The organism is Actinomadura macra NBRC 14102 (genome assembly GCF_001552215.1).
Taxonomy (GTDB): Bacteria; Actinomycetota; Actinomycetes; order Streptosporangiales; family Streptosporangiaceae; genus Spirillospora; species Spirillospora macra.
The window spans coordinates 285614-341858 of the sequence record NZ_BCQT01000017.1; the positions used below are offsets into that span (position 1 = coordinate 285614).

General features: G+C 71.8%; 53 protein-coding genes and 2 riboswitches (2 of these 55 cut by a window edge). Of the genes, 15 read left to right on the top strand and 38 right to left on the bottom strand.

The window, feature by feature from the left end; all coding sequences use genetic code 11:
* The 3 genes from AMA02S_RS27385 to AMA02S_RS27395 form a co-directional block, all read right to left on the bottom strand.
* Window positions 1–698, bottom strand: the 5' portion of a protein-coding gene (locus tag AMA02S_RS27385; protein ID WP_067463130.1) for a LytR/AlgR family response regulator transcription factor. 94 nt of this gene lie to the left of the window's left edge; the window shows 698 of its 792 coding nt (coding positions 1–698); the start codon lies at window positions 696–698; the stop codon falls past the left edge of the window.
* Between the two features lie 75 nt (window positions 699–773).
* Complete coding sequence (locus AMA02S_RS27390; RefSeq protein WP_067463133.1) at window positions 774–2183, bottom strand: histidine kinase; 1410 nt, start codon at window positions 2181–2183, stop codon at window positions 774–776.
* 96 nt (window positions 2184–2279) lie between these two features.
* Window positions 2280–2900, bottom strand: a complete 621-nt coding sequence (locus AMA02S_RS27395) for a sulfite oxidase-like oxidoreductase (protein ID WP_067463136.1) — start codon at window positions 2898–2900, stop codon at window positions 2280–2282.
* Window positions 2901–3166: 266 nt separating this feature from the next.
* Between AMA02S_RS27395 and aroF the strand changes: the two genes are divergently transcribed.
* The 3 genes from aroF (at window position 3167) to AMA02S_RS27410 (ending at window position 6446) form a co-directional block, all read left to right on the top strand.
* Window positions 3167–4219 (top strand): 3-deoxy-7-phosphoheptulonate synthase, encoded by a 1053-nt coding sequence (gene aroF, locus AMA02S_RS27400; protein ID WP_067463139.1) that lies wholly within the window; start codon window positions 3167–3169, stop codon window positions 4217–4219.
* 278 nt (window positions 4220–4497) lie between these two features.
* The gene (locus tag AMA02S_RS27405) at window positions 4498–5502 is read left to right on the top strand and encodes a DMT family transporter (protein ID WP_067463142.1); all 1005 of its coding nucleotides are present in this window, start codon (window positions 4498–4500) and stop codon (window positions 5500–5502) included.
* Between the two features lie 41 nt (window positions 5503–5543).
* A complete protein-coding gene (locus AMA02S_RS27410; RefSeq protein WP_067463145.1) occupies window positions 5544–6446 on the top strand; it encodes a DUF5954 family protein in 903 nt (300 codons plus the stop codon).
* Window positions 6447–6637: 191 nt separating this feature from the next.
* Here the strand turns inward: AMA02S_RS27410 and thiI are convergent, their stop codons facing one another.
* The 5 genes from thiI to AMA02S_RS27435 all read right to left on the bottom strand — a co-directional run bounded on the left by thiI (window position 6638) and on the right by AMA02S_RS27435 (window position 11764).
* Window positions 6638–7867 carry a tRNA uracil 4-sulfurtransferase ThiI gene (gene thiI / locus AMA02S_RS27415; RefSeq protein ID WP_067463148.1) on the bottom strand — a complete coding sequence of 410 codons (1230 nt, stop codon included), beginning with the start codon at window positions 7865–7867 and terminating at the stop codon, window positions 6638–6640.
* Between the two features lie 103 nt (window positions 7868–7970).
* Window positions 7971–8996, bottom strand: coding sequence for a 6-phosphofructokinase (locus AMA02S_RS27420; RefSeq protein ID WP_067463150.1), 1026 nt, complete (start codon window positions 8994–8996; stop codon window positions 7971–7973).
* 136 nt (window positions 8997–9132) lie between these two features.
* Window positions 9133–9774, bottom strand: a complete 642-nt coding sequence (locus tag AMA02S_RS27425) for a response regulator (protein ID WP_084265664.1) — start codon at window positions 9772–9774, stop codon at window positions 9133–9135.
* A gap of 46 nt (window positions 9775–9820) precedes the next feature.
* Entirely contained in the window at window positions 9821–11023 is a 1203-nt protein-coding gene (gene macS, locus AMA02S_RS27430) for a MacS family sensor histidine kinase (RefSeq protein ID WP_245667861.1), read from the bottom strand.
* 9 nt (window positions 11024–11032) lie between these two features.
* Entirely contained in the window at window positions 11033–11764 is a 732-nt protein-coding gene (locus AMA02S_RS27435; protein ID WP_067463156.1) for a lysophospholipid acyltransferase family protein, read from the bottom strand.
* Window positions 11765–12127: 363 nt separating this feature from the next.
* On the opposite strand from AMA02S_RS27435, the gene AMA02S_RS27440 reads away from it, so the two are divergent.
* Window positions 12128–12922: a hypothetical protein gene (locus AMA02S_RS27440; RefSeq protein WP_067463160.1), complete on the top strand. Its 795-nt coding sequence runs from the start codon at window positions 12128–12130 to the stop codon at window positions 12920–12922.
* Between the two features lie 148 nt (window positions 12923–13070).
* Here AMA02S_RS27440 and AMA02S_RS27445 read toward each other — a convergent pair whose 3' ends face one another.
* The 6 genes from AMA02S_RS27445 to AMA02S_RS27470 form a co-directional block, all read right to left on the bottom strand.
* Entirely contained in the window at window positions 13071–13790 is a 720-nt protein-coding gene (locus AMA02S_RS27445) for an endonuclease/exonuclease/phosphatase family protein (RefSeq protein WP_067463163.1), read from the bottom strand.
* Window positions 13787–14755, bottom strand: coding sequence for an ROK family glucokinase (locus AMA02S_RS27450; protein ID WP_067463166.1), 969 nt, complete (start codon window positions 14753–14755; stop codon window positions 13787–13789). The genes AMA02S_RS27445 and AMA02S_RS27450 overlap by 4 nt, the downstream gene beginning before the upstream one ends.
* 47 nt (window positions 14756–14802) lie before the next feature.
* On the bottom strand, window positions 14803–15210 hold the full coding sequence (locus AMA02S_RS27455) for a hypothetical protein (protein WP_067463169.1): 408 nt from the start codon (window positions 15208–15210) through the stop codon (window positions 14803–14805).
* 64 nt (window positions 15211–15274) lie between these two features.
* The gene (locus AMA02S_RS27460; protein WP_067463172.1) at window positions 15275–15709 is read right to left on the bottom strand and encodes an SRPBCC family protein; all 435 of its coding nucleotides are present in this window, start codon (window positions 15707–15709) and stop codon (window positions 15275–15277) included.
* 40 nt (window positions 15710–15749) lie between these two features.
* On the bottom strand, window positions 15750–16517 hold the full coding sequence (locus AMA02S_RS27465; RefSeq protein ID WP_084265638.1) for a metallophosphoesterase family protein: 768 nt from the start codon (window positions 16515–16517) through the stop codon (window positions 15750–15752).
* A gap of 46 nt (window positions 16518–16563) precedes the next feature.
* Window positions 16564–17262 (bottom strand): copper homeostasis protein CutC, encoded by a 699-nt coding sequence (locus AMA02S_RS27470; RefSeq protein WP_067463177.1) that lies wholly within the window; start codon window positions 17260–17262, stop codon window positions 16564–16566.
* Window positions 17263–17502: 240 nt separating this feature from the next.
* Between AMA02S_RS27470 and AMA02S_RS27475 the strand changes: the two genes are divergently transcribed.
* A complete protein-coding gene (locus tag AMA02S_RS27475) occupies window positions 17503–19293 on the top strand; it encodes an AMP-dependent synthetase/ligase (RefSeq protein WP_067463180.1) in 1791 nt (596 codons plus the stop codon).
* Here the strand turns inward: AMA02S_RS27475 and AMA02S_RS40710 are convergent.
* From AMA02S_RS40710 to ctaE, 13 genes are all read right to left on the bottom strand, one after another.
* Entirely contained in the window at window positions 19290–19502 is a 213-nt protein-coding gene (locus AMA02S_RS40710) for an NAD(P)H-binding protein (protein ID WP_084265639.1), read from the bottom strand. The genes AMA02S_RS27475 and AMA02S_RS40710 overlap by 4 nt on opposite strands.
* Before the next feature lie 108 nt (window positions 19503–19610).
* Complete coding sequence (locus AMA02S_RS27480; RefSeq protein ID WP_067463182.1) at window positions 19611–20873, bottom strand: DUF1996 domain-containing protein; 1263 nt, start codon at window positions 20871–20873, stop codon at window positions 19611–19613.
* Between the two features lie 66 nt (window positions 20874–20939).
* Window positions 20940–21593 carry a DUF4142 domain-containing protein gene (locus AMA02S_RS27485; protein ID WP_067463184.1) on the bottom strand — a complete coding sequence of 218 codons (654 nt, stop codon included), beginning with the start codon at window positions 21591–21593 and terminating at the stop codon, window positions 20940–20942.
* Between the two features lie 144 nt (window positions 21594–21737).
* Window positions 21738–23249, bottom strand: coding sequence for an NADH-quinone oxidoreductase subunit NuoF family protein (locus AMA02S_RS27490; RefSeq protein ID WP_067463187.1), 1512 nt, complete (start codon window positions 23247–23249; stop codon window positions 21738–21740).
* Window positions 23246–24058, bottom strand: a complete 813-nt coding sequence (locus AMA02S_RS27495) for a ferric reductase-like transmembrane domain-containing protein (protein ID WP_067463189.1) — start codon at window positions 24056–24058, stop codon at window positions 23246–23248. The genes AMA02S_RS27490 and AMA02S_RS27495 overlap by 4 nt, the downstream gene beginning before the upstream one ends.
* Before the next feature lie 10 nt (window positions 24059–24068).
* Window positions 24069–25661 (bottom strand): peptidoglycan DD-metalloendopeptidase family protein, encoded by a 1593-nt coding sequence (locus tag AMA02S_RS27500; RefSeq protein WP_067463191.1) that lies wholly within the window; start codon window positions 25659–25661, stop codon window positions 24069–24071.
* 444 nt (window positions 25662–26105) lie between these two features.
* Window positions 26106–27635, bottom strand: a complete 1530-nt coding sequence (locus tag AMA02S_RS27505) for a penicillin-binding transpeptidase domain-containing protein (RefSeq protein WP_084265640.1) — start codon at window positions 27633–27635, stop codon at window positions 26106–26108.
* Window positions 27636–28207: 572 nt separating this feature from the next.
* Window positions 28208–29017: a hypothetical protein gene (locus tag AMA02S_RS27510; protein ID WP_067463196.1), complete on the bottom strand. Its 810-nt coding sequence runs from the start codon at window positions 29015–29017 to the stop codon at window positions 28208–28210.
* Between the two features lie 82 nt (window positions 29018–29099).
* Entirely contained in the window at window positions 29100–30227 is a 1128-nt protein-coding gene (locus AMA02S_RS27515) for a glycosyltransferase family 4 protein (protein WP_067463583.1), read from the bottom strand.
* A gap of 72 nt (window positions 30228–30299) precedes the next feature.
* Entirely contained in the window at window positions 30300–31931 is a 1632-nt protein-coding gene (qcrB, locus tag AMA02S_RS27520) for a cytochrome bc1 complex cytochrome b subunit (RefSeq protein ID WP_067463198.1), read from the bottom strand.
* Entirely contained in the window at window positions 31928–33037 is a 1110-nt protein-coding gene (qcrA, locus tag AMA02S_RS27525) for a cytochrome bc1 complex Rieske iron-sulfur subunit (RefSeq protein WP_067463199.1), read from the bottom strand. The genes qcrB and qcrA overlap by 4 nt, the downstream gene beginning before the upstream one ends.
* Window positions 33034–33945 carry a cytochrome bc1 complex diheme cytochrome c subunit gene (qcrC, locus tag AMA02S_RS27530; RefSeq protein WP_067463202.1) on the bottom strand — a complete coding sequence of 304 codons (912 nt, stop codon included), beginning with the start codon at window positions 33943–33945 and terminating at the stop codon, window positions 33034–33036. Before qcrC ends, qcrA begins: the two co-directional genes overlap by 4 nt.
* A 56-nt stretch (window positions 33946–34001) precedes the next feature.
* Window positions 34002–34688, bottom strand: coding sequence for an aa3-type cytochrome oxidase subunit III (gene ctaE / locus AMA02S_RS27535; RefSeq protein WP_439951612.1), 687 nt, complete (start codon window positions 34686–34688; stop codon window positions 34002–34004).
* Between the two features lie 64 nt (window positions 34689–34752).
* Between ctaE and AMA02S_RS27540 the strand changes: the two genes are divergently transcribed.
* Both AMA02S_RS27540 and trpD read left to right on the top strand, forming a co-directional pair.
* Window positions 34753–35175, top strand: coding sequence for a response regulator transcription factor (locus AMA02S_RS27540; protein WP_067463588.1), 423 nt, complete (start codon window positions 34753–34755; stop codon window positions 35173–35175).
* A gap of 49 nt (window positions 35176–35224) precedes the next feature.
* Window positions 35225–36274 (top strand): anthranilate phosphoribosyltransferase, encoded by a 1050-nt coding sequence (trpD, locus tag AMA02S_RS27545; protein ID WP_067463205.1) that lies wholly within the window; start codon window positions 35225–35227, stop codon window positions 36272–36274.
* Window positions 36275–36282: 8 nt separating this feature from the next.
* Here trpD and AMA02S_RS27550 read toward each other — a convergent pair whose 3' ends face one another.
* From AMA02S_RS27550 to AMA02S_RS27565, 4 genes are read right to left on the bottom strand one after another with little or no spacing between them, the layout of a single operon-like run.
* Window positions 36283–37092 (bottom strand): ABC transporter permease, encoded by an 810-nt coding sequence (locus tag AMA02S_RS27550; RefSeq protein WP_067463208.1) that lies wholly within the window; start codon window positions 37090–37092, stop codon window positions 36283–36285.
* On the bottom strand, window positions 37092–38003 hold the full coding sequence (locus tag AMA02S_RS27555; RefSeq protein WP_218005134.1) for an ABC transporter permease: 912 nt from the start codon (window positions 38001–38003) through the stop codon (window positions 37092–37094). Before AMA02S_RS27555 ends, AMA02S_RS27550 begins: the two co-directional genes overlap by 1 nt.
* Window positions 37982–39190 (bottom strand): ABC transporter substrate-binding protein, encoded by a 1209-nt coding sequence (locus AMA02S_RS27560; RefSeq protein ID WP_067463220.1) that lies wholly within the window; start codon window positions 39188–39190, stop codon window positions 37982–37984. Before AMA02S_RS27560 ends, AMA02S_RS27555 begins: the two co-directional genes overlap by 22 nt.
* 49 nt (window positions 39191–39239) lie before the next feature.
* Entirely contained in the window at window positions 39240–40268 is a 1029-nt protein-coding gene (locus AMA02S_RS27565; RefSeq protein WP_067463226.1) for an ABC transporter ATP-binding protein, read from the bottom strand.
* 82 nt (window positions 40269–40350) lie between these two features.
* Here AMA02S_RS27565 and AMA02S_RS27570 point away from each other — a divergent pair, with 82 nt between their 5' ends.
* Both AMA02S_RS27570 and AMA02S_RS27575 read left to right on the top strand, forming a co-directional pair.
* Window positions 40351–41067: a FadR/GntR family transcriptional regulator gene (locus tag AMA02S_RS27570; protein ID WP_067463227.1), complete on the top strand. Its 717-nt coding sequence runs from the start codon at window positions 40351–40353 to the stop codon at window positions 41065–41067.
* 28 nt (window positions 41068–41095) lie between these two features.
* The gene (locus AMA02S_RS27575) at window positions 41096–41845 is read left to right on the top strand and encodes a PDC sensor domain-containing protein (protein ID WP_067463238.1); all 750 of its coding nucleotides are present in this window, start codon (window positions 41096–41098) and stop codon (window positions 41843–41845) included.
* On the opposite strand, the gene AMA02S_RS27580 is transcribed toward AMA02S_RS27575, so the two are convergent.
* From AMA02S_RS27580 to AMA02S_RS27590, 3 genes are read right to left on the bottom strand one after another with little or no spacing between them, the layout of a single operon-like run.
* Window positions 41788–42075 carry an Lrp/AsnC family transcriptional regulator gene (locus AMA02S_RS27580; RefSeq protein ID WP_067463239.1) on the bottom strand — a complete coding sequence of 96 codons (288 nt, stop codon included), beginning with the start codon at window positions 42073–42075 and terminating at the stop codon, window positions 41788–41790. The two genes, AMA02S_RS27575 and AMA02S_RS27580, sit on opposite strands and share 58 nt — an antisense overlap.
* 34 nt (window positions 42076–42109) lie before the next feature.
* Entirely contained in the window at window positions 42110–42862 is a 753-nt protein-coding gene (locus tag AMA02S_RS27585; RefSeq protein WP_067463240.1) for a rhomboid family intramembrane serine protease, read from the bottom strand.
* Between the two features lie 35 nt (window positions 42863–42897).
* Entirely contained in the window at window positions 42898–44673 is a 1776-nt protein-coding gene (locus tag AMA02S_RS27590) for a DEDD exonuclease domain-containing protein (RefSeq protein ID WP_067463243.1), read from the bottom strand.
* Window positions 44674–44976: 303 nt separating this feature from the next.
* On the opposite strand from AMA02S_RS27590, the gene AMA02S_RS27595 reads away from it, so the two are divergent.
* The 5 genes from AMA02S_RS27595 to AMA02S_RS27615 all read left to right on the top strand — a co-directional run bounded on the left by AMA02S_RS27595 (window position 44977) and on the right by AMA02S_RS27615 (window position 51430).
* Window positions 44977–46242 (top strand): NYN domain-containing protein, encoded by a 1266-nt coding sequence (locus tag AMA02S_RS27595; RefSeq protein WP_245667862.1) that lies wholly within the window; start codon window positions 44977–44979, stop codon window positions 46240–46242.
* Between the two features lie 239 nt (window positions 46243–46481).
* Window positions 46482–47453, top strand: coding sequence for a C40 family peptidase (locus tag AMA02S_RS27600; protein ID WP_067463248.1), 972 nt, complete (start codon window positions 46482–46484; stop codon window positions 47451–47453).
* 417 nt (window positions 47454–47870) lie between these two features.
* Window positions 47871–48062, top strand: a riboswitch (cyclic di-AMP (ydaO/yuaA leader).
* Window positions 48063–48382: 320 nt separating this feature from the next.
* Window positions 48383–48523: riboswitch (cyclic di-AMP (ydaO/yuaA leader) on the top strand.
* Between the two features lie 10 nt (window positions 48524–48533).
* Window positions 48534–48728, top strand: coding sequence for a hypothetical protein (locus tag AMA02S_RS43285; protein ID WP_067463249.1), 195 nt, complete (start codon window positions 48534–48536; stop codon window positions 48726–48728).
* Window positions 48729–48767: 39 nt separating this feature from the next.
* Entirely contained in the window at window positions 48768–50069 is a 1302-nt protein-coding gene (locus tag AMA02S_RS42195; RefSeq protein ID WP_067463250.1) for a hypothetical protein, read from the top strand.
* Window positions 50066–51430, top strand: coding sequence for a M48 family metallopeptidase (locus AMA02S_RS27615; RefSeq protein ID WP_067463253.1), 1365 nt, complete (start codon window positions 50066–50068; stop codon window positions 51428–51430). The genes AMA02S_RS42195 and AMA02S_RS27615 overlap by 4 nt, the downstream gene beginning before the upstream one ends.
* A gap of 158 nt (window positions 51431–51588) precedes the next feature.
* On the opposite strand, the gene AMA02S_RS27620 is transcribed toward AMA02S_RS27615, so the two are convergent.
* The 4 genes from AMA02S_RS27620 to ctaC all read right to left on the bottom strand — a co-directional run bounded on the left by AMA02S_RS27620 (window position 51589) and on the right by ctaC (window position 55872).
* Complete coding sequence (locus tag AMA02S_RS27620; protein WP_067463259.1) at window positions 51589–52818, bottom strand: L,D-transpeptidase; 1230 nt, start codon at window positions 52816–52818, stop codon at window positions 51589–51591.
* Window positions 52819–53000: 182 nt separating this feature from the next.
* Window positions 53001–53411 carry a cytochrome c oxidase subunit 4 gene (locus tag AMA02S_RS27625; protein ID WP_067463262.1) on the bottom strand — a complete coding sequence of 137 codons (411 nt, stop codon included), beginning with the start codon at window positions 53409–53411 and terminating at the stop codon, window positions 53001–53003.
* Window positions 53412–53413: 2 nt separating this feature from the next.
* Entirely contained in the window at window positions 53414–55081 is a 1668-nt protein-coding gene (ctaD, locus tag AMA02S_RS27630; RefSeq protein WP_067463264.1) for an aa3-type cytochrome oxidase subunit I, read from the bottom strand.
* Window positions 55078–55872: an aa3-type cytochrome oxidase subunit II gene (gene ctaC / locus AMA02S_RS27635; RefSeq protein WP_067463267.1), complete on the bottom strand. Its 795-nt coding sequence runs from the start codon at window positions 55870–55872 to the stop codon at window positions 55078–55080. The genes ctaD and ctaC overlap by 4 nt, the downstream gene beginning before the upstream one ends.
* A gap of 164 nt (window positions 55873–56036) precedes the next feature.
* Here ctaC and AMA02S_RS27640 point away from each other — a divergent pair, with 164 nt between their 5' ends.
* Window positions 56037–56245, top strand: partial view of a cysteine desulfurase family protein gene (locus AMA02S_RS27640; RefSeq protein WP_067463268.1) — the 5' end (the start) only. Its footprint extends 970 nt past the window's final position; the window shows 209 of its 1179 coding nt (coding positions 1–209); it begins with the start codon at window positions 56037–56039; its stop codon lies beyond the right edge, outside the window.

Sequence of the window (56245 nt, forward strand, 5' to 3'; positions counted from 1 at the left end):
CGGCGGCTCACCGGAAGCAGTTCGTCGCCGATTTGGACGGCCGCGCGCCCGCCGTCGAAATGCAGTTCGGTGATGTGCGCGGAGGCGACGAGGGTACTGCGGTGGATACGGATGAACCCGGCGGCCTCCCACCGTTTGGTCAGCGCCGTCAGCGGCATCCGGACCAGGTAGCCGCCGTCGGCGGTGTGCAGCCGGACGTAGTCGCCCTGAGCCTCCACGTGGGTGACCGCGCGGCGGGACACGAGCCGCGTGCGGCCACCGAGCTCCACGGGGATCATCTCGTCATCGGCCCGCTCCTCCTCGCCCGGCGGCCCGGCCCGGCCGACGGCCTCGGCCACCCGGCGGACGGCCTCGGCGAGCCGCTCGGGCCGGACGGGCTTGAGCAGGTAGTCCAGGGCTCCGAGCTCGTAGGCGGTGACGGCGCAGTCGTCATGCGCGGTCACGAACACCACGTGCGGCGGTGCGGCGAAGCCGGTGAGCAGGCGGGTGAAGTCCAGCCCGTCCAGCCCCGGCATGCGGATGTCCAGGAAGACCGCGTCGAGGCGGTCGCCCGCCACGAGCATCCGGCTGAGGTCGCGCAACGCCGACGCGGCCTCGCCCGCCCCGCTGACCTGTCCGATCCGCGGGTCCTTGCGGAGTAGGTAGGTGAGCTCCTCCAGGGCGGGGCGTTCATCGTCGACGGCCAGGACGCGAAGCATAGGGGCGACTTTGCCGCGATTACCGTCTGTCCGCAATCGGTTTCGAAATGTGAGCGGCGTGTCGCAGGCGGGTCGTCAGCCCGGAAATACTCCTGGCCGGTACTTGGGGACACGCAGATTCACCTTTGTTCCGGCGCCCGGCGCGGTCTCGACGGTCAGGCCGTACTCGTCCCCGTAGACCTGCCGCATCCGCTCGTCGACGTTGGCGAGCCCGATGCCGGCACCGTCTCCGCCGGGTTCCGCGCCGGAGGCCCGGCCGCGCCGCCCGGGGGGCGCGACGCTCCCCCGGCCCCACGGCCGGGACCTGCCGGGCGGCGCGGAAAGGATCTGCTGGAGCCGCTCGGGATCCATGCCCGCCCCGTCGTCCTCCACGCTGATGGCGGCCTCGGCGCCGGAGTCGCGGGCCACGATCGAGATGTGGAAGTCGCCGCTCGCGCCCTGCATGCCGTGCCTGATGGCGTTCTCGACGAGCGGCTGGAGGGCCAGGAACGGCACCGCGACCGGCAGCACCTCCGGCGAGACCTCCACGCTGAACCGCAGCCGCTCGCCGAATCTGGCCCGCTCCAACAACAGGTAGCGATCGATGGAGCGCAGCTCGTCGGCGAGGGTGGTGAAGTCGCGGGGGTTGCGGAAGGAGTAGCGGGCGAAATCGGCGAAGTCGAGGAGCAGCGCCCGCGCGCGCTCGGGGTCGGTCCGGACGAACGAGGCGATCGTGGTGAGGGAGTTGTAGACGAAGTGGGGGGAGATCTGGGCGCGCAGTGCCCGCATTTCGGCCTCGGCGAGCCGGATACGGGACGCGTCGAGCTCGGCCAGCTCCAGTTGGCCGGTCACCCAGCGGGCGGCCTCGCCGACCGCCTTGACGCGTGCGGTGGACGGGCCGGGCCAGTACGCGGCGAGCGCGCCCTCCACCCGTCCTTCGACGGTGAGCGGGGCGATCACCACGACACGGATCCGGCAGTGGGGATCGCCGCAGGACAGCACCTCCGGGGCGATCACGCGGGGCCGCCCGGAGGCGAGCACCGGCAGGGCGTGCCGGACGACGTCGCCGCCGTGCCGGTCCCCGCCCGGTCCGTCCCAGGCGAGCAGCCTCCGGTCATGTCCGGGATGGTCGGTCCGGTTCTCGGTCCGGTCGGCGTCGAGGTCATCATGGGGAAGGTCGTCGGCGTGCTCGCCGTGAAGCCCGTCGGCACAGTCACCGGCGCAGTCGTCCGCGAGCGGGCGGACGGCGACCAGGGCGACCGCCTCGGCGCCGAGCAGCGACCGCAGGTGCCGGGCGGACTTGCGCGCGGAATCCCGGTTGAGCCCGGCGCGCAGCGTCGGGGAGGCCCGCGCGATCGTGTGCAGGGCCGCGAACCTCGCCTCGTCGACCATGACGCCGAGGCCGGGGCGCCGGGGCGGGAACCAGCGGCGCAGCGCGCAGGCACCGGTGGCGGCTCCGGCGGCAGAGGCACACGCCAGGACGTCCACAACGGACGGTAGGACCATGGCAACTCACGGTAATGGCTCTCTCGCCGCCGGGTCCATCCGTTACCCATTTACAAAGGTCTCGGATGGGCTACGCCGGGCGTGTCAAGCGGCGAGTCAGACCGGCGGGGACTCCCCCTCGCCCTCCTGGTAGGAGTAACGCTGCTCGTGCCACGGGTCGGCGACGTTGTGGTAGCCGCGCTCCTCCCAGAAGCCCCGGCGGTCCTTCACGAGGTACTCGACGCCGCGGACCCATTTGACGCTCTTCCACGCGTACAGGTGCGGAACGACGATACGGGTCGGGAAACCGTGGTCGGGGCTGAGCCGCTCACCGTCACGGTGCGTGGCGAACATCGTTCCGTCGGCGAGGAAGTCGGTCATCCGGATGTTGGCGCTGTAGCCGTACTCGGCCCAGACCATCACGTGCGTGACGTCCGGGGCGGGCGGCGCCAGTTCCACGATCGCCGTCCCGGGGACGCCCCGCCACTCGTTGTCGGGGATCGTGAACTTGGTGACGCAGTGGAAGTCCGCGACGGCGTCGACCTTGGGCAGGGCGTCGAACTCGTCCCAGCTCCACCGGTACTGGCCGCCCGACTCGGTGGCACCGAAGACCCGGAAGTCCCAGTCCCCGGGACGGAACTTCGGCACGGGCCCGTAGTGGAGGACCGGCCAGCCGCGGGGGACGTACTGACCGGGCGGGAGGTCCCGCGGCTGCGATGGCTGCTCGGGTGGGGACATGACGCGGCCATCCTGCCATCCGGCGTGAGCTGAGCCATATTCGGCCCCCGGGCGGACCGCCCGTCCCGGGCATCGGCTACGCTGACTCCGTGCGCAACGTCGTGTATTTCTTTTGGTTCGACCAGCCCGGGCGGCTGGTCTGCCAGACGTTGCGCTGACAGACCACAAGGCGAAAGCCCCGGGCCGCACTGGCCCGGGGCTTTCGTCGTTCCAGGGATGGACGTGGGGACCGCGGTCCTCACGTCACAAGGAGAGGCAGCACACTCATGGTCGTCGTCATGGCCCCCGAGGCCAACGAAGCGGATATCCGGGCCGTCGTCTCACTGGTCGAGACGGCGGGGGGCGACGCGTTCGTCAGCCGGGGGGTGGAGCGGACCATCATCGGGCTTGTCGGCGACGTCCAGCAGTTCGGCGCGCTGAACCTGCGCGCGATGCACGGCGTCAGCGACGTGGTGCGCATCTCGGTGCCCTACAAGCTGGTGAGCCGCGAGAACCACGCCGAGCGGTCCGTCGTGCGGGTCGGCGGCGTCCCCGTCGGCCCCGGGACCATGACGCTGATCGCCGGGCCGTGCGCGGTGGAGACCCCCGAGCAGACGCTCGGCGCCGCGCAGATGGCCAAGGCCGCGGGCGCGACGCTGCTGCGCGGAGGCGCGTTCAAGCCGCGGACCTCCCCCTACGCGTTCCAGGGGCTCGGCGAGGCGGGGCTGCGCATCCTCGCGGACGTACGGGACGAGACGGGCATGCCGATCGTCACCGAGGTGGTGGACGCCGCGGACGTCGATCTCGTCGCCTCCTACGCGGACATGCTGCAGATCGGCACCCGCAACGCGCAGAACTTCGCGCTGCTCCAGGCCGCCGGCGAGGCCGGCAAGCCCGTCATGCTCAAGCGCGGCATGAACGGCACCATCGAGGAATGGCTGATGGCCGCCGAGTACGTCGCGCAGCGCGGCAACCTCGACATCGTGCTGTGCGAGCGGGGTATCCGCACGTTCGAGCGTGCCACCCGCAACACTCTGGACATCTCCGCGGTCCCGGTGGCCCAGCGCCTCTCCCACCTGCCGGTGATCGTGGACCCGTCCCACTCGGGCGGCAGCCGCGACCTGGTCCTGCCGCTGACCCGCGCCGCCATCGCGGTCGGCGCGGACGGCGTGATCATCGACGTGCACCCGCATCCCGAGACCGCCCTGTGCGACGGCCCGCAGGCGCTCGTGGACGGCGACCTGCGCGAGCTGGCCAAGCTCGTCCGCGAGTTGCCCCCGATCGTCGGCCGCGCTCTGACCGAGGCCCCCGGAGTCGTCACCGGCGGCGTCACCGCCTGACGCCGGCGCCACACCGGCGCCTTCGGCGCTGACCTGTGCCGCGCCGTCCCGGCCTCGCCACGGGCCGGCACGTCGCAGGTCAGCGCATGTAGGGGGCTGGTATCGTGATCAGCATGGCGTACTGGACCTCGAACTGCGGACCGCCCCGCTCCTGACGGGGCGCGGCACCACCCTCCGAGACTCCACGAGACCCGGCGTGAGCACACGCCCGGTCCGCCTTCTTCTGCGCCCCGGATCCGGATCTTCCACTCCCGATTCGAGCCCAGGAGCATCTCCCCGTGTCAGCGCGCACGTCCAGGCAACGCACCTCCCGGCAAGACACCCCAGAGAAGGGCACCCCCGCACGAGCCCGGCGCGGGCTACCCGGCGGCGGTAGCGCCGACATCCTCGCGGCCGCGTCCCTGTGGGGGACGACAGGAACCGTGCGGACATTCGCCGACGGGGCGTCCAGCGTCTCGGTCGGGGCGGTCCGGATCGTCCTCGGCGGGCTGGTCCTGCTCGCCCTCGCCTCCCTCACCCGCCGCGGCGGCGCCCGGGGCGCGGAGCTGCGCCGCCTCCTCGCCCAGCGCCGGTCCCGGCCGCTGATCCTGCTCGGCGCGGCCGCCATCGCGGTGTACCAGACGGCGTTCTTCGTGGCCGTCGCCCGCACCGGCGTCGCCGCCGGCACCGTCGTCACGATCGGCAGCGCGCCCGCGTTCACTGGCCTGGTCGGCTTCGTGGCCCGGCGGTCGGCGCCGTCCGGACGCTGGGCGCTCGCGACCGCCGGCGCCGTCGGAGGGTGCGTCGCGCTCATCGGCGGCGGGCGGGACGCCGGGATCGAGCCGGCCGGCGTCGCGCTGGCCCTGCTGTCCGGACTGTCCTACGCGGTGTACGCGACCGTGGCGTCCGCCCTCATCACCCGCGGCGAGGACGACCGGGCCGTCGCCGGCGCCCTGTTCGCGGCGGCGGGGGTGATCCTGCTTCCCGTCCTGCTCGCCTGGCCGGCCGGGTGGCTGCTCACCTGGCCCGGCGCGCTCACCGCCCTGTACCTGGGGGTGGTGACGACGGGCGGCGGCTACGTGCTGTTCACCCGCGGTCTGCGCACCGCCCCCGCCACCACGGCGACGACGTTGACGCTGGCCGAACCCGCCGTCGCCGCGGTGCTCGGGACGGCCGTCCTGGGCGAGCGACTCGGTGCGGTGGCGCTGGGCGGTCTGGCGCTGCTGGCGGCGAGCCTCCTCGCGCTCGTCCTGCCGGCCGGGGTCCCCCGAAAACGCGTACGCGGCCGTAACAAATTGGTCTGAACCACTCGCCAGACGGGATCCCGGCGAGGATGATGTCCGGCATGACTACGGGCGATGGGGACGCCGGCGGGCGGCTTTTCCCGGACGATCTGGACGGCGTCGATCCGGTCGCCGCGGTGATGCTGGCCGACGCCTGCCGCTCCATCGCCGCCTATCCCGAGCTCGTGGTCGTCGGGCCCCTGTTCACCGCGGCCGAGCACGTCCCCGGCGGCTGGCAGGTCGTCTGCCCCTGCGACCCGCTGCCCCAGGGCGCCCGGGAACTGCTCGCCGACCACCTGGACGACCGGGCGGCCATCGCGAACGGCTCGTCCGGCGACGAACTGCGGGACGCGGCGGCCATGCTGCGGACCGAACCCGCCGACGCTGTCACGGTGCCCGCCGGCCGGTTCCGCGTCGTCCGGATCGAACAGCTCGTCCGCACCGGCCCGGACGGACCCGAGCCGCCGCGCCCCACCGACCTGGACCCGCCGCCCGCGGACCGGCGTCCCGTCCCGTCCCGCCCGTACGACCTGCTGCCCGAGGGCCGGATCGCCTCCGACCTCACCACCGCCGAGCTCCTGTGCCAGGTGCTGGACGCCGCCGCGGCGACGGGCAACGAGCCGTCCGACGCGTTCCTCACCCCGCTCGCGCTCGCGCCCGCGTTCACGGTCGCCGAGCGCACCGGCGGCCGGTGGCGCCCGGTCGGTCGCCTGCACGAGACCCCGCGCCAGGCCCGCGCCGCGCTGGTCACCTACTTCCGCCACGTGGTGCCCGCGGTGGAACAGCCCGGCACCGTCGACACCGCCGCCTACGCCGACGCCGCGGACCTGATGGCCGACGAGACCCGCCGCAACGGCGTCGAGGTCGTCGGCCGCCGGTTCCGGATCGTTCGCATCGAACGCATCACCTTGATGGGCCCGGACGGCCCCGAGCCACCGCGTCCCGACGACTTCGACTCGTGTTGAAGTCAACCCCGGCTGTGGCCACTACACCCCTGGCCCAGCGTCATCGCTTCGCGATCTTCCCCGGTGGGGCTCGCCTTCGGCTTCGCCCCACCGGGTCAGGTAGCGCGCTCACGTGACGGCTGAGCTCACCTGCCCCTGAGGCCGGCCCCGGATGATTCGAGAGCTGCGAGGCCCCTGCTCACCGTGACAGATCAAGGGGTCGTGTCGCCGTAGACGGGGCGGTGCTCCTGCACCGAGGCGGCCAGCTGGTCGGCCAGCTCGCCCGCGTCCAGGCGCTTCTCGATCTGGCGAAGGTCGTCGATCTTGGCCTTCGTCTCGGCGCGGCGGGGGGCCAGCATCGTGCAGCAGTCCTCGTCGGGCAGCTCGGAGATCGTGAGGGTCCGGATGCGGCGCGCCTGGTCCATGATCTCTATCTTGTCCATACCGACGAGGGGACGCAGGATCGGCAGTTCCACCGCGTCGTCCAGCGCGGTGATGTTGGTGAGGGTCTGGCTGGAGACCTGGCCGAGCGCGTCACCGGTGATCAGTGCGGTCCCCCGCAGGCGGCGGGCGAGGATCTCGCCGGTGCGCAGCATCAGCCGGCGCTGCGCGATCACCGCGAGGCGGTCGGCGCCGGAGGACTTGATCTGCTGCTGGGCCTTGCCGAACGGGACGACGAACAGCCGGGAGCCGCCCTGGAACTTGTCCAGCTCGCGGACCAGCGCGTAGGCCTTGTAGATCGACTCGGGGCCGGTGAACGGCATGCCGGAGAAGTGCAGGTAGTCGACGCGCAGGCCGCGACGCATCATCCGGTACGCGGCGACGGGCGAGTCGATGCCGCCCGACATCAGCACCAGCGCACGGCCGCTCATACCGACCGGGAGGCCGCCCTGGCCCGGGAGCCCGCCGGAGAAGACGAACACCTCGTCGCGGTCGACCTCGATCGACAGGGTGTGGTCGGGGGCCTTGAGCCGCACCGGCTGCCCGTACCGGTCGGCGACGAGCGCGCCGATGTGCCGGTCCAGTTCGGTGGAGGTCATCGGGAACCGCTTGTCGCGGCGCTTGGAGCGGACGGCGAACGTGCCGGTACGGCCGTCCATCAGCTCCAGGGCGGCGCGCTCGACGCTCGCGATGTCCTTGCCGACGAGCCAGGCACGGTGCGCCCACACGATGCCCATGACGTCGGTGATCCGCTGCGCGACCCGGTCCATCGTGGCGAGGTCGGCGTCCCGCTTGCGGACGATGAACACGCCGTGCCGCCTGATCACGTCGACCCGCGCGATGGGACGACAGGCGAGGCGGACGTTGTCGGCGAGGCGCCGTTCGAAAAGCTCGCGGTTCTTGCCCTTGAGGACGACCTCGCCCAGCTTGAGCAGCACGCACGGCTCGCCGTCGACCGGCGTCTCCCGGACGTCCGCGGGCGCGGTGTCGAGCGTGGTCATGCGTGATCCTCCTGGCGGGAACCGGAACGGGGCGGGCCTCTAGTGTGGCCCAGACAGAGCAACGCCGCGACCGTGAATCCCTGTTCCCGCCGGGAGGCGCGGGTCAGCCGAAGAAGACCTCGGACTCGGAGTAGCGCTCCAGCGGGACGGTCTTCAGCTGCTTGGTCGCCTCGTCCAGGCCGACACGGACGATGTCGGTGCCCTGGAGGGCGACCATCTTGCCGTAGTCGCCGTCGCGGACGGCGTCGATCGCCTGGAGGCCGAAGCGGGTGGCGAGGACGCGGTCGAACGCCGTGGGGGTGCCGCCGCGCTGGATGTGCCCGAGCACGGTGGCGCGGGCCTCCTTGCCGGTGCGCTTCTCGATCTCGTCGGCGAGGTTCTGGCCGATGCCGCCGAGGCGGACGTGGCCGAACGCGTCCCGCTCGCCGGTCTGGAGCTCCATCTGCCCGTCGATCGGGTGGGCGCCCTCGGACACCACGATGATCGGCGCGAAGCGGGTCTTGAACCGGCTCTCCACGTACTCGCAGACCTTGTCGATGTCGAACGGCCGCTCGGGGATGAGGATCACGTTCGCGCCGGCGGCCATCCCGACGTGCAGCGCGATCCAGCCCGCGTGCCGTCCCATGACCTCGCAGATCAGCGCGCGGTGGTGGCTCTCGGCGGTGGTGTGCAGCCGGTCGACCGCCTCCATGCCGATGTTGACGGCGGTGTCGAACCCGAACGTGTAGTCGGTGGCGTTGAGGTCGTTGTCGATCGTCTTCGGGACGCCGACGACCTTCACCCCGCTGGCGTACAGCTCGCGCGCGACGCCGAGGGTGTCCTCGCCGCCGATGGCGATCAACGCGTCCACACCGAGCCCGGCCAGGTTGTCCTTGATCCGCTCGACGCCGCCCTCGACCTTGACCGGGTTCGTCCTGGACGAGCCGAGGATCGTCCCGCCGCGCGGCAGGATCCCGCGGACGGCCTGCACGTCCAGGGGCACGGTGTCGCCTTCGAGGGGACCGCGCCAGCCGGCCCGGAACCCCACGAACTCATAGCCGAAGACCTGCACGCCCTTGCGCACGACCGCGCGGATCACCGCGTTCAGCCCCGGGCAGTCCCCACCGCCGGTCAACACTCCGACGCGCATGCCGTCTCCCTCTCCCGCCACCGGGCTCCTCCCTCGTTCCACACGGCCAGACTAGTAGCCGGCGGCCGGCCCCACGCGGCATTCAACGGACGCGCCGGCGTGCCGCCATTGGTCTAGACCATAGCCGTCCGAGGCCCTACTCGCCCTCTTGATCGAGACCTTTCTCGATGGCATATCGGACGAGTTCCACCCGGTTGTGGAGCTGGAGCTTGCCGAGGGTGTTCTGCACGTGGTTCTGCACCGTCCGGTGGGACAGGACGAGGCGCTGCGCGATCTGCTTGTACGTCAGGCCCTTCGCGACGAGCCGCAGGACCTCGGTCTCGCGGTCGGTCAGGCGCGGCGCGTCGTCGTCCGGGCGGGCGGGCGCGGCGGCCAGCCGGCGGTACTCGCCGAGGACGAGCCCGGCCAGCCCGGGGGTGAAGACGGCGTCGCCGGCGCCCGTCCGCCGGACGGCGTCCAGGAACTCCTCGCGCGCGGCGGACTTCAGCAGATACCCCGTGGCGCCCGCCTTGACCGCCTCCAGGACGTCCTGCTGCTCGCCGCTGGCCGACAGCACCAGGACCCGGATGGGCGGGTCGGCCGCGACCAGGTTCCGGGTGACCTCGACGCCGCTGATGTCGGGGAGTTGCAGATCGACGACGGCCACCCCCGGGCGGGCGGCGGCGGCGATGCGGACCGCCGAGCGGCCGTCACCGGCGGTGGCGACCACCTCGTGACCCGCCTCGGTCAGGTCGCGGGCGACGGACTCGCGCCACATCGGATGGTCGTCCACGACCATGACCCTGAGGGGAACGTCGTTCACGGTCCACAGCCTACGGGCCCGCTCACCCCCGGCGGGCGCCGGCCGCTGGTCCGGGGACGCTCATCTCGATCTCCGTGCCCTCGCCGGGAGCGGAGACGATCGACACGGTGCCGCCGAGGTCGCGGATCCGGCCGCGGATGGACTGGGCGACGCCGAGCCGCCCGTCCGCCGCCGCCAGCGCGAGCCGATCCGCGGGCATCCCGGGGCCGTCGTCGCGGACACTGACGGTGACCACGCCGGCGCCGTCGTCCTCCAGCAGCACCCAGGCGCGGGCGCCGTCGCCGCAGTGCCGCCGGACGTTGTCGAGCGCCGCCGCCACCGCCGCCTCGACCTCCCGGGCGGCGTGCTCGCGCATCCGGACCTGCGTCGCCGGTGCCGACACGGTCACCGAGGTCGACCCGTGCCCGGCCAGCAGGGGCCGCAGGTCGACCGTCCGGTCATGCCCGTCTCCGCCCACCGCCGCGTCGACGACCACGGCGATCGACGGCGTCGTGCCGATCATGGCGCGCAGCGCCGACTCCTGCTCCCCCGCGAGCCGCCCGAGCTCGGCCGCCTCGCCGCCCAGTTCCCCGCCGCGCCGCTGCACCATCGCGAGCACCTGGAGCACCGAGTCGTGGATGCGCCGCGCGAGCCGCTCCCGCTCCCGCGTCGCCGACTCCATCTCCACGGCGCGGGCCAGCCGCGCCTCCGCCTCCAGCGCCAGCCGGACGACGTGCCCGACGACAAGGCCCGCGAGCAGCAGCAGCACGACCCCGTTGAAGGTGCCGCGGCCCATCCCCCCGGTCGTCCCGGCGACGACGTGCACCAGCAGGTTCGCGACGCCGAGCGCCAGCGCCGCGGCGATCCCGACCCGCCGTCCGCCCGCCACCGCCCACGCCAGCACGGCCGCCGCGACCCACGACATCGGCAGCGTCGGCCGCCCGTGCTCGATGTTGTGGGTCGTCTCCACCCACGCGGTGGCGAGGATGCAGCCGAACGCGACGGCCAGGTCGGCCGCCAGCAGCGGCCAGCCCCGCCGGCGCCGGCCGCGGAACGCGAGCACCGCGTACGCCGTCCAGGCGACCATCACGGCGAGGACGGCCCAGCCGCCCCACGGATGCGCGTACCCGTCGGAGTTCAGGGCGATCACCAGCGCCGCGTAGGCCAGCGACGCGACCCGGTACACCGCGACCGCACGCCACAGCGCGACCTCCAGGCCCAGCCCGCCGCCCGCCCCGTTCACCACGCCCCGCCCTCAGTCACCGTCGTCCAGCCCGCCGTCGTCCACGGGACGGACCTGCTGGCCCACCATCTCGGCCTTCACCTCCGCGGCGTACCGGTCCACGTACTCCTGGCCCGACAGCTCCCGGATCGCCTGCATGATCTCGTCGGTGATCTCCCGCAGCACCTCCCGGTCGTCCTCGCGCCCGTAGTACCGGGAGAAGTCGAGCGGCGCCCCGAACCGGACGCCCGGCCGGATGCCGAGGCGCGGGTAGGGCCGGCCCGGCGGCATCAGCTCGAACGTGTTGATCATCGCCATCGGGATCACCGGCACCCGGGACTTCAACGCCAGCCGCGCCACGCCCGTCTTCCCGCGGTAGAGCCGGTTGTCCGGCGCCCGGGTGCCCTCGGGGTAGATGCCGAGCAGCTTGCCCTCGCCGAGGATCCGCAGTCCCGTCTGCAACGCCGCTTCGCCGGCCGAGCCGCCCGTCCGGTCCACCGGCACCACGCCCACCCCGGTGAAGAAGCCCTTGCTGATCAGGCCCTTGAGCCCCGTGCCGGTGAAGTACTCGCCCTTGCCGATGAAGAAGATCGGCCGCATCAGCGGCAGCGGCCCGAAGAAGTGGTCGGCGAACGACAGATGGTTGCTGACGAGCAGTGCCGGCCCACGCTTGGGGACGTTGCGCATCCCCCGGTTCCGCGGCCACCACCCGAGGTACAGGATCGGCGAGAGAACGATCCTGAGCAGAATCCAGAACCAGAGCATGCGCGGACCTTCCTCCGACCGGCGGCCCAGGTGACGGGCACGTCCGGCTCCCTGACCGACGGGAGATGATGGCACATCCTCCCACTTCCCGTCGCTGCCTCTACCGGCCGGTACGCCGGGGCGGGCACCCCCGCCCGGCGCCGGTGCCGCCGGAATGAACGTAGGCTCTGAACGGTAAATCTCAATCGGGTGCGCCCGGGGGCTTGTCCCGGGCGGCGCAGCGAATACCGTGGGACACACGTTTCAGGGTGTCCGGGAGTGCCGCCGTGTCCGCCGGCACCGCCGGGCACACGTCAATGGGGGAGCGGAGGCCGTCATGCCGGTGCTGTCGGTCACTCCGGAGTCGTCGAAGGAGCCGGCCCCGTGAATCGCCGTGGCAATGGACTGTCAGCCGACACCTACGCCCCACTGGTCGACCTCGCCCCGCATCTCGCCGACGCGATGCTCGCGGCGCTCGGCGAGGCCGGCGTGGCCGCCTACGCCGCCTCGCCGTCCGAACTGGCCGACCTGCCCGACCTCGCCGCCGAGGCCCCGCCCGGCGACGCCCTCGACCGGCTGTACGTCGACGTCGATATGAAGCCGGCCGCCGAGGGCATCCTGCGCGCCCACCTCGCCCGCCTCCGCGACGCCTCCGCCCGGGGCCCCGAACCCGAGACCGACCTCGCCGAACCCGCCGGCGACCCTCCCGCCCCCGATGGTGAGACCGCCGAACGCGACGAGGACGCCATCTGGGCCGAGATCGTCGCCGGCTTCGACACCACCCCCGAAGGCGGCGACACCCCCTGGCCGGACCAGGAGAACATCGAGGAACCCGAGGACCCCCCGGACGAGGGCGACGACCGCACCGGCCGCCTCCCCCGCGTCCGCATGATCAAGCCCACCGAGACCGTCGACCTCCCGCCCGCCCCCGATGACGACGAGGGCCACTACGTCCCGCCCCCTCCCCCACCGCTGCCGAGCGCCGACCCCCTCACCAAAGGCGCCTGGATCGCCCTTATCGGCGGCCCCGTCTACCTGCTCATCACCGTCATCCTCGACTGGGAGGTCCCCGGCTGGGCCGCCTTCCTCGCCGTCGCCGCCTTCATCGGCGGCTTCGTCACCCTCGTCCTGCGTATGGGCGACGAACCCCGCGACCCAGACGACGGCGCCGTCGTCTAATGGGGGGCGACCCCCAATCCCCCGGCTGCGCGGCTCGCCACCTCCTCACTCCGCTGGCGCTCCGCTCCGGGGGCGCGGCGCGACGGGGATACCCGCTCCGCTCGCTGGCGCTCGCTGCGCATGCCTCCCGGTAACCGGCGGCTGAGGTTCAACCCTGCGAGTTGGGTAGGGAAGGGGAAAGGTTCAAGGTGGCTTGGACGGGGCGGTGGTCTGTGGCCTGGGGGTACTCCTCGGCGGTCGCGGAGGGGACTCCCCCGGCGATGATCTCCACGGTCTCGTCCGCGAAGACGGCGTCTATGCGTCTGCGGGGGTTGCGGGAGGAGAAGGTCAGCTCCTCGCCATCCGGCGCCACCGCGTAGGCGTCCTGGAACCGGTCGGTGAAGAGTGACCAGGTGGGGCCGCCGGGTTCCTCGTTGATGTCGCCGGTGAGGACGACGGGGGCCTCGTAGCGGCGGCGGGCGCGGTCCAGGTGGGTGAGGATCTCGGTGGCGTGCCTGCGGCGCGGCGCCGTCATCAGGTCCAGGTGGGTGCAGGCGGCGACCAGGCGTGCGCCGGCCACCTGGAGGACGGCGATGGCCAGGGCGCGGCGGTGCAGGCCGGGAGTGGGGCTGAGCAGGTGGAACTCGCGGCGCAGGCGGCGGACCCGGGGGGCCGTCAGGATCGCCAGGCCGCAGGCGCGGCGTCCGGCGGCGATGTCCATGCCGCAGTCGCGGGCCAGGCGACGGCGCTTGACCCGCCAGTCCCAGAAGCGCGGAACCTCCTGAAGGCACAGGACGTCCGGGTCGATGGCGCGGACGACCCTGGCCACGGCGGCGGGGTCGTCGCGCAGCGACCGGACGTTGTAGGTGAGGACGCGGACCGGCGTCACACGACCGCGTCCTGGCGGGGGCGTATGCGGGCGAGGTCGGCGGCGCCGACGATGCCGGCCGCCGAGCCCAGCTCGGCGATGCGGATGTCGGGCAGGGGGCGGTGGCCGCGGCCGGTCAGCGCGTCCTCGAACGCGCTGCGGACCGGGTCGAGGAGCAGGTCCCCGGCGTCGGAGAGGCCGCCGCCGATGATGAACGCGCCCGGGTCGAGGATGGCGCTGAGGTCGGCCAGGCCCTGGCCGGCCCAGTGCGCGACGGTGCGGAAGCACTCCAGCGCCGCCTTGTCGCCCTCGCGGGCCGCCTGCGTGATCTCGGGTCCGCTGATGCCGTCGGGCCGCCCGTCGCCGAGTTCGAGGAGGCGGCCCGCCATCGCCGGGGCGACGCGGGCGAGGTCGCGGGCCTCGTGGACGAGCGCGTTGCCGCTGGCGTACTGCTCCCAGCAGCCCCGGTTGCCGCAGCCGCAGCGCCGCCCGTCCGGGACGACCCGGAAGTGGCCCATCTCCGCACCGATGCCGAACTGGCCCCGGTAGAGCTCGCCGTTGATGATGATGCCGCCGCCGATGCCGGTGCCGAGCGTCACCAGGACGATGAAGTTCTCGCCGCGGCCGGCGCCGAACTTCGCCTCGCCCCACGCGGTGGCGTTGCCGTCGTTCTCGACCACGACCGGGAGTCCGACGAGGCTCTCGACCTTCTCCTTGATCGGCTCTTCCCGCCAGGCGAGGTTGGGCGCGAACAGCACGGTGGAGCGCGTCTCGTCGACGAAACCGGCGGTGCCGAGACCGACCGCGGCGACGTCCTCGAACTTGCCCTTGAGGAGGTCGACGACCTCGGCGATGACCTCGGCGGTCTCCTTGGGGTTCGTCGAGGGGGTCGGCCTGCGGACCTTCTCCAGAATCTTCCCCCGGTCGTCGACGACCCCCGCGGCCACCTTCGTGCCGCCCACATCCACGCCGATGGTCAGGGCCATGTAACGCTTCCTCCTCCTCACGTGCCCCGGCTGGAGCCCGTACGCCACTACTCGATGGGGTCGCCGCCGGTGGCGGCCGACCACGCGTCGGCCCGCTCGGGAGCGCTCCCACCGGGTGGCGGGCCTGACCGCTCGGACGTACCCGCCCGCGGGGCCTCCGACGCCTCCCCGCGCGTCCGGTCGAAGGCCGCCACCACGTCCAGCCCGGCGGCCAGCAGCGACCGGCCGGCCTCGCGCACGTGCCGTCCGACGTCGGCACCGGATTCACGCCCGACGGCTATCGCCCGACATATCGGGCAATTTCGACATTCGGCGGCGCCGGTGGCCATGTGCGGGACGTCCTCGGAGGTCGCTCGGCCCCAGACATCGCCGGTGCCGTCCCCGCCCATCCGCCTGCGCAGCGCGTCGAAGAGCTTGGCCGCCTCGTCGAGGACGTCGCCTGGCTGCTCGTTCATGACCACATCTTCCATCCGTCGTCGGCGTGAAACGGTATCGCCCCCGCGACCTGGTGAGAAACGCTCAGCGCTCCAGGTGTCGCTTCAGTCCCTTGAGCGCGGAGTCGATGATCCGCTTCTCGCCCTTGCGCTTGACCATGCCGATCATCGGGATGCGGACGTCCACGGTCAGCTCGTAGGTGACCTCGGTGGCGCCGCCCGCCTCGGCGAGCGCGTAGGACCCGTGCAGTCCGGACACGACATTGCCCTTCTCCACCAGGTCCCACGTCACGCGGTCGTCGCCCTCCCAGGTGTAGGCGAGGCCGACGGTGTCGCTGAAGGGGCCGCCGTCGAAGGTGAGCCGGGCGCGGTCGGCGCGGCCGTCCCCACCCGTCTCCTGGACGGTGAACTCCCTGATCCCGCTGGCCCACTCGGGATAGTTCTCCAGATCGGCGATCACCGCCATGATCTCGGCCTTCCCGGCCTTCACCGTGATGGAAGAACTCGTTCGGTCGGCCATCTGCGCATCCCTCCGGCTGTGTCCTTACAGAAAGTATCTTTCACACCGACAGGACGTAGGGCACCCCGCTGGCCCTGAAGTGGCCCACGTTCACGCATTCGGTCCGGCCGATGCGGATCCGGCTCGCGAGCGGCTGGTGAACGTGCCCGAAAAGCACATACTTCGGCCGCGTGCGGTGGATCGCGTCCAGGATCGCCTCGCTGCCCCGCTCGAACCGGCGCGCCACCGTGTCGTACAGCAGTTCCGGGACGGCGGGCGGGATATGGCAGCACAGCACGTCCACGGCTCCGACGGCCTTGACCTTGGCCGCGTACGCCTCGTCGTCCAGCTCGTAGGGGGTGCGGTACTCGGTGCGGAGCCCGCCGCCGACGAATCCGAACGTCAGCCCGCCCAGCTCGGTGGTCTCCCCGTCCAGCACGCGGTGTCCGTCGCGCAGGTGCGCGCCCCACATGCGGGGGATGTCGACGTTGCCGTAGGTGAGGTACGCGGGGGACGGCATCGCCTCGAACAGCTCCGCGTACTGCCGGTCGACGGCCCGCTCGATGTGCGGCCATGCCTCCCCGCCGAGGCCCGCCCAGAGTGACCGGGAGAACTCGCGGGCCTCGTCGAAGCGCTTGCGCGTCCGCAGCGCGATGAAGCGGTCGGCGTTCTCCTGGCCGAACAGCTCCGCGAAGATCCCCTGCGCGTGGTCGGAGTAGTCGATGAACAGGATCAGGTCGCCCAGGCAGATGAGCGCGTCCGCGCCGTCACCGGCGCCCCGCAGCGCCTCGGCACGGCCGTGGACGTCGCTCACCACGTGGATCCTCATGAACCGACTCTAATCGGGCCCGCTGAGGACGAACACGCCGCCCGAGTCAGCCGCCGGCCGCCGCCGAGACCAGGGAGCGCCACTCGCTCACCAGGGCGGAATCGACCGCCGCGTCCCAGGCGCCGTCGGGACGGACGGCCGTGCCCACATGGAACGCGGTGACGCCCGCCGCCGCGAGGACGGCGACATGCTTGCGGCGCAGTCCGCCCCCGGCCATGATCATGCCGGTCGACTCCCGGTCCTCGGTGGCGCGCCGGACGAGGACGTCCACCCCGGCGTCCACCCCGCGCGGGGAGCCCGCCGTGAGGACCGTGTCGAGCCCGCCGCCCAGGTGCCGGACGGCATCCCACGCCTGGGCGGGATCGGCGGCGTGGTCCAGGGCCCGGTGGAACGTCCACGGCAGCGGGGCGGCGACCGCGGCGAGCTTGCCGGTGGCGGCGGTGTCGACATGGCCGAGGGGGTCCAGGAAGCCGAACACGAACCCGTCCACGCCCGCCTGGGCGAGGGTGTCGGCGGCGTGCCGCAGCCGGTCGAGCTCGGCGCCGGTGGTGCGGAACCCGGCGTTGGCCCGCAGCATCACCCGCATGGGCAGGGACGTGGCCTCGCGGATCGCCTCGACGACGTCCGGATCGGCGGTGAGGCCGTCGGCGGCCATGTCGGCGACGACCTCGATCCGGTCGGCGCCGCCCTCCTGGGCGGCGCGTGCGTCGGCGGCGGTCAGCGCGATCACCTCGAGCAGCGACATGGCGATCCCCCGAGTCCCAGATGTCCGGCGAGACCAAGGGTAGGCCAACGCGCGGCGCCCGCCACGGGACACCGGGCCGTCTTTGCCCTGCCGTTAACCGCGGCGTCGGTAGGGCGACAGCAAGCGGGCCAACGGTGTGCGAGGGACCGGCGGCCTTTCCTACTCATGGGTATCATCGGCTGCGGAGAAGCCGGAGCCGGTTTCCCCGCCGTCCCCGAAGACCGATTACAGGAGTGGGCCGTGCGCGAGTTCAGCGTCCCCGCGATGGTGGAGGTCCCCGACTCCGCCAATCTGACCGACGCGCCCTTCACCCGTGCCGCCGAGGAGCCCGGCACCATCGTCCTGCGCCGCCCGGGCGCCGGCGCCTGGAGCGCCGTCACCGCCGCCGAGTTCGCGGCCGAGGTGACCGGGGTGGCCAAGGGCATGATGGCCGCCGGGGTCGAGCCCGGCGACCGCGTGGCGCTGCTGTCGCGGACCCGCTACGAGTGGACCGTGATCGACTACGCGATCTGGGCGGCGGGCGCGGTCGCGGTGCCGATCTACGAGACGTCCTCCGGCGAGCAGATCGAGTGGATCGCCGGCGACTCCGGCGCCAAGGCGGTGTTCGCCGAGACCGCGGCGCACGTCGCGGCGGTCGAGGAGGTCCGGGGCGCGCTGCCGGACCTCGTGCACGTCTGGGGGATCGACGCCGGCGGGCTCGATGAGGTCGTCCGGCTGGGCAGGGACGTCCCGGACGACGCCGCGGCCGAGCGCCGCGCCGCCCGTGGCGCCGCCGACGTGGCCACCCTCATCTACACCTCCGGTACGACCGGGCGTCCCAAGGGCTGCGAGATCAGCCACGGCAACCTGGTGCGGACGGCGCGCAACGCCATCCAGGGCGCGATCTCCGAGGTCACGGTCGAGGGCAGCTCCACGCTGCTGTTCCTGCCGCTGGCGCACGTGTTCGCCCGGCTGATCGAGGTCGCCTGTGTCGAGGGCGGCATCGTGCTCGGGCACAGCGACGTCCCGAACCTGCTGCCCGACCTCGCGACGTTCCGTCCCACGTTCCTGCTGGCCGTGCCCCGTGTGTTCGAGAAGGTCTACAACGGGGCCGAGCAGAAGGCCGCGGCCGAGGGCAAGAGCAAGATCTTCAAGGCGGCGTCCGACACCGCCATCGCCTACAGCCGCACGCTGGAGTCCGGCCGTCCCGGCCTCGGTCTGAAGATCCGGCACAGGGTCTTCGACGTGCTGGTGTACCGGAAGCTGCGCGCCGCGGTCGGCGGGCGGGTGCGGTACGCGGTGTCGGGCGGCGCCGCGCTGGGCGAGCGGCTGGGCCACTTCTTCCGCGGTGTCGGAATCACCATCCTGGAGGGCTACGGGCTCACCGAGACCACCGCGCCGGTCAGCGTCAACCGCCCCACCGCGATCAGGATCGGCACGGTGGGCCGGCCGATCCCGGGTGTGGACGTGCAGATCGCCGAGGACGGGGAGGTCCTCGTCCGCGGGATCAACGTGCTGCGCGGCTACTGGAACAACGACGCCGCCACCAAGGAGTCCCTGGAGGACGGCTGGTTCCATACCGGCGACCTCGGCTCCCTGGACCCCGACGGCTTCCTGAGGATCACCGGCCGGAAGAAGGAGATCCTCGTCACCGCGGCGGGCAAGAACGTGGCGCCGGCGCCGCTGGAGGACAGGCTCCGCGCGCACCCGCTGGTCAGCCAGTGCCTGGTCGTCGGCGACGGCCGCAAGTTCATCAGCGCCCTGGTCACGCTGGACCAGGAGGCGCTCGGCCCCTGGAAGGACCGGCACGGCAAGCCCGCCACGATGACGGTGGAGGACCTGCGCCGCGATCCCGACCTCACGGCCGAGATCGACGCCGCGGTCGCCGCCGCGAACCGGTCGGTCAGCAACGCCGAGGCGATCAAGAAGTACACCGTGCTCGGCGTGGACTTCACCGAGGAGGCCGGGCACATGACCCCGAGCCTGAAGGTCAGGCGCAACGTGGTGATGAAGGACTTCGCCGACGAGATCGACGCCCTCTACGCCGGCTAGCCGCGGGCGAGGCGGGCGACGGCGTCATCGATCGGCGTGTCGCCGGTGAGGAGGTCGAGGGTGCGGCGGCGGGCGTCGGAGGCGTCCAGCAGCGCGACGACGACGGCCGCCACGTCGTCGCGCGTGACCGCGCCTCGGCCGATCGGGGGCCCGGCCAGGGTGACCCGGCCGGTGCCGGGGTCGTCGGTGAGGCGGCCGGGCCGCAGGATGAGCCAGTCAGGGGACCGCGGCCCGCTCCGCGAAGTCGCGCGGGCGCGGCCGGTGAGGGGCGCCGGGGGGACGTCCTCACCGGCCGCGGGCTCGGCGCGGGACGCGGCTCAGCAGCGGCGCCCGGAGTTGATGCAGTTGACGGCCTGCTGCATCAGGTTGCGCGACATCACGTTGATGAAGTCGGCGTGGTCGGTCACCGGGTTGTGGTTCTGCTCGGGGAAGCTGTCCAGCGCGAACGCCTGCGCCCGTGCCGGCACGTTGTAGGTCAGCGTCATCTGTAGCTGCGGGACGGGCCGCCGTCCCGGCTGGCACGCGCCGGTCCGCTCGTCGGCGAACAGGACGTGGTCCCGGTGGTTGGCGCTGTCGGAGTTGCGACCGTCCCAGCAGCTCGGGAACTCCAGCACCCGCGCCACCTGGCTGCCCTGCGGGCAGAGCGGGTACTTGTCGGTGAAGCCGCGGTTCAGGAAACCGGTGCACGACCACACGGCCTTGGCGTTGGCCAGGCCGTTCGTCCCGGCCTTGGCGTCGCCCATCAGGACCCTCATGAAGGGGGGCATCGCGGTCACCTTGCTGCGGCTGTTGCCGTTGAACTGCAGCCGGACCGACGACGGCGTGACGACCGAACCGATGTTGCCGTCCGCCGCGCTCTGCCGCGCCGCCGCCGAGTTGTCCCGGCCCGCCCGGAGCCGGACCACCGGCCAGTAGTAGGTCGACTTGTCACCGTTCGTACAGGTCGTTCCTGACGCGGCGAGGCTCTCGTCGGTCGAGAACCCGTCGGTCGACTTGTTGCCCACGTAGTCGTGCGTGTGGTGCGCGCCGTTCTGGACGCCGGGAGCCACGATGACGTTGTCGGGGTTGCTGTGCTTCTGGCCCTCGTTCCGCCCGCAGCTGGACGTGAACGTGCCGCGCGACCCGCGCTGGCCCTGCGCCGCCTGCCCCGGCCGCGCCAGCGAAGGCGCCTTCCGGATGTCCACGAACAGGCTGCGCGCCAGACCCTGACCGCCGCCCTGCCCCGGCCCGGCCAGGTTCTGCGGGTTCTGGTTCTGCCCGTCGCCCCGCTGCTGCCCGTTTCCGTTCTGCCCGTCGTCGTTCTGCCCGTCTCCGGTCCGGCCGTCGTTCGGGCCCTGCCCGCCTCCGCCGGGATCTTGCTGACCGCCGTTCGGATACTGCGGACTGCTGCTGGGATCGCCGGGTTCACCACCGCCGGGGTCGGCGCCTCCCTCACTCGGCGGATCGGTCGGATCGGCGGCGAGTGCGGCACGGTCGCCGCTGCGCGGGGCCGAGGCCCCGGCGGGCGACGTCTCCGCCGCCGACGCGATAAGGACGAGCGCCGGGATCATCACGGCGAACGCCTTTTTCCTTCTTCCCATGGAGAACTCCCTTGATGCGGGGTGGGATGTTCGTCAGTGCTGCGTCAGTGCTGCTTTGGTGTGGCGTCAGTGCAGGGCCGATTTGTCTACCAGGCCCGTGCTCTCCAGCAGCGACATATGGGTGTTGACGAATTTCATTCCACGTTCGGCGAATGCGCGAATCTCACTGTTCTCGGTGGACGCGCGCACCTTGGCGATGATGCTGAACACCTGCCCGTGTGCGGCGCGTAGTCGCAGGACCCAGGTACGGTCGTAATCCGCCCCGAACTTGGTCGACATCTCCCGCAGGTAGCTCTGCTGGGTGCCGTTCGGCTCGTTGGGCAGGATGACGCCGAGCCGCTGCGCGGTGACGCGGGTGTCGGCGTCCAACTGCATGTGCTGTTGCATGATCATGGAGCCGACCTCCTTCACCCTGGGGCTGGCGGCGCGCTGTTGTGCCTGCTGGCCTGCGGGCATCTCCCACAGGCCGGCCTGCCGGACCTTCACGAGCAGGCTCCGGTCGAGTGCCGTCAGCGGCCCCCAGCGCGTCTGCGTGGTGCCGCCGTTGCGCGCGCCGTCGACGGTCGCGCCGTCGGCGGGCGCGCTGCCGTACACCGGGCGGAGCACCACCACGAGAGCCGCCCCGACGGCGACCACCGCGGCCAGGGCGAGAACGGCACGGCCCTTGCGGCGTCGCTTGCGCGACCCCGCGAAACCGTAGCTGCCATATCTTTTCCTCAACGGAAGCTCCCTCCTCTCGGAATCTCACCGGTCGGACCCGGCGCGGGTCGCCAGGAGGTACGCACCACGCGGGGTCGGGGGTTCATCGGTGTTCGTTCTTTTTCTTGTTTTCTTCGCGCCCGGAAATTACGGCACAACGGTCTGTCAGGAACGGCGGGCCGGGCTGCCTGGAATACCTCCGGTGACGCGTAGCGCGAGGGCCGGGCACATGGCGACCGCCTTCTGCACATCGCGTTCCATCCAGGCCGGGATGTCGGTGCCCAGCACGACGGGGAAGCCGTAACGGTCGAGTTGGATCAGCTCAGGGACGAGGTAGGCGCACAGCCCGTGCCCGTCGCACCGGCTCCAGTCGATGGCGACCCGGCCCTCATCGCCGGTCGGGACGGGCAGCGGCAGCACCCCGAAGGTCGGTTGCCCGCACGTTGCCCCGTATTGGTGGACGTCGATGTCGGCGGCGAACGCCTCGACCGCCGAGAGGACGAACCTGGCAGTCCCGTCAGGATGGGTGCAGGCGCCCCGTCCCCTGCCGACGCCCGCGGCCCGCCGGACGTCCTCGACCGTCCCGGACCCGTCGGAGAGCGAGTTGAGCGAACGGACGACGTCGGGCAGACCGAGCCGGCACGGCCCGCACTGCCCCGCGGACTGTGCGGCGAGGTAGGACGCGATCCGCGTGACCTCGCCGAGGGGGCAGGTACCGCGCGTGAGCGGCAGGATGATCCCGGCGCCGACCGTGCCGCCGACCCGCCGCATGCCGGCGCGCGACAACACGGCCTGCTGGACGGCGCCGGGGTCGAGCCACATCCCGTGGTAGCCGCCGACGAGCACACCCGGCGACGGCGGGACCTCACATCGCTCCAGCACGGCACGCAGGGGCGTGCCGAGCGGCGCCTCGACGACCTTGGTCCCGCCGACGGTGAGCATCGTGGTCCCGGGCTCGTCCTCGGTGCCGGCCGAGGCGTACAGGTCGGGACCGAGGGAGACGAGAACGGCGAGCTGCGCGAACGTCTCGGTGTTGGACAGCAGCGTCGGAAAGCCGTCCACCCCGGAATCGGAGGCGCGGACCTTGACGCCCGGCGGGATCGGGACCTCTCCGTTGATCGCGCGGATCACCGAGCCGCTCTCCCCGGAGATGAACCGCTCGGTCAGCCTGACGACCCGGGCCGGCATCCGCCGCTCGCCTATCGCGGCCCGGACGGAGCGGGCGGCCTCGTCGTCCTCGACGGCCACCACGATCCGCTGGGTGCCGAGCGCGGACGCGGCGATCTGCGCGCCGTCCAGTACCAGGTGCGGGGCGCGGCCGAGCAGGACCTTGTCCTTGGCACTGCCCGGCTCGCCCTCGGCGCCGTTCACCACGACGACCACGTCCTCGCTGGAACCGCGCTCGCCGCGCTTTTCTCCCGGGAGCATCGCCTCGTCGGAGCCTGGGTAGTTCACGCGGGCGGCGACGGCCATCAGCTTGCGCGCGAACGGGAAGCCGGCACCGCCGCGGCCCCGCAGGTCGACCTGCTCGGCCATCCGGACGATGTCGTCGAGGCCGGGCGCGCGCAGCTTGCCGTGCACGGCCATGTGCCGGTCGAGGTCGAGCCGGTCGAACCGGTCGAAGCCGAGCGTCAGCCGGGGCCCGCCGATGTTGGTGACGGCGATGGCGGCGGTCATCGGAACACCTCGGTGTCACCGCCGCGGCCGCCGCGCGGCACGCGCATCCCGCGGGGATCGGCGACGGTGGCGCGGGAGTTCCCGCGATCCCCGTCGCGTACGGCGGCGCGCTCGCCCGCCAGTGCGCGCTCGCGGGCGCGTTCGGCGGCCATGCCCCGCTCCCGCGCGACGGTGCGCTCGCCGACGTCGTCGCCGACGCGCCGGACGTCCCGCGGCTTGACCACGACGATCAGCCGGGTGAGCAGCGCGAGGGCGACACCCCCGACGCTCATCACGTAGCTGAGCACGACCCAGTTCGCGGCGACCCGCCCGGCGGTGAGGCCGTGGGTGATCGCGAGCGGCCAGGAGATGTAGGAGACGGCGTGCATCATCCGCCACATCCACGGGTGCCCGCGGAACGCGAACCGCGCGCGCATCATGCCGGTGATCACGATGAGGACCATCAGCTCGAACGCGAGCGTGCCGAGCCCGACCGGGCCGACGCCGGGGACGACGATCTGCTGCGGGGTGGCGAGCCCGCCGAGGACCTTCACCGCGATGTGCGCGACGACCATCGCCATGGCGAGCACGGCGGACGCGCGGTGCACGCCCTGGGCCCAGACGCGGTGCCGGATGCCGAGGATGAGCCGGTCGGTGGCCAGCAGCCCGCTCATCACGGCGCCGGTCATCGCGAGCAGGGTGAAGACGCCCGCGTAGAAGGAGAGGAAGTACTGCACGTTGTTCGCGACGACGGCGCCCGGCGGGGTCGCCGCCCCGACCAGGACCAGCACCGCGCCGACGAGTACCGTGCGCAGCGCCCAGGTAGGCACCACAGGATCATCACTGTTGCGTGTTCGCACCGCTGAGACTCCTCTTCTGTAGCGCGGGGCGCGCCGTGGCGCCCCCCGGGTCGTCGCCGTCCCCCGGCTCGGGGCCGGGGTCGGGCGGTGAGGGCGGGACGTCTGCCCCCGGGACCGGGCCGAGGTTGGCCAGCTGGCCGCCGGGAAGTACTTGGAGCTCGCCGCGTTCGGCGTAGCCGAGAAGGGGCTTGGCCCGTTCCCGGAAGGTCCAGCCGCCGAGCAGCGCCCCGTCGAGAGGGACGCGCTCGGCGCCCCTGCGCAGGTCGAACTCGACCTCGGGACGCGCCGCCGGCGCCCCGCCGCAGGGCCGGTCGGAGCCGGTCCGGCCGAGCGGGTCACCGCGCTGGACGATGCTGCCGTCGCGCAGCTCGGGCACCGACCGCACCCGGTAGTAGGTGGTGGCGAGGCCGCTACCGTGGATCACCATGACCAGCGCGCGGCCGTCCTGGTCACCGCAGAACCGGTAGAGCCGGCCGGCACCAGAGGACAGGACCCGGCCGTCCCCGCCCCAGAAGGCGAGGGAGCCCAGCGGGCGGACGGACGTGCCGCCGTCACCGGTGCCCATCGACCAGGTGGTGCCGGACTTCCACGGCAGCATCAGCGCGTCGCCCTTCTTGCCGCTGTGGGCCTGCGCCGTGGCCTGCGCGGCGGTGAGTGCGCCGTAGCGCCGCAGCGCGCGGCCCTCGTCCGCCGACATGACGGTCGCGGGCAGGCCCGACAGCAGACCGGCGAAGCGGTCACCACCCGACAGCGCGACCTGCCACCGGTCCTGCCGCCACCGCGCCGCGAAGAACGCGACCTCGGGATTGGCGCCGCTGGTGTCGGGCACCGGGATCGCCGTCGTGCCGAACGCCCAGGTCTTGTCGGGACTCGTCCGGGCGACCTCGACCATCGGGGGTCGGGTCGGTGCGGCGCCGTAGGTCTGCCGGGCGGCCGCGCCGCGCTCGGCCAGCGTCAGCTTCCGTACCTGCGCGGAGAGCGCCGGGACGTCCGGGCCCGCCGGGGCACGGCCCGGGGCGCCGGACGGGCCCGGCTGTTGCCGGGGGGCGTCGCGCCGGCCGGGGGTGGTGCGCTCCTTGCGGTTCTTGGCGGGCTGCTCGGCACCGACCGGCCCGGACGCGCCGATGGTCCCGCCTTCCAGCAGGGCTCGTTCGGCGATGCCGAGCAGCGCCAGGCCGACGACGCAGGACAGCGCGATGGCACCGACGCTCAGCCGGTCGGTTGGCCTACGCCCACCGCGGGGGTGCGTGCGCGGGCGTGCGCGAGGACCGGGTGGCCGTCCCGCCGACCGGGCCGACGAGCGGCGCCGCGCCTGCGGGCGCGGCTGGGAGCGGCGCCGGCCGGCGCCGCTCGAAGGCTCGCGCCTGCGGCGTGGCTTGGGTCGCGGGGACCGTTGCCCGTTCTCGGTCCAGCCGGACTGCTCCGCCCACCAGGACCCTTCGGGCCACTGGGGTTCCTCGGCCCGGTGCCCTCGCGGGGGCTCCGGGCTCGACGAGGGGCGCGCGGGCGTCTCCGCCCACGCTGAAGCATGCGGATAGCTCCGGGACGCATGCCGGGTCTCGCGTCGCGCCATGCCCACTCCTGTGGAGGAGGTGGAGGGCTCGGCGAACGCCGGTTGGCTCCGTACCCACCGGGCGGGAAGCCTGGCGGGTTGTTCCGCTGAGACATCGGGATCACGGCTCTGGGAACCCGCTCCGCTCCCACCGCTCTCCCACGGGCCCTGAGGGGACCCGCTCGATCACCCGGGAGCATACGCCCCGGAGGCCGTTCAGATACGCGATGCCCGAAAATCGTTTCAGTCGATACTCGCGGCCTGGCCGCTCTCCACATCTGTACGCGTGGACGCCACGGCATGTTCACGCGTCCGTTTCGCGCGTTGAGACGCCCGTAATCCCGGGCCGCACCTCGCTAGCCGCACCTTCTGGCCACACCTTGCTAGCCGGGCGCCCCTGGTCAGCGCCCCTGGTCACGCGTGCCAGCCAGGCACTACTAACCAGGCGCTGCTAGCCAGGCGCTGCTAGCCAGACCATGCACGCAGGAACCTGGCGGCGAGCGGGGCGGCGACCTTCGGCCCCGAGCCGCCCTCGGAGATGAAGACGGAGAAGGCGAGATCGTCGCGGAATCCGATGAACCAGGCGTGGGTGCCCTCGCCGAACTCGGCGGTGCCGGTCTTGCCCGCCGTCCCGTCCGGGAGCCCGGCGCGGGCCGCGGTGCCGCCCGTGACGACCGCGCGCATCATGTCGCGCAGGTCGGCGGCGCCGGGAATCGGACGAGGGTCCGGAGTCCGCCCGCCGTCCTCGCGGATCAGCTTCGGCTCCAGCAGCCGGGGCGACCGCCAGGAGCCGTCCGCGACCGCCGCCGCGACGGTGGCCATCAGCAGCGGGCTCGCCTGGACCTCGCCCTGCCCGATCCCCGCCTCGGCGAGCGCCGCTCCGCTCCGCACGCCGGGGAAGTCTCCGCCCGTCGCACGCACGCCGGGTGTGAGCCGCTCGCCCCAGCCGAACCTCCCGGCACTCGCCGCGAGCCTCTTCGCGCCGATCTCCTCGACGGCCAGCCGCGCGAACGTGGTGTTGCACGACTGGGCGAAGGCGTCCCGCAGGGTCGTGCGGCCGAGCGCGTGGTTCTCGTCGTTGTGGATGGTGCGCTGCGCGGTGACGACGACCGCGGGACAGTCGGCACCGGAACCGGCGTCCATCCCGTCCGCCAGCAGCGCGCCCGCGGTGACGACCTTGAAGGTGGAGCCGGGCGGGTAGCCGGAGACGAACGCGCCGAGCCCGCCGAGACCGTCGGCCACCGCGAGGATCTCGCCCGTGGACGGGCGGATCGCCACGATCGACGCCTGCCGGGACCCGATCGCCTTCTCCGCCGCCGCCTGCGCGCGCGAGTCCAGCGTCGTGCGGACCTTCCTGCTCGCCTTCACGCCGAGGACCTTCACCCGCTGCGGGGGCCCACCGCCGTCACGCAGGTCGATGGCCCACCCGGTGCCGTCCTCGCCCTCCAGCCGGTCGCTGAGCTCGGTGAGGTAGGGCCCGAGCGGCCCGTCGTCGGGAAGGCGGCTGCCGTCGCGGGACACCAGCGTCAGGGCGGGCACGGTCACCTCCGTCAGCGACCACGCCCCCTTCCCCTTCAGGCCCGGGTACAGGGTGGCGGGCGTCCACAGGACCCGCCACCGGCCGTTCACCCGGCCGAGCTTCAGCACCGACCGGAACGACCAGTCGCCGTGGAAGCCCACATCCCGCGTGACCGTGAACGCGGCCTGCGCCTCGTCCGGGCCCGACCGGACGACGGCGAGGGGATGTAAGGCGATCGCACTGACCGACAGCCCGCGCGACAGGGCCCGGTGCTGGTCGGCGAAGTCGGCCGGAGGATCGGCGACCAGCTTGCCCATCGTCCGCAACTCCCCCTGCTGCCAGGCCGCGAAGTAGTCGGATGCCGTCTGCTCGGGGGTGCCCTCGTCCTTGCCGGGCCAGAGCCACGCCGTCGCCGTCCCCGCCGCGAGGACCGCCGCCACCAGCACCGCAAGCGCGGCAACGTCCCGTGATCGCACGCGTCATCTCCCCACTCCCCCCGGGCGGAGCACGATCATCTCAGGGCGGGCCGCTACTGCCTATTCTCCTGAAGTCGGACATTCGGCGCGGGACCGGCGAGTGACTTAGCGTTGACTGATCCGTCCCTTAAGTCCGGTTTAACGCGGGTGCCGGAAGCCCGCCGGACGCTTAGCTTCAGACACGTCGGCGACCGCTCGGTGGCAGGAGGTGCCCCGCGATGTTGATCCCCCCGCCGGGGCCCGCCCACTCCGCCGCCCGTCGCCGTACACCCGGCCGTCCCACGGCCGGGTGCCCGGCCGGGGCCGCGCCCCGCACTCCCGTCCACGCCGCATCCGATCCGGCCCCATGGCTGGCCCTCCCACGGCGCCCAGGGGCGTCGGGCCGGCCGGCGCCCGGATCGCCTCCCCCCTCGGCAGGGGCGGCGCGTGGAACTGGTCTCCGGGAGCGGCGCGCGACCCCGGCCGGCCCGCCGGCCCCGAGCTGGGGACCCCGCCCGCGGCGCGGGGGTGGGGTCCCCTCCCCGGGGCCGGGCGGGCAACGGCCGCACCGCTGACGACCGGGGCCCGGCGCGTCAGCGCGTCCAGGACAGCCGGACTCCCTCAAGCTCCGCGTCACCCAGCACGGCCTCGACCAGCGACGTGGGCCCGACGACCTTCGTCCCCCACAGGTCCCAATCGCAGTACACGACCCAGGACCGGTCGGCCGCCCACAGATCGGACGGGCAGCTCGACATCGCCGGATGGTCGTACAGGCCTGCCGCGTCACCCAGCCGGCCCGCGAGGACGGTCTCGTTGTCCCAGTCGGCCGTGACGAGCGGGCAGTAGTAGGCCAGGCAGCGCGTGTCCGCGCCGGCGGGGCTGTACCGCAGCAGCACCCCGACGAGCCGGTGCCAGCTCTCGCGATCGAGGCAGCCCTCCGCGGGAGGCTGGATCGCCGCCGACCAGCTCCCGGTCGGGTGCCCCTGACGGAGGCAGCGGTTGCCGGGCAGTTCCCCCTCCGGGACGACCGGCTCACCGAACCCCCGCGCGAGCTCCTTCCAGCGCAGGCGCCGCCACCCCGCGCCCGGGTCGCCGCTACGGCCGAGCTCGGTGCCGGTGACGATCGCGCCCTCCAGCAGGTCGCCGACGTCGCCCGGGACCTCGCCCGCCGGATCGGCCGGCTCGATGAGCCCGGCCGCCGTCACCGACTGGTGGACGTCGTCGTGGGTGGTGGTGACCAGGCCCTCCTCCCACGCGTACATCGCGTGCAGGAGCCAGGCGGAGTCGGGGCTGCGCGGCGGCTCGAAGCCCGAGTAGCAGTGGTCGGGATCGAGCTCGTGCAACCAGCGGGCGGCTTCCCCCGGGGCCCGGGCCCAGGCGTCCTCGATGTCCGCGTTCTCCATATCGGCATCCTGTCACCCCGGCCACATTCCGCGATACGCGGCATGACCTGAGGATTCCCACTCCTGACCGCAAGGCCACATCTCAGTGCCCGAGAAACGCTCCGAGTCTGGCGGCCTGAAGGTCCCACCGCCACTCACGCTCGACCCAGGCGCGCCCCCGCTCCCCCATCCTGCGTGCTCTCGCGGGATCGGCGAGAAGTCCCGCGACCGCGTCCGCGATGCGGGCCACCGAACGACCTGGCACGACGATGCCCGTCTCCCCGTCCAGGACGGCGTCGGGCGCGCCGCCGGAGTCGCCCGCGACGACCGGAACCCCGGTCGCGGAGGCCTCCAGGTAGACGATGCCGAGGCCCTCCACGTCCAAGCCCCGTCGCCGGGTGCGGCACGGCATCGCGAAGACGTCGCCCGCGTCGTGATGGGCGGGCAACTCCTCCCAGGGGACGCCGCCGGTGAACACCACCGAGTCGTCCACGTCCAGGGACGCCGCCAGCCTCGCGAGGTCTGCGCGGTACGGGCCGCCGCCCACCAGCAGGAGCGCCGCGTCCGGCACCTCCTTGAGGACCCTCGGCCAGGCGTGGATGAGAGCGTCCTGGCCCTTGCGCGGCACCAGCCGCGACACGCAGACGGTCACCGGACGACCGGTCAGGCCGTGCCGCCGGCGGATCTCCTCGCCGCCGGCCCCGGGGCGGAACGTCCCCTCGTCCACCCCCGGCGCGAGCCGCGCCATCCGGGACGCCGCCTCCGGGGACAGGACCCGCGCCATCCGGGACCGCGTGTACTCCCCCAGGTAGGTGAGCACGTCCACGCCGTCCGCGATGCGGCCGAGGACGGCACCCGCCACCGGCAGCGCCGCCCAGCCCGCCTCGTGCCCGTGGGTGATCCCGACCAGCCGCTCCGCTCCCCGCCGCCGGAGCGCCGGGGCCAGCAGCCCGAGCGGGGCCGCCGCGCCGAACACGACCGAGTCGCAGCGCTCCGCGCGCAGGACGTCCGCCGCCCGCCGCAGCACGCCCGGCACCGGCAGCATCAGCGAGCCCGGATGCCGGACGACCGGGAACGGCTGCCGCGCGTCGAACTCGGCGGCGCCCTTCCACGCCGGGGCGTACACCACCACCGAGCCGGACGGGCGCCGCGCCGCCAGTCCGTGCACGAACGCCTGGATGCCCCCCGGCCGTGGCGGGAAGTCGTTGGTGACGAAAAGTGTCCTGGTCATCGCGGCCAGCATAGAAAGGGCCCGCCACCGGCGTCCGGTGGCGGGCCCCTTCTTCTCGTCATGCCAGGCGGGTCAGTGGCTGAGCTGCTTGGGGTCCTTGCCGCCGCCCTCGACCTCGCCGTGCTCCTCGTGCTCGTGCTCCTCGACGGGGATGTCGTCGAAGGTCCAGGCCCGGTTGAGACGCGAGCGCAGGTGCCCGAGCGGGCCCTTGGTGTCGGGCGCGGGGATCCCGTTGGCGTCCCGTGCGGGCGCCTCGGGACGGGCGTTCTCCTTGGACAGGATGACCGCCCGCTCCTGCTCGCGCGCCGGCTCGTGCCGCTCGGTGTACTTTCCGTCCGGCGACATCAGGATGATGCCGCTCTCCACGCCGTGCCCGATGACGTTCGCGTCCTTGCGCTGGAGCCCCAGGCAGATCCGCTTGGTGATGATGAACGCCAGGAACGGCCCGATGAAGATCGCGAACCGGAAGAACCATGTCGTGGCGAACAGCGACACATGGAACTTGTCGGCGAGGACGTCGTTGGCGCCGGCGATCCACAGCAGACCGTAGAACGTCACCGCGGCCATGCCCGTCGCGGTGCGGACCGGGGCGTTGCGCGGGCGCGTGTTGACGTGGTGCTGCCGCTTGTCGCCGGTCACCCACGCCTCGATGAACGGCCACGCGGCAGCGCCGCCGAAGATGATGCCGAGCGGGACCAGCGCCGGGATCAGCACGTTGAAGCTGACCGTGTGGCCCCAGGCGGAGACCTCCCAGTTCGGCATGATGCGCAGCGCGCCTTCCAGCACGCCCATGTACCAGTCGGGCTGGGAGCCCGCCGAGATCGCGCCCGGGTCGTACGGGCCGAACAGCCAGATCGGGTTGATCTGGATGAACGCTCCCATCAGCGCGAGCACCCCGAAGGTGAACAGGAAGTAGGCGCCCGTCTTGGCCATGAAGACCGGGTAGAACGGGTAGCCGTACACCTGCTGCTCGGTCTGGTTCTTGACCGGCATCGCGGTGTGCTTCTGATGCCACATGATCATCATGTGCGCGGTGACCAGGCCCAGGATCAGGCCGGGGATCAGCAGGATGTGCAGCATGTACAGCCGGGGCACGATGTCCTGGCCGGGGAACTCCCCGCCGAACAGGAACATGTAGATGTAGGTGCCGACCACCGGGATCGACTCCGCCACACCCTGGGTGATCCGCAGGCCGGTGCCGGACAGCAGGTCATCCGGCAGCGAGTACCCGAACAGGCCCTCCAGCAGGCCGAGCGTGAACATCCCGATGCCGATGAGCCAGTTCAGCTCGCGCGGCTTGCGGTAGGCGCCGGTGAAGAACACCCGCAGCATGTGCGCCAGGATCGACGCCATGAACAAGATCGCGGCCCAGTGGTGGATCTGCCGCATCAGCAGGCCGCCGCGCACGTCGAAGCTGATCTCCAGCGTGGAGGCGTAGGCCTCCGACATCTTCACGCCGTTGAGCTTCGTGTACGAGCCGTTGTACACGACCTCCTGCATGCTGGGCTGGAACCACAGCGTCAGGAAGGTCCCCGTCAGCAGCAGGATGATGAAGGAGTACAGGGCGATCTCGCCCAGCATGAACGACCAGTGGTCCGGAAAGACCTTCTTCATGTTCCGCTTGAAGAAGGTGGTGGATCCGAGACGGTCGTCGAGGAACGTCAGCGGGGCCTCGACCGCCTTCGGAGCTGTCGCCTCGCTCATCCGCGCTCCCAGAAGCTCGGGCCGATCGGCTCGTGGTAGTCGCTCGTCGCGACGAGGTACCCGTCCTCCACCGCCAGCGGAAGCTGGGGCAGCGCACGGGCCGCCGGTCCGAAGATGACCTTCGCCGCGTCCGTGGCGTCGAAGGTGGACTGGTGGCACGGGCACAGGATGTGGTGCGTGGTCTGCTCGTACAGGGCCGCGGGGCAGCCGACGTGCGTGCAGATCTTGGAGTACGCCACGATCCCGTTGACGTGCCAGTTCTCCCGGCCCTTGGCGGGCTTGAACTCGTCCTCGGGGATGTTGATCAGGATGGTGACGGCCTTGGCGGTCTGCGTCAGCACCTGCTCCTCGGGGACGTGCTCCTCGATGCCCTCCGGCAGGACGGTGATCATCGAGCCGGGTGCGGCGAAGTCGCTGACCTTGAGCGGCTTGTTGGTGCCGTCCACGACCAGCCGGACGCCCTTCTTGCCCTGCTTGTGGGCCTCTTCGACGGCCTGGGCCCAGAACGTGCTGCGCAGCCTCTTCTCCGGCAGCGGACCGAGATCGCGCAGGAGCACCAGCGGGGCGAGCCCGAGCGGCGCGGCGGCCAGCAGCAGCGTGCGCCGCAGCAGCGGCCGCTTGGTGATGCCGCTGTCGTCGGCGCCTTCGAGGAAGTCCTTGGTGAAGCCCGCGCGGGTCTCCTCGTCGGCGGCCAGCGAGTGCCGCTCCTGGACGATCGGCTTGCTCGTCATCAGGCGGCGCACCCAGATGGTGACGCCGACGGCGAGTGCCAGGAACGACAGCGCCATCGTGCCGCCGAGCCAGAAGTTGGACTCCCGGGCACGGGTCACGCCGTGCATGCCGCCGTGGCGACCGCTCCAGCCGATGTAGTAGGCGATGAACGCCACGCTGCCGAGGAAGGCGAGCAGGAAGAACGCCGCGACGACGCGCTCGGCGCGCTTGGCCGCCGCCTCGTCCAGCTGTTCCCCCGCGCCTGCCGGCGCCGAGATGTCGCCCTCGGCGAGCAGTGCCTTGTCCCGCGCCGGGGACGGGGTACCGATCACGCGTCCGCGCGCGCTTTCGCTCGGCTCCGGCGAGCCCGCGGTGTCCTTGTTGTCGTCGCTCATGGCTTCTTCAGCTTCTTCGGCTTCTTCGCGGTGATCCACATGGCCGCCAGCACCAGCAGGCCGATTCCGATCAGCCAGCCGGCCAGGCCCTCCGAGACCGGGCCGATGCGGCCGAGACCGTTACCGCCCGGGTTCGGCTCCTCACGCGTCTGGACGAGGTAGGCGATGATCGCCTGCTTGTCCTTGGGCGTCAGGGTGGTGTCGTTGAACACCGGCATGGCCTGCGGGCCGGTCAGCATGGCCTCGTAGATCTGGGTGGGCGTGACGTCGCTGTTGTTCAGCGGCGGGGCGTACTTGCCACCGGTCAGCGCGCCGCCCTGGCCCGTGAAGTTGTGGCACTGGGCGCAGTTGGTACGGAACAGCTTGCCGCCGAGTGCGACGTTCCCGGTCTTCGGGTCGACCGCCGAGGCCGGGGGGACCTCCGGCCCGCCGCCGAGGGAGGCGATGTAGGCGCGCAGGTCGGCCAGGTTCTTCTCCGCCTCGGCCTTCTGCTTCTCGGCCTCCTCCCGCTTCTCCTTCTCCTCGTAGTCGGTCTTGATCGAGGTGTCGAAGGCGGGGATCGGCTCCTTGCGCGGCATCTGTGCGCCAGGGTTCATCGCGGGCATGCGGCCCGTGCTGACCTGGAAGTCGACGGATGCGGCGCCCACGCCGATGAGGCTGGGCGCGATCGGCTTGCCCTTGCCGTCCTTGGTGCCCTCGGCGTTCAGCCCGTGGCAGCTGGCGCAGTTCTTGTTGAACAGCTCCTTGCCGTTCGCCAGGTCCTGCGCGGCATGGGCCGTGCCCTCAGCCTCGGCGCGGCCGGTCTGCGGCGAGAAGCCGGCGTAGATGACGCCGATCGCCGCCAGGGCCGCCAGCACGACGGCGTAGCCCGCCCACGGGCGCCGTCGCCATGCGGTGAACCTTTTCACGGAAATCCCCGTTCGGGTCATGTCGTCTGGTTGGTCGAGCAGGTCACTGGGTCACGTCACAGGTCGAGCAGGTAGATGGTGGCGAACAGCCCGATCCACACAATGTCGACGAAGTGCCAGTAGTAGGACACGACGATCGCGCTCGTCGCCTGCTCGTGCGTCCATCGTTTCGCGGCGTAGGTCCGCCCGAGGACGAACAGGAACGCGATGAGCCCCCCGGTGACGTGCAGGCCGTGGAAACCGGTGGTCAGGTAGAAGACCGAACCGTAGGCCGAGGACGAGAGCGTCAGCCCGTCCTTCGTGACCAGGTTGTAGTACTCGAATGCCTGACCGGCGACGAAGTAGGTACCCATGAGAAGGGACAGCACGTACCACTCGCGCAGCCCCCACCGCCGGAAGTCCAGCAGGCCGCCGTCCCGGCCGACCTTGCCGGCCTCGGCCTTGAACACGCCCATCTGGCAGGTCACGGAGGACAGCACGAGGACGGTCGTGTTGACCGCGGACAACGGCAGGTCAAGCGGTGCGCCCGGCCAGGAGCCGTGCCCGGACTGGCCGATCGTCACAGAGCGGATCGTGAAGAACATCGCGAACAGCGCCGCGAAGAACATCAGCTCGGACGACAGCCAGACGATCGTCCCCACACTGACCAGATTGGGACGGTTCGCCCGTGCGTGAGGTGGTGTCTCTATCGCGGATGCTGTCACGGGCAGCATTATTGCGCCCCTATCCAGTGAGTGACGCATGACCCCCCTTCTTGAGTTCCCCGAGCGTGTCTTCCCAGCCCGTGACCCGGTACCCTTCGGTTCCATGAGCACCGCCCCGGAGAGCCCGATGAAGGTTCTCGTCTACAGCGACGACGCGAACACCCGTGCCCAGATCCGGCTCGCGGTCGGCCGCCGTCCCGCCGCCGACGTCCCGCGGGTCGAGTTCGTCGAGCTCGCGACCCAGCCCGCCGTGGTGGAGCGGCTCGACGAGGGCGGCATCGACGTACTGATCGTGGACGGCGAGGCGCAGCCGGCGGGCGGTCTCGGCGTGTGCCGCCAGGCCAAGGACGAGGTCTACGACTGCCCGCCGGTCCTTGCGATCATCGCCCGCCGCGACGACGGCTGGCTGGCGACCTGGTCGCGGGCCGACGCCGTGGTGAGCCTGCCGCTGGACCCGATGGCCCTGGCCAACGCGCTCGCCGGGCTCATGCGCGGTCGCGCCGAGAACCGCCTTCCGGCCCTGTAAGCCTCTCGCCGAGGGACCGGCCCACCCTCCTCGGGAGAGGAACGAGAACATGGACGCGCGCACGACCTGGCCTGCACTGCTCAACGCCCTGCTGGGCGGCGAGTCGCTGACCAGCGAGGAGACCGCCTGGGCAATGAACCGGATCATGGCCGGTGAGGCCACCGACGTGCAGATCGCGGGCTTTGCGATCGCGATGCGCGCCAAGGGCGAGACGGTCGCCGAGGTCTCCGGCCTCGCCGAGGGCATGATGAACAACGCCACCCCGCTCTCGGTGCCCGACCGCTTCGCCGACCTGGTCGGAACCGGCGGGGACCGCGCCCACACCGTCAACATCTCCACGATGGCCGCGGTCGTCGGCGCCGCGGCGGGGGTCAAGGTCGTCAAGCACGGCAACCGGGCCGCCTCGTCGTCCTGCGGCGCCGCGGACCTCCTGGAGCACCTCGGTGTCGCCATCGACCTGCCGCCGGAGGCGACCGCGCAGGTCGCCGAGGAGACCGGGATCACCTTCTGTTTCGCGCCGCTGTTCCACCCGGCGCTGCGGTACGCGTCCAAGGCGCGCAGCGAGCTGGGCACGCCCACCGTGTTCAACTTCCTCGGCCCCCTGACGAACCCGGCACGCCCCGCCGCGCAGGCGGTGGGGGTGTTCCACCCGCGGATGGCGGGCGTCATCGCGGGCGTGTTCGCCGCTCGGGGCTGCTCGTCGCTGGTGTTCCGCGGTGACGACGGCCTGGACGAGCTGACCACTACCGGCACCTCGACGGTGTGGGTGGTGCGGGACGGGACGGCGGCGGAGACGACGTTCGACCCGTCCGATCTCGGTATCGCGCCGGCCGACCCCGAGGACCTGCGCGGCGCCGACGCCGCGTTCAACGGCCGGGTGGCCCGCGAGGTGTTCGCCGGGCGCCCGGGGCCCGTCCGCGACATGGTGGTGCTGAACGCCGCGGCGCTCATCACCGCCTACGAGGGCGCGCCGCCCGCCGCCGAGCTCACCGCGGCGCTGAGCGCCGCGTACGGGCGCGCGGCGGCCGCCGTGGACTCCGGTGCCGCCGGCGCCCTCCTGGACCGCTGGGTCGAGGTCTCCCAGCGCCTCCGGGGCTGACCGGCCGGTCAGGGCACCGCGCGGGTGCCCGACGAGAGGCGCTGGGCGAGCCAGATCGGGATCACCGACAGCACGATCAGTGCGGCGGCCAGCACGTTCACGACCGGCGCCTGGTTCGGCCTGAACAGGTTGTTGAAGATCCAGATCGGCAGTGTCTCGGTGCCGGGACCGGCCGTGAACGTGGTGACGATGATCTCGTCGAAGGACAGCGCGAACGACAGCAGCCCCCCGGCGAGCATCGCCGAGCGCAGCGCCGGGAGCGTGACGTACCAGAAGGTCTGCAAGCCGTCGGCGCCGAGGTCGGCGGACGCCTCCTCCAGGCTGGTGCCCGTCCGGCGCAGCCGGGCGAGGACGTTGTTGTAGATCGTGACGACGCAGAACGTGGCGTGCCCGACGATGACGGTGAACAGGCCGAGCCCGATGCCGAGCGGCTTCAGCACGACCTGGAACGCGTTGCTCAGCGCGATACCGGTGACGATGCCGGGCAGCGCGATCGGCAGCACCACGACCAGCGAGATGGCCTCCCGTCCGAAGAAGCGGTACCGGGCCACGGCGAAGGCGGCCATCGTGCCGAGGACCAGCGCGGCGGCGGTCGCGCCGAACCCGGCCTTGAGGCTGGTGAGCACGGCCCGGCGGGCTCCGGCGTTGTCCATCGCCTGCGTCCACCAGCGCCCGGTGAGGCCGGCGGGCGGCCAGCCGAACGCCCGGTCGGCGTTGACGGAGTTGATCAGCACGACCAGCAGCGGGACGTAGATCACCGCCAGGCCCAGGATCATCACGGCGCGCAGCGCGATCCGCGCGGCGGGCGAGAGGGTCATCACAGCTCCCTGAGGGCGCCGGTGCGGCGGGCCGCGGCGAGGTAGGCCAGCATCACCACGACCGGGACCGTGGCGAAGGCGGCGGCGAACGGCAGGTTGTTGGCGGCGCCGACGTTGTCGTAGACGACGTTGCCGAGCAGCTGGCTCCGGCCACCGACGATCTTCACGGTGATGTAGTCGCCGAGCGACAGCGAGAACGTGAAGATCGATCCGGCCACCAGCGACGGGAACACCATCGGCAGCACGACGGAGCGGAAGGTGCGCAGCGGACGGGCCCCGAGGTCACCCGAGGCGTCCAGCAGCGAGTCGGGGAGCCGTTCCAGCCCGGCGTAGACGGGAAGGATCATGTACGGCAGCCACAGATAGGACAGGACGAGCACGGTCGCGGTGAGGCCGTAGCCGGGCCCGGAGACACCGAACGGCGTGAGGACCTCGTCGATGAGGCCGCCCTCGGCCAGCATGACCCGCCACGCGTACGCCTTGACGAGGTAGGCCGCCCACAGCGGCGCCAGGACCGCGACCACCAGGTACGGGCGGTGCCCGGGCCGGGCGACCTTGGCCATGAAGAAGGCCATGGGCAGGCCGATCAGCATGTCGATGGCGGTGACGGCCACCGCGACGCCCACGCTGCGCAGCGCGATCGTCCGGTAGACGGGCTCGTCCCACAGGCTCTGGAAGTTGGCCAAGGTGAACTGGTGCAGCACCTCGCCGGTGAAGGTGTCGGTCGTCCAGAACGCGGTCAGGAAGATCGCGGCGAGTGCGCCGAGGTAGCCGGTGACCAGCCAGACGAGCGGCGCCGACAGCAGCAGCGACAAGCGCAGCCATGGCCGGCGGTGCAGCAGCACGGCCGTCCGGCGCCGGAGTCCCGGCGCCGGACGGCCCACCGCGGTCATCCCTTGATCGTCGTCCACGCCTGGGTCCACTTGGAGTAGTCGACGCAGGTGACGTTCTTGCGCCCGTCGAGGCACCGGGCGATCGGCGTCGTCCAGAAGTGCACCTTCGAGAAATAGGTCTCGTCGGTGGCGTGGAAGGTCGCGCAGAACGTCTTGTCCGATGTCAGCCCGCACGCCTTGGCGTTGGCGGGCGCCTCACCGAACCACTCGGCGACCTGCGCGTTCGCCTTTGGCGAGACGATCCAGTCGAGCCACTTGTAGGCGCACGTGGGGTGCTTGGCCTTGGCGGCGACCATCCAGGTGTCCGACCAGCCGGTCGAGCCCTCCTTGGGCAGCGTCACCTTCACCGGCGCCTTCTCCGCCCGGGCGAGGTTGGCGATGACCTGCCAGGTCGTTCCAAGGACCGTGTCGCCGCTCTTGAACGACTGGACCTCCTTGGTGTAGTCCGACCAGTATTCGCCGACGAGGCCGCGCTGGGTCTTCAGCAGCGCGACGGCCGCGTCGAACTGCCCGCGGTCGAGCGCGTACGGGTTCTTGATCCCGAGCTCGGGACGGGCCGACATCAGGTAGAGCGCCGCGTCCGCGATGTAGATCGGCGAATCGTAGGCCGTGATCTTGCCCTTGTACGGCGAGTTCGCGTCGAACACCGCGCCCCAGGAGTCGGGGGCGGGCTTGACGCGGTCGGACCGCCACATCAGCAGGTTGGCGCCACGGCCGTGCGGGATGCCGTAGGAGACGCCGTTCACCGAGTTCCACGGCTTGAGCTTCAGGCCGGGGAACACGTCGGCGTAGTTCGGCACCAGCGCGGTGTTGACCGGGGCGGCGGCGCCGGAGGCGATGAGCCGCAGCGAGGCGTCACCGGACGCGGAGACGGCGTCGTACTCGCCCGTCCTCATCAAGGTCACCATCTCGTCGGACGTCCCAGCGACCTTGGTGTTGACCTTGCACCCGGTGGCCTTCTCGAAGGGGTGGACCCAGTCGACCGTCTTGTCGTTGGAGCCGTCCTCGGCGTACCCGGCCCAGGCGACCAGGTTGACCTGGCCCTCGGGAGCGCCGAGCGACTGCGGGGCCGCGAGCTTCGGGACCGTGAAACCGCCCTGCCCGGCGGCGGTCGCCTTGCCTGCCGAATCGCCGTCGCCGCAGGCGGCGGCCAGTCCGATCGCCAGCGTCGCCGCCAGGGCGAGCGCCATGCGCGTGGACCACATGAAGAACTCCTTATCTCGGGGGGATGGAACGGAGTCGGCGCGGAGCGGATCAGGACGCGTGCGCCTGCCTTTCGCCGGCGTCCGTCACGCGGTACTCGTGCGCCTCGTGCCAGGCGATGCGGACGCGCGCGCCGCGGTGGCGCATCACGTCCATGGAGGAGGTGCTGAGGTTCTGCTGGAGCACCACGACCCGGTCCCCCGACTCCAGGTCGACCACGAACCGGGTCACCGCACCCGCGTAGACAACCTCCGCGACCGTGCCGAACGCGTGCCGGTCCCCCGAGCCCGGCTCACCCGCGGTCGACCCGCCCGGCGCCTCGACATGGATCTTCTCCGGCCGGACGCACACGCCGCCGATGCGGTTGGAGGTGCCGACGAAGCCCGCGACGAACGCCGTGGCCGGGCGCTCGTACACCTGCGCGGGCGTGCCGACCTGCTCGACCCGCCCCCGGTCGAGAACCGCGACCCGGTCGCTGAGCGTCAGCGCCTCCTCCTGGTCGTGGGTGACGAACACGAACGTGATGCCGGCCCGCCGCTGGATGCTCTTCAGCTCGACCTGCATCTCCTCCCGCAGCTTGAGGTCCAGGGCGCCGAGCGGCTCGTCCAGCAGCAGCACTCTCGGCTCGTTGACCAGGGCGCGGGCCAGTGCCACCCGCTGGCGCTGGCCGCCCGAGAGTTCCGCCGGGCGCCGCTCCTCCATGCCGTCGAGCCGGACGCTGCGCAGCGCCTCCAGGGCCCGCTCCCTCCGCCGGGCCCGCGGCACACGCCGCACCTTCAGGCCGTACTCGACGTTGCGGAGCACGTCAAGGTGCGGGAACAGCGCGTAGTCCTGGAAGACGGTGTTGACGTCGCGTTCGAACGGAGGGAGGGCCGTCACGTCCCGCCCGCCGAGCACGACCGTCCCGGCGGTGGGGCGCTCGAACCCGGCGATCAGCCGCAGCACGGTGGTCTTGCCGGAGCCGGACGGGCCGAGCATCGAGAAGAACTCGCCGTCCTCGATGTCGAGGTCGACGCCCGCCACCGCCTCGACAGAGCCGAAGGTCTTGCGTAGATCGCGGATCCGCACCGCTGAAGCCATGGGACTAAAACATATGGATTCATAGGTTTCAGTTCAAGTGAAGATCCTGTATCACTGTGTCAACGCTGGTGAGAGGGGGGCGATGGACAGCGCACGCCTCGTCGTGTTCGCGCCGGTCGACAACACCGCGCGGGTGCACGCGGTGGTCCGTCGCCTCAGCGACGCCATCGCGCTCGGGCTTCTCAACGACGGGGAGCAGCTGCCCAGCGAAACCGACCTCGCGGGACATCTCGGCGTTTCGACGGTCACCCTACGGGAGGCGCTGATGGCCTTGCGTCAGCAGGGCCTCATCGAGACCCGCCGGGGGCGCGGCGGCGGCAGCTTCGTCCGCACCCCGGCCCGGCCGTTCGACCTGGACGGGCGGCTGCGCCCGCTGACCGCCGAGGAACTGCGCGACCTCGGCGACCACTACGCCGCCATCGCCGGCGCCGCGGCACGGTTGGCGGCGCTACGGTCGCTGCCCGGGGACGTGGAGCGGCTCCGGCGCTCGCTGGCGGAGATGTCCGGCCCGGACGGCGGCGCCCGCATGTGCCGGCTGGACGGGCGGCTGCACCTGGAGGTGGCCGCCGCGTCCCAGTCGGTCCGGCTCACCCGCGAGGAGATCCGGCTCCAGGCCGACATCGGGCCGCTGATCTGGTCCGTCCACGACCAGTCCCGGTGGCGCCCGCGGTCCCGCGCCGAGCACGCCGCGATCGTCGATGCCATCGCTCGCGGCGAGGAGGGTCTCGCCCGGGATGTAGCTGAAAGTCACGTCGCGAATGCGGTAGAACATCTGATTGAACGCCGGCTCTCCCTCTGACATCCACCAGAGCATCCGGAGGTGGCCCATGTCCTCCGAGCCCCCCGCCGTCGGCGCGGCCGCCGCCCGCGTCCGCGCCACCCTGGACGACGTCTTCGCCACGGTCGAACGGGTCCGCGACGCCTCCGCCCGTCGCCTGGCGGAGATCCGCGCCACCGGCCGCGAACCGGTCACAGGCGACCTCGCCGCACTGCGCCCGCTGCTGTTCGGGCACCTCGGTGCGCTGGTCTGCGGTCTCGGGTTCATCGCCGCGCCCGGGCTGCTGGCCGACGCGGCGTGGTATCTGGAGTGGTGGCAGACCGGCCCGTCCGGCGGCCCCGCCCAGCTGCTGCCCGACCTGGACCCTGAGAGCAGCGCCCTGTACGACTACACCGACTGGGACTGGTTCACCGGTCCGGCGGGCGGCGCCGAGAAGACCGTGTGCGGCCCGTACGTCGACTACCTCTGCAGCGACGAGTACGTCCTGACGCTGTCGGCACCGGTGCTCGTCGGCGGTGTCTTCGTCGGGGTGGCCGCCGCGGACGTGTTCGCCCGCACCTTCGAGAACGCGATCGTCCCGGTGCTGCGCGAGATCCCCGCCCCTGCGTTCGTCGTCAACGCGCCCGGCCGCGTCATGGCGTCCAACACCGCGTCCTGGACGCCGGGAGCGGCCTACCGCGGCGGCCGGGGCTTCGAGACCCGCCCGTGCGGCGACCTGCCCCTCTCCCTCGTCACCGCCGGTCAGTCGGCGTCGGCGAGACCAAGGGCGAAGGCGACTTCGAGGTCGTGCTGGGAGTAGGTGCGGAAGGCGATGTGCGTCTCGGTGCCGACGATGCCGGGCACCTTGTTGATCCGGCCCGGGATCACGTCGTTCAACTCCTCGTGGCGCCGGACGCGGACCATCGCCACAAGGTCGTGCTCGCCGGTGATGGAGTAGACCTCGCTGACCCCGTCCAGGGCGGCGATCGTCTCGGCCACCTCGTGGATGCGCGCGACATCGGCCTTCACGAACACGATCGCAGTGACCACGTGAGTCCCTCCTCCGATCAGGACACTCAAGACTCTATCGCCCGCCGTAACGCCCGCCGCCAAGGGCACTGCCATGAAGACCCCTTGCGAGGAACGCGAATGCCACTCCGGCGGCGAATCCGTAGATGTGCGCGGTGTAGGCGACGTTGCTCTCGTCGTCGCCGAGCGAGAGCCATTGCAGGACGAACCAGTAGCCGAGGACCACCCATACCGGCAGCCGGACGACGATGATCGGCGGGACGTAGCTGACGATGCGGCCCCGCGGGTTGAGGATCACGTAGGCGCCCATGACCCCGGCGATGGCCCCGGACGCGCCGATCAGCGGGACCGTCGAATCGGCGGAGGTGTAGGCGAACCCGTAGACCGCGACCAGCCCGAAGAACAGGTAGGCGAGCAGGTAGCGCAGCCGCCCGAGTCTGTCTTCCAGGCCCATTCCGACGACGAACAACGCGACCAGATTGCCCAGCAGGTGCAGCGCCCCCGAGTGCAGGAACATCGAGGTGAATGCGGACGTCCAGGGCGCCTTGCCGAAATCCGCCGGACCGCACTCGCGGACGACGTCCGAGGGCAGCGGCTGCTGTTCGCCGGTCGTGAGCTCCTTCGGGACAGCGCCGTACTCGTAGGTGAAGTGCGCCGCCTTGCACTCGCGGACCCTGTGCTGGCCGTACCAGGTGGCGAAGTTGGACATCGGGGTGAGCAGGAACACCACCACGTTGGTCGCCACCAGCAGATACGTCACCCAGGGGACGCGTCTGGCGGGCTGGCTGTCATAGAGAGGCAAGGCCATGCCAGGGTCGTCCTCTCCAGTGCGGGGTTCCCACGTCACCTTAGTGGGCGGGCACGTCCCGGGGAGTCGGGGTCGTGGCTGGCGTACGCGTTGTCAATCCACCGGCGCAGGCTCTCGGCGCCGTGGGCGGGACAGGTCCATTCACCGTCCAGCTCGACGAGGCGGACGCCGGGCAGGTCGAGCCAGCGCAGGACGCACTCCATTTCCTCGGCGGTGGCGCCGGCGGACGGGGCGGCCCCGAGAGCGACGCCTCCCGGGGCACCCCCGGCGGGTGGGAAGACCGTCTCGGCGGTCGCGGTGAGGGCATGCACGTAGGGCCACGGGTCGGCGCGTGGCGGGACCGTTCCGGCCGAGGCGAGCCGCCCGTACCGCACGACCGCCAGCTCCCAGCCGTTGTCGAACGACGGACGGGCCGCGACCAGCTGCGGCAGCCGGGCGAGCGCGCCGAGCCGCTGTCCGCGGGCGGCGGCTCGGACGAACGCGGCGAGGCGGTCGCGCTGGGCGGCGGCCTCCTCGTAGCGCAGTTCGGCGGAGAGCCGGTCGATGCGGACCTGGGCGGCGGCCACCACGGGCCGCACGTCCCCCTCCATGATCGCCCGGGCGGTCACGGCGTGCACGCCGTAGGCGTCCTCGGACTCGCGGCCATCGCACGGCGCCCCGCACCGGCCGATCTCCGCGAGGGCGCAGGCGCGGGCCTGACCGCGCTCGATGAGCCGGAGCGTGAGCCGCTGGGTGCACTGGCGCAGCGGGACGGCCTCGTGCAGCGCGGCGCGCGCCTCCTCGGCCTGCCGGCGCGAGGAGATCGGGCCGAGGTAGCAGGCGCCGTCGTCGCGGCACTCGCGGACGATCGACAGCCGGGGGAACGACTCGGCGGTCAACTTCAGCCAGATGGCCCGCTCGGGGAACTTCGAGCGCCGGTTGTAGCGGGGCTTGTGCTCGGCGATGAGCCGTAGCTCGCGGACCTCGGCCTCCAGCCCGGTGGCGCACACGATCGTCCGGACGCGTTCGGCGAGGCCGACCATCTCCCGGACGCGCCGGCGGGTCTCCGAGCCGGTGAAGTAGCTGCGCACCCGTGAGCGCAGGTCGCCGCTCTTGCCGACGTAGAGCGCCTCCCCGGAGGCGTCCTCGAACAGGTACACGCCGGGCGCGCTCGGCACGTCGTCGGCGAGGTGGCGCTTGCGGCGTTGTTCGGGCGTGGGCGCCTTGGCGAAGCCGCGCATCTCCTCCAGCGACGTCACGCCGAACGAGCCGAGCCGCTCGATCAGCCCGTGCAGGACCTCCACGGTGGCGCGGGCGTCGGCCAGGGCGCGGTGCGTCGGCTCGTTGACGGTGCGGAAGAAGCGCGCGAGGGTGCCGAGCTTGCAGTTGGGTACCTCGTCCTTGGACAGGACGCGGCGGGCGAGGTCGACGGTGTCGACGACGGTGAACCCGGGCCAGGCGTAGCCGTGCGCGCCGCAGGCCGCTTTCAGGAAGCCGATGTCGAACGGCGCGTTGTGCGCGACCAGCACGCAGCCGCGCGCGAACTCCAGGAAGGCGGGCAGCACCGAGTCCATCCGCGGCGCGGCCGTCACCATCGCGGTGGTGATGCCGGTCAGCGCGGTGATGAACGGCGGGACGGGCCCGCCCGGGTCGACCAGCGTGCCGAGTTCGCCGAATTCCACTCCCCCGCGCACCTTCACCGCGCCGATCTCGGTGATGGCCGAGTCGGCCGCCGAACCGCCCGTCGTCTCCAGGTCGACCACCACGAAGGTGACCTCGGACAGGGGTGTGCCGAGGTCGTCCAGGGTGCCCTGGACGTGCGCAGCAGTCATGCCCCGGGACCGTAGAGGACGCCACCGACAGAAGTCCGGGCCGCTAGGGTTGGGGGTGCGCCGGCACGTCCCGCCGGGTGGGGGGCCACCGGGGGGCGGCCCGGAGGCACGGCGGGCCCGGCCGATCTTCGACCCCGAGTCGGGCCGTTCTGTGTTCCCGCTGGTTAGGGCGCGTGTCGCACGGGAAGACACAGCCCACCGGCGGCACAGCCCGGAAGGAGCGGGAACATCGAAAGCCCCGAAGCGACGTGTGGCGGCTCCGAGCGGCTGGTCGGGCCCCTGCCCGAGGCCGTCCGGCAGAGCGTGGTGGAGGCCGCCGCCGAGCTGATCGGCGCGCTGCCGGCGGACGAGGTGCCCATGCCGCTGCGCCGGTTCGCGCGGTTCGAGCGCCGCAAGCGCGCCAAGCTCGCCGGCCCGCCCATCGCCGCGCTGCTGGAGAAGGACGCGGATTTCCGGCAGCGGGTGGCCCAGCCACTTCGGGAGGCGCAGCCGGAGCTGGCGGAGGCGGTCGAGGGCGGCCGCGTGCCGCCCGCCGCGGACCCGGTCCGGGTCGCGGTACTGGCCTACCTGTTGCGTCCCGACGGGTGGACCAGCCTGGTCGAGGCGGCGCGTGCGGAGCTGGAGCGCTCCGCCTCGGCGTCGGAGGAGGAGGCGGCCGAGCGCCGGGTCGCCGCTCTGAAGGAGGAGCTGGCCGCCGCGCGGACGGCGCGCGCCGGCGAGTTCGACAAGCTGCGCGCCGACCTGCGCGAGGCGAAGGCCGAGGTGGCCGAGCTGCGCCGCAAACTGCACGACGCGCGGACGCGGGCCCGCGCCGCCCAGGAGCACGCCGAGGCGGTCGCCGCCGAGACCGGGCGCGAGCTGGCCGCCGCGCGGGAGTCGACCGCGGCCGCCGACAAGGAGCTGCGCAAGCTGCGCGCCCGCGCCGCCCAGGCCGAGGCCGCGGCGGAGGCCGCCAAACGGGCCGCGCGCGAGGGCCGCAACGTCGACGACGTCCGGCTGCGGATGCTGCTCGACACGCTGGTGGACGCGGCGCAGGGCGTCCGCCGGGAGCTGGCGCTGCCATCGACGATCGGACGCCCCGCCGACGCCGTCGGCGCGCTGGAGCCGGACCGGCTCGCGCACCGGGCGCTGCCGGGGCGGGCCCTTTCCGACAGCGACCCGCAGCTTCTCGACCGGCTGTTGAGCCTGCCGCAGGTCCACCTCGTCGTGGACGGCTACAACGTCACCAAGACCGGGTACGGGGAGCTGCCGCTGTCCGACCAGCGCAACCGGCTCGTGTCGGGCCTCGGGGGGCTCGCCGCGCAGACCCGCGCCGAGGTGACGTGCGTGTTCGACGGCGCCGAGCTGGACGCGCCCGTGGCGATCGGGGCGCCGCGGGGCGTCCGGGTGCTGTTCAGCCGACCCGGGCAGACCGCCGACGAGCTGATCGGTGACCTGGTGCGGGCCGAGCCGCCCGGCCGCGCCGTCGTGGTGGTCTCCGCCGACCGGGAGGTGGCGGACGCGGCGCGGCGTGCGGGCGCGCGGCCCGCACCGTCCACGCTCCTGCTGCGCCGGCTGGGCAGGTCCTGACGTGCGGGAAGGCACTTCGACGCAACGTGATCTTGAAATCACGGAAAGTAGGCGTTCAATGGAGAAGTCAATCAAGATGTGACGTTTCGGTTGTGACGGGTGTTGCCCCTCGCTAGTGTCGTCCGCTGATGTCGTGGACGAGAGGGGCGAATTCGACCGTGGCCAGTGAACTCATCGGGGGCACAGCGCAATCGCGCGATCGGCGAGGTGTCCTCGCAGGTCGGAGCGCGACCCGCCGCATGGTGGCCGTCGCCTGCCTCGCGGCGACGACCTCCTTCGCGTTCCCCCCGGTGGTGGCGCACGCGGCGGCGCCCAAGCCCAGCGCGGGCGAGGTGCGCAAGACGCTCACCAAGCTCAACGAGCAGGTCGACCAGAACGTCGAGAAGTTCAACAAGGTCAACGAGCAGCTCAAGATCGCCAAGAAGAAGCTCGACGCCGCCAAGCGGTCGAGCAAGGGCGAGGAGGCGGCCTTCGAGGAGCAGCGCTCCAAGATCGCGCAGATGGCCGCGTCCGCCTACAAGAACGGCGACTCCACCGACGTGACCGGCTTCGTCGGCAGCAACGACCCGCAGTCGATCCTGGACCAGGCGGCGGTCTTCACGCACCTGTCACAGGAGCGCGGCTCCCAGCTCACCCAGTTCCTCGCCACCGCCCAGCGGCTGCGGCGCGAGCAGGCGCAGGCCCAGAACGCCTACAACGACGTGGCGGCCAAGGCCAAGGAGCTGAAGGACAAGAAGAAGGAGCTCGACAAGCAGGTCGAGCTGCAGAAGAAGATGCTGCGCAAGCTCGGCGTGAGCACGCCGAGCGGAGGCAGTGGCGGCGGCGGCACCGGCGGCTCCTACAACGGCCCCGCCAGCGGCTCCGCCCGCAAGGCGCTCAACTTCGCCTACGCGCAGCTCGGCAAGGCGTACTCCTACGGGGCGGCGGGGCCCAACACCTTCGACTGCTCCGGCCTGACGATGACCGCCTGGGGCGCCGCGGGCGTCAGCATCACCCGCACCACCAACTCGCAGTACGCAGCCACCAAGCGCGTGGACAGGAGCAACCTCCAGCCCGGCGACCTGGTGTTCTTCAGCAGCCTCGGGCACGTCGGCATGTACGTCGGCGGCGGCAAGATGATCCACGCCCCGCACACCGGCGACGTCGTCAAGATCAGCGATATCTCCTCGGGCTACTACCTGTCGAACTACTACGGCGCTGGACGCCCCTGAGTACCTCCCCGGGGCGCCTTACGAGGACCTCACCAACAACGGACCAGGCTTTGACCTGGTCCGTTGTTAATTTTGTAGGGGTTTGCCTTCTGATGGTGCTTTGGTACCTTGTCAGCACTCAAGGCGCTTTCCAGGCGCCCGAGCCCCGCGGTGCCCACCAGGCACCACGGCCCCGCGCGGCGCATCCAGTCGCCGCGCTCCGGCGGCGCGATCCACGTGCCGCCTCCCCCTGGCCGGCCCGGCCGATCGTGCGCACGCCGAAGCGTGCATGGCGCTGAGAGTGCGCCACGGCGGTCCTGAAGGGTTCCGGCAACCGGCGGCCCCCGACGCGGGGTCTCCGCCCTCACAACATCAACGCCGCTCTTTCGCACGCGGGACACAGGGTCCCGCGCCGGGCCTCATCGCGCCCTCAGGATCGCAGCGGCAACGCCGAGTCCGCCTCGCGCGGAACCGGGGACCCACATTCGCCGGAGTCCGGGAGCCTTCCCGGACGGGCAATCCGGCCCCGGGGTGAATCGGCGCCTCTCTCCGTCCGGAGAGAGTCCGCCGTAGGGCCACTTCCACGCCCGAACCCGTCAGCTAACCCGGTAGGCGTTTGGAAGAAGGAGTGATTCTGTCCAGTAACCCTCAGCAACACGCTCCGCCGTGCCTGGACGCCGGGCGGCCAGTCCGCCGCCGCGTCCCGCACCCGGGCGTTCCACGACAGATCCAGCGGATCGCTAGGACCGACCCAGGCCGGGCGGCACCGCCCACCGGCGCCGCGCGGCACGTGTAGCCGCCGGATTTCCGGGCGTGGCCGCTCGATGAACGTGCGGCCACGCCCGTCCGCTCCGCCGCCTTCGAGCCTGGAGCTGGACATCCCCTGACCAACCCCCAGCGGGCGCCCGTCCCCGGGCGCCCCACCCGCCGAGTCCGCACCGCGCCGCACCATGCCCCTCGTGCCGGCGGCGCGCCCGCGGAGCCGGGGACCCACACGTCCCATCGGGGTGAATCGGCCTGCCCGCAGGCCGTAGGGCGGCTTCCACGCCCGAACCCGTCAGCTAACCCGGTAGGCGGCATGGAAGCCAAGGAGACACCGCCGTGGCAGGCAAGCACCGCAAGCCCCCATCCCCCGCGCTCACCTGGCGCACGACCAGCGGCGTGATCGTCGGCGCCGCCAATAGCGATGATGGAACGATCCAAACAGTCGAGGGCAACACCGGGAACGCGGTCAAGGTCAAGACACGCGACACGGACAAGGTCGTCGGCTACGGATACCCCGCGTACGCGTCATGACGGCCCCTCTCCCCCGACGCGCTGAATAGGATCGCGCGCATGGAGGACGGTGCCGGCCAGGTGGAACGCGACGCTCTGGAGAGCGTTGCCGAGGGGGGCGCCCTCTCCCGCCGCAGGCTTCTCGGCCTCGGCGCAGGAGGCGCCGCCCTCCTGGCCGCCGGGACCGCGGGCTTCGTGCGGGCGCGCTCGTCCGGCTCCCAAGGCCCCTCGACCGGGGCGACCAGAGCAGCCGGGGCGTACCATCCGGAGCTGGCCGGCACCATCCTCGCCAACCGCGCCCGTGCGGTCGCCGAGGGTGACCGCACGGCGTTCCTGGCCACCATCGGCTCCGCGCCCCCCGCCTTTCAGGACGCGCAGTCCCGCGTCTACGACAACCTCCGCAAGCTCCCCCTGGACGGCTGGCGCGAACGCCTCGTCCGCACGCAGCTCACCGACGACGAGACGGGCGTCACCGTCGTCCGCGTGGAGGTGCGTTACAAGCTGCGGGGCTTCGACCGCGCCGAGGTCGCCCGCACCCGCTACCTGGCGCTGGGGCCCCGCTCCGGCCGCTGGGTGATCGTCGGGGACGGCTCGTCGCACGGGCTCGACGACGACGCCGACATCTGGGACGGCGGGGCCCTCACCGTCGCCCGCGGGCGGACGGTCCTCGTCATCGGGGACGCCGCCGGGCTCGACGGCATCGCCGGACGGCTGGACGCCGCGGTGCCCGTCGTCACCGGCGTCCTCGGCAGGAGCTGGGCGCAGCGGGCCGTCGCCCTCGTCCCCACCGGCCCGCGACTCGCCACCGCCCTCGCCGGCCAGGGACCGGACCTCGGCGAGGTCGCGGCGCTCGCCACCGTCGCCCCGTCCGCCGGCGGCGGCCACGGCGAGGACCGCATCATCGTCTCCCCCGCGACCTTCGGCCGGCTCAACGCCCTCGGCCGGGACGTCGTGCTCACCCACGAGCTCACCCACGTCGCCACCGGCGGGGCCCGCGACCGCACCACCCCGCTGTGGCTGATCGAGGGCTTCGCGGACTACGTCGGCTACTCCCGGGCGAAGGTCGGCGTCCGCTCGGCCGCCCGCGAACTGGCCCGCGAGATGGCCGCCGGGCGCGCGCCGGCCGCGCTGCCGGACGCGGACGCGTTCGCCGGCACCTCGCCGCGGCTCTCGCGGGCCTACCAGGAGTCCTGGCTCGCCTGCCGGATGGTCGCCGGCCGGTACGGTGAGGCGACGCTGGTGCGGCTGTACCGGACCGCGGGGCGCGTCCCGGAGGCGACCGCGCTGCGGGACGTGCTGGGACTCACCCGGGACCGCTTCACCGCCCAGTGGCGCGACTACCTGAAGAAGGAGCTCCATTGAGCCGACGCCCCCGGATCGCGGCCGCGGTCGCCGCCACCGTGCTGTTCGCCGCCGTCGGCGCCCTGCTGGTGCTCACCACTCCCTGGAACCCACTGCCCGGTGACGTGCCGGGCGGCCCTGTGAAGGCCGACCCGGGGCTGGACTTCTCCCCCGCCGAGATCGCCCGTTCCCGGGCGTTCGACTCGGCCGTCAACCCGCCCGCCTACGCCGGCCTCCTCACCGGGCTGGTACTGATCCTCGTCCTCGGCTTCACGCCGCTCGGGTCACGCTTCATCGGCTGGACGACGGCGAGGGTCCGCCGGTGGCCGCTGCGGGTGACCGTCGCCGCCGTCGCGCTGACCACGCTGCTGCGGCTGGCCGGACTCCCCTTCGACATCTGGAGCGAGTCCGTCCTGCGCCGCTACGGGCTTTCCACCCAGGAATGGCCGGAATGGTTCCTCGACCACCTCAAATCCCTCGCCGTCACCTGGGTCATCTACACGATCGCGCTGCTGCTGCTCTACGCGCTGATGCGCCGCTTCCCTCGCTACTGGTGGGCCGGGGCCGCCGCGGGCGGGTTCGCGCTCGTCGTCGCCGTCTCGTTCCTCTACCCCATCGCGGTCGAGCCGGTGTTCAACAAGTTCCACAAGCTGCCGCAGGGACAGCTGCGCACCGACCTGCTCGCCATGGCTGACCGGGACCAGGTGCCCGTGAAAGACGTGCTGGTCGCCGACGCCTCCCGCCGGACCACCTCGCTGAACGCCTACGTGTCCGGGTTCGGGTCCACGCGGCGGATCGTCCTGTACGACACGCTGCTGAAATCACCGCCCGCGCGGATCGAATCGATCGTCGGGCACGAACTCGGCCACGCCAAGCGCAACGACGTCCTGTGGGGCACGCTCGTGGGCGCCCTGGGCGTCGCCGGAGCCATCTGCCTCCTGCACCTGCTGCTGACCTCTCCGCGGCTCCTGCGGCGGGCCGGGGTCCCCCAGGAGGCACCGGACGGCGCACCGGACGGCTCGAACGCCGCCGGGAACTCGAACGCCGCCGGGAACTCGAAGGGAGCCGGGGCCGCGAACCCGCGGTCCCTGGCACTCCTCCTGGCCCTGGTGGCCGCCGGGACGCAGATCGGCACACCCGTCCAGAACCTCGTCAGCCGGCGCATCGAGGCCCGCGCGGACGCGCACGCCCTCGACCTCACCCGCGACCCGTCGACGTTCGTGTCGATGCAGCACGAGCTGTCCGTACGCAACATCTCCGACCTGAACCCCGACGCCCTCGAATACCTGCTGTGGCTGACCCACCCCGCCGCCCCCGACCGCATCGCCATGGCGAGGAACTGGGCTCGTATTCATGGCGTTGCCCTCGGCGTCGGGCGCTGAACGCCCTCCTTCAACGGGCACCGCGGCGATCGCTGCATCGCTTTCGACTCGCCCTGGAGGGCTCGCTGCGCGATCAGTTCCTCGCAAGCTCGGAACTGGCTTCGCACGCGATCGCAACGTTTTGGTTGTTGAATGCTGAGGTTCGGACGGGTGATTCCTCAGTTGCGCTCTCCGCCCTTCTCGGTGCCCTTGGCCGACTCGGCCGACAGGGTGGCCGCGTCGACGTGTGGGGCGGTGGTCACCGAGCGCTTGAGCGCGCTGCCCTTCACCCAGTCGTTCCAGTTCATCTGCCAGAAGCCCCAGCCGTTGTCCGGTTCCAGAGGCCGGCTCGTTCCCGTCACCGTCACCGGGTCGCCCCGGTAGGCGTGCTTGTAGAACCAGGCGGCGTTGGACGGGCTGATGTTGATGCAGCCGTGACTGACGTTCTCATGCCCCTGGCTGCCGACCGACCACGGCGCGCTGTGGACGTACTCGCCGCTGCCGGAGATCTGCACGGACTTGTACACGGTCAGGCTGTAGTACCCGGCGCAACCGGGACCGCACCCTTCCCACTCCGACGTCATCACGGTCGGGTCCTTCTTCGCCATCGCCAGGTGGATGCCGTTGGTGGTGGTGTACTTGCGGACCCCGCCCCGCCCCATGCTGGTGGGGATCGTCCGCACCTTCTTACCGTTGAACCTCACCACCATCTTGTGACTGTCCTCTCCAACCGTGGAGAGATGCTCATCACCGACCTGGAAGTCGACGGTGTGGTTCTTCCCGCCGTACACGTTCTGAGCGGTCTGGACACCGCTCAGATGGGCCCGGAAGCTCACCTTGGTGTGCGTGGGCCAGTACTGCTTGGGACGGAACACCACCTGCGGCCCCTCGTCGCTCTGGAACCAGTGCCAGGCACCTTCGACGGGCTTGTCAGAGCGCACCTCCAGCGCACGCTCCACCGCCGCTCTGTCGGTGACCTTTCCGGCGAACTTCAGGATGATCGGGATGCCGACGCCTACCGTCTCCTTGTGGAACGGCGCCTCCAGGTCCGCCTTCACCGTCTTCTTCACCGCCGCGGTGACGAACCGGCTGCCGACCGTCCGGCTCTTGCCGTCCTTGCCGACGGCCGTGGCGCTCACCGTGTAGTTCTGGCCCGGGTCGAGCGTCCAGCGCGAACGCCATTGCGTCCTGTCCGCGCTGAGGTCGCCCTCCACGGGGGTCCCTCTGGTCGAAACCGTGACATTCTCGATTGTGCCGCTGCGCGCCCGGACGGCGATCTGGCCGTCCGGCCTGAGCGCGCCGCCGCTTCCCGGCATCACTGCGAGGCCGACGGCGTCCTTTCCGTCCGCGGCGTTGTCGCCGGAGCACGCGGCGGCGGCCCCCGCCGCCAGCGCCGCACCGGCGAGCACCGCGGCAGCCCGCCTTCCCCGGCCTTCTGGTCCTGAGCCACCGACCCGCACTGTGGACCCCCCGGTCGTCCGCTGGGCGAGTGAATCGTCTGCCCAGCCCGGTAGCGGGAACGACGCCCAGATGAAAAGGCCGGTACCCACAAAAATGTCGGCACCGGCCCCTCTTGGGCTTCTTTTACTGCTCAGTGGGCGAAATGACCCCGGTAGTACTCGAAGACCAGACCGATCGTCGCCATGATGACCGCGGCGGCACCGAGGATCACCAGCCACCAGCCGAACACCACGCCGAGCGCCACAGACGCCGCCGCCAACGCCAGGTACAGCGGCCACCAGCTGTGCGGGCTGAAGAAACCCAGCTCCCCGGCCGCGTCGGCGATGTCGCCGTCCGGGTCGTCCTCGTACAGCGGGCCGTTGTTGGCCCGCTCAAGGCGCCGGACGGTGAAGTGGATGTAGAAGCCGATCAGTCCGGCGAGGCCGATGGCGAGGGCCAGAGCGGTCGTGCCCGTCCAGTCACCGGACCACAGCCAGTACACGACATCGGTGGCGAGGAAGAAAACCGCGCAACCATAGAACATGAACGCCTGGACGCGCATTGCTACTCCCCCCTCGTCCCGGCCAACTCGCCCTTGGCACCGACGTGCGGATGGTGCAGGTCGAACGCGGGCCGCTCCGAGCGGATCTTCGGGATCGAGTTGAAGTTGTGCCGCGGTGGCGGGCACGTCGTCGCCCACTCCAGCGAGGACCCGTAGCCCCACGGGTCGTCGACCTCCACCCGCTTGCCCTTCTTCGCCGTGATGTACACGTTGTAGAAGAACGGCAGCATCGACAGGCCGAGGATGAACGAGAAGATCGTCGAGACCTCGTTCAGGCCCTGGAACTCGCTGGCGTAGTCGGCGTACCGGCGCGGCATGCCCTCGGCGCCCAGCCAGTGCTGGATGAGGAACGTGCCGTGGAAGCCGATGAACAGCATCCAGAAGTGGATCTTCCCGAGGGTGTCGTTCAGCATCTTGCCGGTCCACTTCGGCCACCAGAAGTAGAAGCCCGCGAACATCGCGAACACCACGGTGCCGAACACGACGTAATGGAAGTGCGCCACGACGAAGTAGGAGTCCGACAGCTGGAAGTCCATCGGCGGCGACGCCAGGATGACGCCGGTGAGACCACCGAACAGGAACGTCACCAGGAAGCCGAGCGACCACAGCATCGGCGACTCGAACGTCAGCTGTCCTCGCCAGATCGTCCCCACCCAGTTGAAGAACTTCACCCCCGTGGGCACGGCGATGAGGAACGTCATGAACGAGAAGAACGGCAGCAGCACCTGGCCGGTCACGAACATGTGGTGCGCCCACACCGTCACCGACAGGCCCGCGATACTGATCGTCGCGAACACCAGGCCGATGTAGCCGAACACGGGCTTGCGGCTGAACACCGGGAGGATCTCGGTCACGATGCCGAAGAAGGGCAACGCGATGATGTAGACCTCCGGATGCCCGAAGAACCAGAACAGGTGCTGCCACAGCAGCGCCCCGCCGTGCGCGGCGTCGAACACGTGCGCGCCGAGCTTGCGGTCGGCCTCCAGGGCCAGTAGCGCCGCGGCGAGCACCGGGAACGCCAGCAGCACCAGGATGGAGGTCAGCAGGATGTTCCAGGTGAAGATCGGCATCCGGAACATCGTCATGCCCGGAGCGCGCATGCACAGGATCGTCGTGATGAAGTTGACCGCGCCCATGATCGTGCCGAAGCCCGACATCGCCAGGCCCATCACCCACATGTCGCCGCCGACGCCCGGCGAACGGACCGCGTCCGACAGCGGGGCGTAGGCGAACCAGCCGAAGCTGGCCGCGCCCCCGGGGGTCAGGAAGCCCGCGATGACGATCAGGCTGCCGAACAGGAACAGCCAGTACGCCAGCATGTTCATCCGCGGGAAGGCCACGTCCGGCGCGCCGATCTGCAGCGGCATGATGACGTTGGCGAAACCGGCGAACAGCGGCGTCGCGAACATCAGCAGCATGATCGTGCCGTGCATGGTGAACAGCTGGTTGAACTGCTCGTTGCTCACGACCTGCAGCCCCGGCCGGAACAGCTCGGCGCGCATCACCAGCGCGAGCACACCGCCGAAGAGGAACATCACGAACGACGTGATCAGGTAGAGGTAGCCGATCACCTTGTGGTCGGTGGACGACATCCACGAGGCGAGGATGCGCCCCTTGCTCGTCCGCGACGCGGCGACCGGCGCGCTCGGTGCGTGACTGATCGTGGTCACTGGGCACCCCCCGCGGCCAGTGCGGCCTTCGAATCGGCGATGAACTTGGCGTACTGCTCGGGCGGCACGACCCGCAGCTGGAACAGCATCCGGCTGTGGTCGACGCCGCAGAGCTCGGCGCAGCGGCCCTCGTAGGTGCCCGGCTTGTCCGCGGTGAACTCGAACTCGTTGGTGTAGCCCGGCATGACGTCCTTCTTGTAGAGGAGCGCCGGAACCCAGAACGAGTGGATGACGTCGTTGGAGTGCAACCGCACCCGGACCGTCTTGCCGGACGGAATCGTCATGACCGGCTTGGCGCCCGTGGAGGCGTTCGGCGAGACCGGCTGGCCGACCACGGAAGCGACGGTCTTCTCCTGACCGCCGACCTTCTCCTTGTAGTCGAACTGCCAGCTCCACTGGAAGCCCGTGACGTCGATGACGACCGCTGGGTTCTTCGTGGTCTTCTCGACGTAGTCCTCGTCCCGGACGGTGAAGAAGAACAGCACCGCGATGATGACGAACGGGACCGCCGTGTACAGGATCTCGATCGGCATGTTGTAACGCACCTGCGGCGGCAGGTCATCGGAGCGCTTGCGGTGGAACAGCACCGCCCAGATGATCAAGCCCCAGACGACGGCCCCGACGGCGAACGCCGCGATCCAGGACCCCTGCCAGAGCTTCAGCATGCGCTCTGCCTGGGGACCGATCGGCTCGGGCATGCCAAGGCGGGATGCCTCACCGCTGCACGCGGTGGCGGTCAGCGCCAGCAGCCCTAGCGCGCCGGCACTTCTCAACGCGCGGCGACTGCGCACAGGCGTACGCCGCTCCCTAGAGCGGGTCGGACTCACGGAATGCCTTCCCCACGGATGAAAGCCCGGTCGGCCGGGCGGGTGAGAACACTTGTTACACGTGTGGTGGACACCCTAGCGCGAGGGTCGCGCGAACCCCCGATCGGGTGCCCGGTTAGTGTTCTGGCGTGGCCGACTTCAGCGCGCCGGGCTCGTACTTCGACGCCGCCTCCACCGAGCCGCCGCATCCGGCGGCCCGGTCGGCGCTGCTGGAGGCGCTGGACGCGGGTTGGGCCGATCCCGCCAGGCTCTACGGGACGGCCCGGAGCACCCGCATGCTGCTGGACCGGGCCCGCGCGCGCGTGGCCGGCGTCCTGGGCGCCCGTCCGGACGAGGT

Excerpts from the sequence above, each read along its gene's own strand:
- AMA02S_RS27390 (WP_067463133.1), bottom strand. The coding sequence starts at position 2,183 with ATGGTCCTACCGTCCGTTGTGGACGTCCTGGCGTGTGCCTCTGCCGCC.
- AMA02S_RS27395 (WP_067463136.1), bottom strand. The coding sequence starts at position 2,900 with ATGTCCCCACCCGAGCAGCCATCGCAGCCGCGGGACCTCCCGCCCGGT.
- aroF (WP_067463139.1), top strand. The coding sequence starts at position 3,167 with ATGGTCGTCGTCATGGCCCCCGAGGCCAACGAAGCGGATATCCGGGCC.
- AMA02S_RS27410 (WP_067463145.1), top strand. The coding sequence starts at position 5,544 with ATGACTACGGGCGATGGGGACGCCGGCGGGCGGCTTTTCCCGGACGAT.
- thiI (WP_067463148.1), bottom strand. The coding sequence starts at position 7,867 with ATGACCACGCTCGACACCGCGCCCGCGGACGTCCGGGAGACGCCGGTC.
- AMA02S_RS27420 (WP_067463150.1), bottom strand. The coding sequence starts at position 8,996 with ATGCGCGTCGGAGTGTTGACCGGCGGTGGGGACTGCCCGGGGCTGAAC.
- AMA02S_RS27425 (WP_084265664.1), bottom strand. The coding sequence starts at position 9,774 with ATGGTCGTGGACGACCATCCGATGTGGCGCGAGTCCGTCGCCCGCGAC.
- AMA02S_RS27435 (WP_067463156.1), bottom strand. The coding sequence starts at position 11,764 with ATGCTCTGGTTCTGGATTCTGCTCAGGATCGTTCTCTCGCCGATCCTG.
- AMA02S_RS27450 (WP_067463166.1), bottom strand. The coding sequence starts at position 14,755 with ATGGCCCTGACCATCGGCGTGGATGTGGGCGGCACGAAGGTGGCCGCG.
- AMA02S_RS27455 (WP_067463169.1), bottom strand. The coding sequence starts at position 15,210 with ATGAACGAGCAGCCAGGCGACGTCCTCGACGAGGCGGCCAAGCTCTTC.
- AMA02S_RS27460 (WP_067463172.1), bottom strand. The coding sequence starts at position 15,709 with ATGGCCGACCGAACGAGTTCTTCCATCACGGTGAAGGCCGGGAAGGCC.
- AMA02S_RS27465 (WP_084265638.1), bottom strand. The coding sequence starts at position 16,517 with ATGAGGATCCACGTGGTGAGCGACGTCCACGGCCGTGCCGAGGCGCTG.
- AMA02S_RS27470 (WP_067463177.1), bottom strand. The coding sequence starts at position 17,262 with ATGTCGCTGCTCGAGGTGATCGCGCTGACCGCCGCCGACGCACGCGCC.
- AMA02S_RS27480 (WP_067463182.1), bottom strand. The coding sequence starts at position 20,873 with ATGGGAAGAAGGAAAAAGGCGTTCGCCGTGATGATCCCGGCGCTCGTC.
- AMA02S_RS27490 (WP_067463187.1), bottom strand. The coding sequence starts at position 23,249 with ATGACCGCCGCCATCGCCGTCACCAACATCGGCGGGCCCCGGCTGACG.
- AMA02S_RS27500 (WP_067463191.1), bottom strand. The coding sequence starts at position 25,661 with ATGGCGCGACGCGAGACCCGGCATGCGTCCCGGAGCTATCCGCATGCT.
- AMA02S_RS27510 (WP_067463196.1), bottom strand. The coding sequence starts at position 29,017 with ATGGAGAACGCGGACATCGAGGACGCCTGGGCCCGGGCCCCGGGGGAA.
- AMA02S_RS27515 (WP_067463583.1), bottom strand. The coding sequence starts at position 30,227 with ATGACCAGGACACTTTTCGTCACCAACGACTTCCCGCCACGGCCGGGG.
- qcrB (WP_067463198.1), bottom strand. The coding sequence starts at position 31,931 with ATGAGCGAGGCGACAGCTCCGAAGGCGGTCGAGGCCCCGCTGACGTTC.
- qcrA (WP_067463199.1), bottom strand. The coding sequence starts at position 33,037 with ATGAGCGACGACAACAAGGACACCGCGGGCTCGCCGGAGCCGAGCGAA.
- ctaE (WP_439951612.1), bottom strand. The coding sequence starts at position 34,688 with ATGCGTCACTCACTGGATAGGGGCGCAATAATGCTGCCCGTGACAGCA.
- AMA02S_RS27540 (WP_067463588.1), top strand. The coding sequence starts at position 34,753 with ATGAGCACCGCCCCGGAGAGCCCGATGAAGGTTCTCGTCTACAGCGAC.
- trpD (WP_067463205.1), top strand. The coding sequence starts at position 35,225 with ATGGACGCGCGCACGACCTGGCCTGCACTGCTCAACGCCCTGCTGGGC.
- AMA02S_RS27550 (WP_067463208.1), bottom strand. The coding sequence starts at position 37,092 with ATGACCCTCTCGCCCGCCGCGCGGATCGCGCTGCGCGCCGTGATGATC.
- AMA02S_RS27560 (WP_067463220.1), bottom strand. The coding sequence starts at position 39,190 with ATGTGGTCCACGCGCATGGCGCTCGCCCTGGCGGCGACGCTGGCGATC.
- AMA02S_RS27565 (WP_067463226.1), bottom strand. The coding sequence starts at position 40,268 with ATGGCTTCAGCGGTGCGGATCCGCGATCTACGCAAGACCTTCGGCTCT.
- AMA02S_RS27570 (WP_067463227.1), top strand. The coding sequence starts at position 40,351 with ATGGACAGCGCACGCCTCGTCGTGTTCGCGCCGGTCGACAACACCGCG.
- AMA02S_RS27575 (WP_067463238.1), top strand. The coding sequence starts at position 41,096 with ATGTCCTCCGAGCCCCCCGCCGTCGGCGCGGCCGCCGCCCGCGTCCGC.
- AMA02S_RS27585 (WP_067463240.1), bottom strand. The coding sequence starts at position 42,862 with ATGGCCTTGCCTCTCTATGACAGCCAGCCCGCCAGACGCGTCCCCTGG.
- AMA02S_RS27590 (WP_067463243.1), bottom strand. The coding sequence starts at position 44,673 with ATGACTGCTGCGCACGTCCAGGGCACCCTGGACGACCTCGGCACACCC.
- AMA02S_RS27600 (WP_067463248.1), top strand. The coding sequence starts at position 46,482 with ATGGTGGCCGTCGCCTGCCTCGCGGCGACGACCTCCTTCGCGTTCCCC.
- AMA02S_RS42195 (WP_067463250.1), top strand. The coding sequence starts at position 48,768 with ATGGAGGACGGTGCCGGCCAGGTGGAACGCGACGCTCTGGAGAGCGTT.
- AMA02S_RS27625 (WP_067463262.1), bottom strand. The coding sequence starts at position 53,411 with ATGCGCGTCCAGGCGTTCATGTTCTATGGTTGCGCGGTTTTCTTCCTC.